This is a genomic window from Hymenobacter setariae, from assembly GCF_007713685.1.
GTDB lineage: Bacteria > Bacteroidota > Bacteroidia > Cytophagales > Hymenobacteraceae > Hymenobacter > Hymenobacter setariae.
The window spans coordinates 1-57,671 of sequence record NZ_VMRJ01000002.1; the positions used below are offsets into that span (position 1 = coordinate 1).

Here is a 57,671-nt window from a genome sequence, read left to right on the forward strand (position 1 = left end):
GTATTGCTACCCACCGTTCGACTTGCATGTATTAGGCCTGCCGCTAGCGTTCATCCTGAGCCAGGATCAAACTCTCCATTGTAAAATATTCCTACACCCATGCGAACATGGGCTGATGTCGAGTGCTATCCTTGCTCGTATTTGACGTTTGTTTGTCTAATTCGATTTTGCTTGTTTCCTGCTAGCCGAAGCTAGCAAGACACTTACTATTTTGTCTATTTCCGTCATTCAAAGAACGTGTGCTACACTCCATTAGTGTAACCGTGTGAGCCGTGTCTCAAGCTCCTTTCTTGCCGTTTGCAAGCCCCGTTTGTGATTGGGAGTGCAAAGGTAAGAAAACTTTTTTAATTTTCAAATTTTATTTTCGATTAAAATAAAATTCTTTGTCGGTGTAAAGGATGATTTGCTGTGAGCAAGTAACCCTTTTCGCTTTGGGAGTGCAAAAGTACGAAGACTTTTTGACTTTCCAAGACTTTCTTCAAAAATCTTCGGTGGCGTTTTCGAGTGAATCAGCTACCGAGCCAGTCCCTTTCGGATTGGGAGTGCAAAAGTACGGTTTTTTCCTCACAAAGCAAATCTAGCCCGCAAAAAGTCGCTTCAAATTGGTGGAGCAAAGCATTAATAGATTGACTTACTGGCAATTTGTTTTTAATTGGCAGTATGGATTGCATTCCATGATAGAAAAAGCCCACCTAGCGATAATGCTAGGTGGGCTTCCTATACTGTATATACTGTTACGGCTAGCTTAGCTTCTTGTATCGAACGCGCTTAGGCTCTACGTCACCCAGGCGCTTGCGCTTAGCTTCTTCGTAGTCGGAAAAATTACCTTCAAACCATACTACCTCGGAATCGCCTTCGAAAGCGAGGATATGGGTAGCCAGGCGGTCGAGAAACCAACGGTCGTGGCTGATGATGACGGCGCAACCGGCGAAGTTTTCTAGGGCATCTTCTAATGCTCGAATAGCATTTACGTCGAGGTCGTTGGTGGGCTCATCTAATAGAAGCAGGTTGGCACCTTGCTTTAAAGTCATGGCGAGGTGCACCCTATTCTTCTCCCCGCCACTCAGCGTACCTACTTTCTTCTCTTGGTCGCCACCACCGAAGTTGAACTTGCTGACGTAAGCGCGCGAATTGACAGGGCGGCCGGCAAGCAGCATAGTTTCAGTGCCACCCGTGATGGTATCAAAAACCGATTTGGCGGGGTCGAGCGAATCGTGCTGCTGGTCGATATAAGCTGTCTGCACCGTGGGGCCAACTTCGAAGGTGCCTGCATCGGGCTGCATCTGGTCGGTTATCATACGGAAGAGCGTAGTCTTACCCGCGCCGTTGGGCCCGATAATGCCGACGATACCGCCCTGTGGCAGTGCAAAGCTTAGGTTTTCAAACAGCAGTTTGTCGCCAAAGGCTTTGCGTAGGCCTTCGGCCTCGATAACTTGAGCACCTAGGCGCGGGCCGTCGGGAATGAAGAGCTCGAGCTTCTGCTCTTTGTCCTTGGCTTCTTCGCTGGCCAGCTTGTCATAGTTAGCGAGGCGGGCCTTGCCCTTGCTCTGGCGGGCTTTGGGCGACATGCGCACCCAGTCGAGCTCGCGCTGCAGGGTTTTGGCACGCTTGCTCTCGGCGTTTTCTTCTTTGGCTAGGCGGTCGGTTTTCTGCTCGAGCCAGCTGCTGTAGTTGCCTTTCCACGGAATACCGGTGCCGCGGTCAAGCTCCAGAATCCAGCCGGCTACATTGTCGAGGAAGTAGCGGTCGTGGGTTACGGCGATAACTGTTCCTTTATACTGTTGTAGGTGCTGCTCGAGCCAGAGCACGCTTTCGGCGTCTAGGTGATTGGTAGGCTCGTCGAGAAGCAACACGTCGGGCTCTTGCAGCAGCAGGCGGCATAAGGCCACGCGACGTTTCTCACCTCCCGAGAGATTACCAATAATGGCTTCTTGCGGCGGGGTACGCAGGGCATCCATGGCACGCTCCAGCTTGCTGTCGAGGTTCCAGGCGTCGAGCTGGTCGAGGCGCTCTTGCACGGTGCCTTGGCGCTCGAGCAGCTTGTCGAAGTCGGCATCTTCGGCGCCGAAGGCTTCGTTGATTTCGTCAAACTCCTTTAATAAGGCTACCGTCTCGGCTACGCCCTCCTCTACTACTTCACGTACAGTTTTAGTAGGGTCAAGTTGGGGCTCCTGCTCTAGATAGCCCACTGAGTAGCCGGGCGAGAACACTACTTCGCCTTGAAACTGCTTATCGACCCCGGCAATAATTTTAAGTAGGCTCGACTTACCCGAACCGTTGAGGCCAAGCACGCCGATTTTAGCACCGTAAAAAAACGACAGGTAGATATTTTTAAGAACTTGCTTTTGAGGCGGGTAAATCTTGCTTACCCCGGCCATGCTGAAAATAATGGTGGGCTGGTCGGACATAGAAGTGCGTAAGAGAGTAAAAGCCAAAAATAAAGTGCACCTAGGAGCCGTTGCAGCTAGGCTAGGGCGTCGCGCGCGCACCTTACTGCAAAGAACGGCAACTGCCAGCTACGACCCGGCTCAGGCCAGTACAAAATATTAGGCGAATACGCCTTTTCCACGTAAACTTGTATTTCATTCTCTCCCTTTAGTTCGCTACTAAACCATCAGTAGCGGACTCCTTCCCGATTACACCGACTTTCAATGGAACACCCCGACCACCCGCTCACGGAAGCCCGCCGCTATGGCTACGTGGAAGATGGGGGCGTGTGGCTGCGCCCAACTTTAGGCCAGCCTGCCCGCCGTATTGGCCAGGTGAAGGATACCGACGATGATGCACTGCGTTACTTTGCTCAGCGCTACGAGGCCTTCCGCACCAAAGTCGATGAGCTGCTTCAGCGCTTAGAAACCGCTGATAACCAAGGCTCTTATTTGATGAAGATTCTTCATCTGCAGGAGCAATGCAAGCAGCACGACGGCCTAGGCGACTACGAAACCCTACACCGCCGCCTCCGCGAAGCTGAAGACCAGCTAAAGGTTTCGGTGGCCCGCAACCGCGAAAAGAACCTAGCTACGAAAATTAGCCTCATTCAGCAGGCCGAAGAGCTGAGCGATAGCATCGAATGGATTTCGGCTAGCGAAAAGGTAAAGGAACTGCGCCAGGCTTGGCTCAAAACTGGCCCAGTCGACAAGGAACTGACCGAAGAACTGGAAAACCGCTTTCACGGGGCGGTACAACTATTCTTTGACCGGCGCAAAGCTTTCCAGACCGACCGCAAGGCCCTCGCTCGCCGCACTGTAGACCGCTACCGCGACTTGGTAAACCAAGCCGAGTCGCTGAAAAACTCCGACCAGTTCGAAGCTACTTCGCGCCAGCTCAAGCAATTGCAAACGGCGTGGCGCGACGTAAATGGTAACTTGCCCAAAAAGCAGGCTGCTGAGCTTTGGACTAAGTTTCGGGCCGCTAACAACCATTTTTTCGAGCGGCTCAAGCACCATATCGAAAGCCAGCGCGTGGCAGCAGTTACTGAAGGCCGCTCGGGCGTACCCTCTTCGGCAGAAGAAAGCTTAGTGCGCAAGCGTGAGCTGGCTAATCGTGCCGAGGCACTGCTCAGCGTACCGTCCAACCAAGCCGTTAACCAAGCCAAGGCCCTGCAGGCTGAATGGAAGCAGAGCGGCGCCGTACGCGGCCCCGAATCAGACCGTCTCTGGCAGCGCTTTATGCTAGCTTGCGACAAGGTGTTTGAAATGAGCGCCTTGGATTACTACTTGCGTAAGCGCCAAGCGGAGGGCACTACTGCCACTCCTACCGAGCGCGCTCAGGCAGCCACCGCAGCTCTGCGCAAGTTTATTGAAAACGACCGTCAAGAGCTGGACTTGCTGCGTGACAACCTAGACAAGCTCAGCTCAGCCCCAGCCAATGACCAGTTCCGACAGTTGCTACAAGGAAAAATTCGCACCTTTGAGCGCAAGATTCAAACTAAGACTGAACTGATTGCGATTTTTAGCGCCGCAGTTTCTTCCCCTGGCCGTTAACCTCTGCTAGCTCGGTGCCGTTGTCACCTTGAAGGCTTACATTTACAAACCTTTTTTCACGCCACATCTTCCTTCTTCTTACTATGTACTGGACTCTCGAACTTGCTTCCTACTTGGAAGATGCCCCTTGGCCCGCCACCAAAGACGAACTCATCGACTTTTCTATCCGCTCGGGCGCCCCGATGGAGGTAGTAGAAAACCTCCAAGGCTTGGAAGACGATGGCCAGCCCTACGAGAACATTGAAGAAGTGTGGCCTGACTACCCCACCAAAGAAGATTTCATGTTTAACGAAGACGAGTACTAGGCTAGTATTTGTACTTCGTAACTGGCCAAGAACCAGTGAAAAGGCGCGTACCCTACTAGGGCACGCGCCTTTTTATTTTACTTCCCTCCTACGTCCACAGGGCACACTACTCACGCTGGCTAGCGCGCTTCCGTAGCACCTGCCCAATAGAACGCAGAAACGGCCCAGCCGATACTGAGTTCATTATCCGCAAGTTGTCGGCCCAGGTAGTTTTCTCGTCTAGAAACTGGAAAATACGCTCGACTGGATTGCGCTGAAACAGCTGCGTAAAAATATCCCGGGTTTGCTCGCCGCGGCGCTGCATAATGTCGAGTAGCAGCGTGTCGAAGAGGTGAAACTGCCACTTGTCGCCAGTAGGGTCGGTGGGCGGCTGGCCGGTAGTAGCCAACGCTTTTACTAAGCGTGCCGACTGAGCCTGGATACGTTGGAAAGCGTAGCCTGTGCTAGGCTTGGCCCGGCCGGCTCGGGTGCCTAGGTTGATAATATGCGCGCCTGCACGAGCCGGCAGTGGGTGGTCGGTCATAGGGATAGCACCAACTTCTTCGGCTACTACCTGGTACTGGCTCGCTGATAGCCCTAGGGTATGCTGCAAGTACTCAGTAATATGAAACTCATAGGTTGCTTTCGCTAGTGGAGTGGCCGAGAAAAGTGTGTACTCGACCAATGCTCGCCGCGGGCTGTAAGGCAACACGTAAATAAAGCGAGCCTCGTGGTGCTGTGCGCCACGAAAATCCATGAACTCCATTACCTGGGGATTGAAAACATCGCAGGTGGTTTCGACCTCCCAACCCACGAAGTGCTGAAGCAAGTAACGGTGCATAGCGGACTGCGGCTCGATGGCGGGCGGGCGACTGTCAAATGCGTAGCGGGCCGTGAAAACCTGCCCGGTGGCAGTGCGGGCCTCTACGCCTGTCGCGGTGTTTACTAGGTCTACTACTTCGTCGCGCACAAGTGTAAACTGTGCCGGGCGGACACCTAGGGCACGGTGCACAAACTGGTAAAAGTCCAGCCCACGCAGGGTGCGGTAGGTATACTTTTCTAGGGTAAACGTTCGTTCAAAACCTGGACTACGAAACGCAATGGCACGCCACTCATGCGTAGCAATCTCATCGAACAGCCCGGGCTCATCGGCCCAGAACGACCAGGTGCGGTCATTCTGGTCTTTGGCAGCAGGTTCGATAAGTAACACACGCTTATCGGCCAAGCGCGGCTCGTGGGTCAAGTGATAGGCTAGGCTGAGGCCCGCCGCACCGCCCCCCACCAGTAGGTAGTCGTAGGCCGATGTGGGGGGGAGGGCAGGTGAGTTCATGAGGCAAAGATGCAGTAGCGGTGCTCGGTATTTGCACGCGCCGTAGTTTAGTAGTAGGTTCGTAACTACATCGCTGCATAGGACCTAATTATAGTATTATATTATCTTGCAGCATTGTTTTAACAATTACTAGCCATTTATTCAGCATTATGAAATTGTATTCTGTTCCTTTTTCTAAATTAGCTTTAGCGGCGGGCCTAAGCTTGGTAGGCTCCGCAGCGCAGGCTCAAACAGTGCTATGGGCAGCCAAGGTGGTAGATGTTTCTTCGCAGAAAGGCACGGGTAAAGCGCCTTTTTCGGCCGACAAAGTACTGGGTGCGCCCAATGCCCTTCCCCTAGGTGAAAGCAATAACGAGGCTTGGGCACCTGGCAAGGATGGCTCTAGCGAATCTATCGAAGTGCGCTTTGCGCGGTCGGTAAAAGCCCAGCAGGTGACGGTGATAGAGAACTTCAATCCTGGCGCTATTACCAAGATTGAGCTTCTGGACACCAAGGGCGGGCGCCACGAAGTATATAAGAATGCAACCCCTGGCCCGATTCCGGTGGCGTTCCGCACGCTCCAGGTAAAGTTCAAACCCGAGAACTACCTCACCATTGGGGCAGTGGTAACAATGAACGCGGCCAAGGTGCCCGGCGACAACCAGATTGACGCTATTGGGGTAGCCAACGTGGACGTGCAGATTGTGAAGCAGGACTTCAAGAATACTGCTTCGGAGGTAGAGACCGTGCAAATGGACTCTACTCTTAAAACCTTAGGTACCAACGTAAACAGCAAGTATACAGATACGCACCCAGTCATTTCACCCGATGGTCGCACGCTGTTCTTTGCTCGCCAAGGCCACCCTGGTAACCGCGGCGGCACCCGTGACCCGCAAGACGTTTGGTATTCGCGTCTAGAAAGTGGCCAGCGTAAAACATGGGGATTGGCCAAGAACCTAGGTACCCCACCCAATAGCCCCGAGGACCCAAACGGCCTAGCATCGGTGTCGGCCAACGGGCAGGTGGCACTACTTATCGGTGTGTACGTGGATGGCCTGATGGAGCCGAAAGGCTTCAGCACCAGCCGCCACACACCAGGTGGGTGGAGCAAGCCACTGAAGGTGGAAATTGACAACTATTATAACAAAGACCCCGAGCACATCGACGCGTACCTCGCCACTTCTGGCAAGGCACTGCTCATGGCTGTGGAGCGCACCGATGGCCAAGGTGGCCAAGACCTATATGTGAGCTTTCCGAAGCCCGATGACATCGGTGTGCAGCCCGACCCCAACCGCCCCGTGACCTGGACCAAGCCGCTTAACCTAGGGCGCAAAATCAACACGCCAGGGTCAGATTTTGCGCCCTTCCTGGCCGCCGATGACAAGACCTTATACTTTGCTTCGGACGGGCACGGTGGATACGGTAAAAGCGATATTTTCTATTCTAAGCGCCTTGATGATACCTGGACCAATTGGAGCCCGCCACGCAACCTAGGTCCGGTTGTGAACTCGCCTGACTTCGACGCTTACTACACCCTGTCGGCAGCTGGCGAAGATGCCTATCTCGTGTCCTCACGCAATGGCATCGATGGGTCTAAAGACATTTTCCGCATTGCCCTGACGCCAGCTTTCAAGCCCGACGTGGTGACGCTAGTGCAAGGCAAGGTGCTAGATGCTGTAACTAAAAAGCCTATTCGGGCTATCATTCACTACGAAAACCTAATTACGGGTGAGGAAATCGGGGTGGCGGAGAGCTCGCCCGTAGACGGCTCTTATACTATTGTGCTGCCGGCCGGCGTGCAGTACGGCTACCGCGCCGAAGCCCCGGAGTACATTGCTGAGAACGCCAACCTCGACGTTTCGGCAGCTGACAAGTACTCGGAAAAGACCCAAGACTTATTTCTGGTACCCTTCAAAGTGGGTCAGAAAGTGCGCCTCAATAACATCTTCTTCCCGCAGAGCAAGTTTTACTTGCAGCCTAGCTCCTTCCCCGAGCTATTGCGCCTCGTGAAGATTTTGAAACAGTACCCAACCGTAGAAATCCTCATCGGTGGGCACACCGACAACCAAGGCGACCCCGCCCTGAACGTGAAGCTGAGCGAAGACCGCGTGAACGAGGTGAAGAAGTACCTAGTAGGCAAAGGCATTGCGGCAGAGCGCCTCAAGACACAGGGCTTTGGTGGCACGCAGCCCATTTCGAGCAACGAGCAAGAAGAAACCCGCCGCTTCAACCGCCGGGTAGAGTTTACCATTACGAAGAAATAATTTTCGAACTATAGCGTTTGCCGGGCGGGCTGCTGTTAAAAGCGGTCCGCCCGGTTGTTTTTTGCCCCTACCCCTTGTTCTCGGATGCCCTGGTATCTTCACCGCTTTCTACTACCAGCGGCAAGGTCAGCTTGCTAGCCAGAGTTGAAAGCCGCTACTTTTTAACCTTTTGCTTTAGTGCCAGATACGTCTATTTACTGTATTCGTAATACGCCTTGTGTGCTGCTGGTACTGGCGCTGCTACTAGTGGCAAGGCCAGCGGCGTGGGCACAGGATGTGTATTTCTCGCAACCACTGGCCAATCGGCAGGCTCTGAACCCGGCATTTGTAGGGTTGCTAGACGACTATAGTGGCACGCTTAGCTTTCGCAACCAGCACCCCACGTTGGCGGGCACCTTTCAAACAACACAGCTGGCTGGGGAATGGCGCTTGCCTAGCGCGGGTCTGCACCATGCCCTAGGTTTGCTCGTGAACCAAGACCGCACCGGCGAGGTTGGCTACACGCGCTTCGAAGTGGCAGGCCAATATGCTTACCACACACGCCTCACACGCGAGCTAGCCCTAAGCGGGGGCGCCAACGTGGGCTACGGGCGTCAGCGAGTAGGGTATGACAACTTCGTATTCGGCGACCAACTCGCAGCAGATGGAAGTATTAGTGGGCCTTCTGCCGAGATTTTGTCGGCCTATCCCCCCAGTAATTACTTCACCTTAGGAGTAGGTGCCGTGCTATATGCCGAGCAGGCGTGGCTTAGCGTATCGGGGCAGCACCTCAACCGGCCGAGCCTTGGCTTTGGCACCCAAACCGAACTACCGCTGCGTTTGAACGTAAGCGGCGGTTATAAATTCTTTGTGCAACACCCCACTATAGGCCGAGGAACGAACGATGTTCGCGAAATAAGTTTTAGTCCTGTTGCTTCTTACACGCGCCAAGGTGGCTCGCAGCGCACGGAGGCCGGATTGTACTTTAACGCGCAGCCAGTAACACTTGGCGCGACCTATCGTAACCTAATTTTTGCAAATAAAGAAGGTACGCAGCATGTGTTAGCCGCAATAATTGGCCTCGAATTTGGGGACTTTCGCCTAGGGTATAGCTACGATGTTGGATTAAGTCAACTAGCTCAGGATTTGGGCGGTGCGCATGAAATAACTTTCACCATTCGCGCGTTTGATAAGGCCGAAAGCGCGTACCGGCGACTGCGAAGAAGAAATTATCCGCTTGCCGCTTGCCCGTTTTTCTGATTTTTTGTAATATTGCAACCAAATAGCTAGTAATAAACTTTAGCGTCTAGACCAGAATCCTTTTTATCATATGAAATTTTCTCCAACTATTAGTCTACTGGCTATGGGGGCGCTGGCCCTCGCCAGCTGCAGCAGCAGCAAGAAAGGCACGGCCACAAACCCCGGCAAAAACTCTTCGACTACTGGCATCGAGTACAATACCGATGAGGGTATGAAAGTGTCAAGCTTCAAGAAAATCCCGACTGGTCCGGGCTTGGTGTACATCGAGGGGGGCCGCACTGTGCTGGGCACGATGGAGGAAGACGTGACCAACACGCACGACAACATGGAGCGCACGGTTACTATTGCCTCGTTCTACATGGACGAAGCAGAAGTGGCCAACATCCACTGGCTCGAATACCTGCACTACCTGCGCAAGGACTCGACCGAGGAGCAGTATAAAGCCGCCCTGCCCGACACTACCGTTTGGGCTCGCGACCTGTCGTTCAACGACCCTTATGTAACTTATTACCTGCGCTATCCTGGCTTCCGCTACTTCCCAGTAGTGGGTGTAAACTGGCTGCAAGCTGACCGCTACTGCACGTGGCGTACCGCCAAGGTGAATGAAAACCTTGCTAAAGGCGGAAGCTCGTCGAAAGGTGGTGGCCTATTTGGCAAAAAGAAGAAGAAAGGTGATGACGCCGGCGCTGCGGCCGCCGGCTCGGCCGAAGGCGCTGGTGCACTTGCCAATGGCAAAGGTGGCCCGTCTATCGAGCAGGGCACTTCGCTGCCCAACTATCGCCTCCCCACCGAAGCTGAATGGGAGTACGCTGCCCAAGCACTCGTAGGCACCCAGGAGGTGGGCAACGAGAACCAAGAAGTAAAGCGTATCTATCCTTGGGATGGTCGCTCGACTCGCAACGCTTATGGCCGCAAGCAGGGTCAGTTCTTGGCTAACTTCAAGCGTGGCCGTGGTGACTATGCCGGTATTGCAGGCAGCCTAAACGACGGCGCCATGATTACGGACTACGTGTACGCCTACCCGCCCAACGACTACGGCCTGTATAACATGGCTGGCAACGTAAACGAGTGGGTACAAGACGTGTATCGTCCGCTCTCGTTCCAGGACGTAGAAGACTTGAACCCCTTCCGCCGCAATGGCGTGAGTGACCCAGAGGGTAAGTACGACAAGAAAGGCTATCAGTCGCTCATTGACGACCACGTGCGTGTGTACAAAGGCGGTTCGTGGCGCGATGTGGCGTACTACCTCTCGCCTGGTACGCGTCGCTTCATGGCTGAAGATTCGGCTACGGCTACTATTGGTTTCCGCTGCGCGATGATTAACGCCGGTTCTAATAAATAAACGTAGAGTTATCTGCCAGTGGCAGGCTAACTGTGTAAGAATAAAAAAAGGATGCTCGAGAGCATCCTTTTTTGCTTTTAGCCTCTTTGCCTAGGCTAACTAACGGAACCAGCCTAGTGCCTCATCCTACTACCGTATGCAGCCTGCCCTTCAGCACGTGCACACAGCTTACTCGGCACAAGCAATAGTGGCAATACTCAATTGGCGGGCGCCAGCAGCTAAGAGCGCTGCGCCGCAGGCCTCCAGTGTAGCACCGGTAGTTAGCACATCATCTACTAATAAGATGTGACGGCCTACTACTTCTTGCGGCTGTGCCACCTCAAAGACCGTGGCTACATTTTGCCAGCGCTCGGTGCGGCTTTTGCGGGTTTGCGAGGCAGTGTGCTCGGTGCGGCGTAGGGCAGTGGCACTCCAGGAGCAGGGTAGTGCGGTAGCTAAGCCAGCCGCAAATGCGTCTGCTTGGTTATAGCCACGGCGAGCTAGCTTGCGGCGGTGCAATGGCACGGGCACGATGAGGTCAAACTCAGGACTTAAGCCGGCCGTAGCCAATTCGGCTCCGTAGAGCTGACCTAAGGCTTTGCCTACATCTTGCTGGCCTTGATACTTCAATTGATGCAGCAAATGCTGCACTTGACCATGACGCAAGAACCGTAAGTAACTGAGCGTATGAGTTACCGGTAGCTTGCCCCAAAAGCGACGGCTCAGTGGGTTGTGAGCAGCGGGTAGCTGGTGATAATTGGTATACGGGAGCTCGGCGCGGCACATCGTACACAGGTGCTGCTCGCCCGCTACTAGCGCGGCCTGGCAGGCCAAGCATGCTTGCGGGAAGAATAAGGCCAGAAAATCGGTGAGGCAGGCGCGCAGCATGGGCGAGGTAGTGCCGAGTGGGGCGGTAACTTTGAAGCTTAAGCCGCTTGCCAATTGTAGCGGCTCCTTATTAGCGCTACAATAGTAGCTCATATCCTACTGATTATGTCTCTTACCACTGATTTTAACGACTACCGCCAGCGCATGAACGAGCGGGTACTGTCGTATGACAACAAGGTTATCAAACGCTTTTTCAACCTTGATACCAATGCCTATGCCGAAGGTGCCCTGCCGGTGAAGGTAAAGGAAATGTTAGGCCTGGCATGCTCGCTGGTGCTGCGTTGCGACGATTGCGTGAAATACCACCTAGGCAAGTGCCATGAGGAGGGCTTGACCGACGACGAAATATTCGAGGTTTTCTCTATTGCCAACCTCATCGGTGGCAGCATCGTCATTCCGCACTTCCGTCGCGCCGTAGAGTACTGGGAAACACTGCGTGCTGAGGCCGCCCTAGGTGCTGCGCACCACTCTGCCACCCACCCACCGCATGAGCACTAGCAGCAACTTCCAGGACGCGGCCGCGCACGAAACCGAGGCCGCATTCAATGCGCGCTGGGAAGCATTGCTGGCCACCATGCAGGAGCGGTTTGGCCGGCGGCCCGACCTCAATGCCCTGCTCCTGCTCATCGGAGTGCAGGAGCTAGGGCAAGGAGTAGCTGATTTTACCAAAGAGCAAAAGCAGGACCTCATGCACATTGCCACGTGCAAGCTCTTTAGCATCAGCGGCTACTACGAGCTAGAGCAGGTAGACGCCGAGGGCTGGCCGCACTATAAGCTACTGCATCCGGTGCCGTTTGCCAACCTCAAGGAACAGGAGCGCATGCTGAAATGGCACATCCTGGAGTATTTCGATGCACTGGAAAACGAAGACTGAGTACGTCTTGGGTACTAGCTCGGTCCTAGGTTCCTCTTTTTCTTTCTTCGCTTGAAAATCGTTTCTTACAACGTCAATGGCCTGCGCTCGGCCCTAAGCAAAGGCTTGCTCGACTGGGTGACTGATACGCGGCCCGACGTGCTGTGCCTACAGGAAATAAAAGCTGGCACTACGGCCCTCGACGTGAGCGGCCTCACCGACCTAGGGTACCATGCCTACCTGCACCCGGCCCAGAAGCCTGGCTACAGTGGCGTGGCCACCTTTAGCCGCGTGCAGCCCAAGGCCGTAGTGACGGGCTGCGGCGAGCCGCTATATGACAACGAAGGCCGGGTGCTGCGGCTCGACTTTGACGGGGTGTCGGTGCTGAACACCTACATGCCATCGGGCACGAGTGGGCCAGAACGCCAAGCATTCAAGGTGGCATGGCTGCACTACTTTCGAGCCTATGTGGCCCGGCTGCGGCAAGATGCGGCGATGGGCCCGCTGATAATTGGGGGCGACTACAACTGCTGCCAAACGCCCATTGACCTGCACAACCCCAAGGCTAATCAGAATAGCCCCGGCTATACTCCCGAGGAGCGGCAGTGGTTCCGCGACTTTCTAGCCGATGGCTTTATCGACTCCTTCCGGCACTTGCATCCCGAGGCTACGGGCCATTATTCGTGGTGGAGCTACCGGGCAGGCTCGCGCAAGCGCAATGTTGGCTGGCGCCTTGACCACCTGTTGCTCGACCAAACCCTGCTGCCTCACCTGCGCGCCTCGGGTCTTTGGCCCGACGCTGTGCATTCCGACCACTGCCCTGCTTGGGTAGAGCTAGCCATTTAAGCCAAAAGAGCCGCCCAATAAGGACGGCTCTTTTGGCTTAGTGCAAATAAAAGGACAACAATTAAGGACTATGAATGAAGGACTAACATAAGTGGACTTACTAATGATTGAGCACTAAGCGCTTGGCGGCTAGCCGCTGGCCCGCCGCGTTGTGCAGTACTACTTGGTAAATACCCACTGGCAAGCCGGCCGTAGTCAGCGTTGCGGGTTGCGCCTCGCTGCTGACGAGTTGCTGCCGGAGTAACTGGCCAATGGAAGAATAAATAGCGATGGTGCCGCCCGCCGCTACGGAGGCCGGCAAGCGCAGCGACACAGGGCTGTCGCCGGCCGGGTTAGGGTACAGCGCAAAACTGTCGGCTAGGTCAGTGGCAGCCAGCGTAGCCACGGGTGATAGTTGCTCACGGCCATCGAGGTCTACTTGGCGCAAGCGGTAGTAAAGCACCGTGCCCGTGGGGGCAGCGGCATCGTGCAGCGTATACTGGTGCGCCGCCGTGCTAGTGCCAGCTGCCGCTACCTGGCCCACCGCCCGGAAGTCCGCCTGCGGGTCGGTGGTCCGCTCGACTACGAAGTATGCACTGCGTTGCTCACTGGCCGTATTCCACGCTACCTCCACCGCCGCAGCACCGGCCGGGCGGCTCGCCCCGAAGCTAGTGAGCACCACTGGCAACGGCCCAACCGGCGAAACGGCTTGCAAGGCCCCTAGGTCGTCGGCGAAGGCCGAATATACCCGCGCGTTGTTGAGCAGCGTCGCGGCCGATTTCAGCGTAATGCCTACCCGGGCAAAGTTGCGTGTCGTGCGAAAGCTTATTTCTTGCTTACCGCCGGGCAGTAGGCTGGCGGCCAGCAAAGAGCTACCAGTAGCGGTTTCGAGCACATTGCCCGCCGCATCGTGCGTCGAAACGATAATATTTGCTAGGACACTTGCATCGAGCACCGTGTTCTGGCCGAGTACAACTCCTGCCCGGTTGCCCACTACTCCTGTGCCAGTGAGCGGAAACTGCACTTGTATAGAGGAGAGCAGGCCTACCCCTTGGTCAAAGCGCAGGTAAGGCGAGCCCGTACTTGGCGTCGCAACACTGCTACCGCACAACGTGCAAACACCGCTCGTCTTCACCGTATAGTTACCCTGGCTGAGCGGATAAGAGGTGGCAATGGGGCTAGTGGTGAAACCCGCATTTTCGAGACCAAAGCCGTAGTAGATGTTCAGGTTGTTAAGCAAATCAAGTACGGCCGTACGCTCGATGCTTACTTCATCAAAAGGAGCAGTGGCTGGGAAGCTGATAAATGCTTTGTCGTCGGAAAGCAGCGTTAGCTGCAGCAAGCTGGCACCGGTGGCTGTCTCCTGTAGCAGCCCATTACGGTAGGTGCGTAGGCGCAGGGCATTGAGCACACCTAGGTCGAGTAGGCCAGCATTGCCAATCACAAACCCGGCACGGTAGCCGGGGGCAGGCACAGTGCCCGCTAGCTGAACCCGCAGCGTACCCCCGCAGCCTGTGCCAACCGATGTGAGGCTGCTAAAGGAAGCGTAGTTGGTGAGGTCGGCATCGACTGTGCGCTCAGGGTTAGTGATACCACTGTTGACACAAACCCCGCCCCCATCGGCGCTAGCCGTGCTGTAGCGGTCGGTCGAAGCCTGCGTAAACTGTGATAAAAAGCCTTTCACCTGCTTGGGGGTGTCGGGCCCAATGGCGTAGGCATAGTGAATCTTGGTTGCCACACCCAGCTGCAACGCTTGACCAAAAGTCACTTCCACTTGGTCGAAAGCGGCCCGACTGACAAACTCTAATTGTGTGGGCTGGCCGGGAGCCGCCAGCAACGCTAGCTGTGCTACCGAGGCATCCACTACTTGCTCTTGCTGCAGCGCACCCCCTAGGTAAGTGCGTAGGGTAATAGTGCCCAATGCTTGCAGCTGAAGCAATTGCGATAGCCCTAGCAGCGACGGAGCATTATCTGTAGAAACCAGTATCCCTGCCCGAAAGCCCACTTGGCCGGTGCCGGTGAGTGGTAGCCGCACCGTGACGGCGCTGCTTGTAGATACTGTTACGGTAGCTGTCAACTGTTGCTGGGCCGCTTCGCTCGCGAGTGCTAGGCTCACGTTGGGCCCGCCAGCCGGCACCGATACATTCTGCCCATTGGAGTAGTAAGCTAGGTCGGCAGCTTGCCCTTGCCCAGCCACAAGCAGCATGAGCAGTAGCAATAGACTGAGCTGTCTATGGCACTCAGCTACGCTATATGATAATGGTATTATTTTCATAGTAGATGGCATTATGAGAAACAGAGAGCGAGGGTATCGCTGTTTTGCCCAAGTATATTGCCATCCAAATTATATCACTTATAATCAAATATTTAAAATAATATACAATATACTATATTATCCCAAAATGAAACCCCATTCTAATAAGTGGACAATTCCGAAACCTTTTTAGTAGATAAAGCCGTATTTTTGCCCAGATACTCTTGAGTTACATTACATTGCCTTATTATAAACTTTCCAATAATTTATTTCCTTCTTAATTATCAGCAGCTAATCCTTTGGATTAGTTGTCGCATTACTCCTTTATGATAGCAGCAGCTACTTTCGAAATATGGCTACTAGGAAACAATGAAGCATACAGTAATTTGCTTAGCCATCAATTGGGCCGCAATCCAGATTACCGTATCCGGCGTTTTCCAACTATTGCGCTAGCCTTAGGTAGTGCTCAGGAGGGTGAGCAACCCGAAGCCATCATCTATGACTGCGGCCCTACTCCTGATGCTGCCGTGCACCGGGCCGTGCGCCAGCTGCGCGAACAGCTTCCGCAAACTGGCCTTTTTCTTATTTCGAGTCAATCGGATATCAGCACGGCTGTAGAACTGATGCGCCACGGCGCTTCGGACTACCTCGTGAAGGATGCCAGCACGCCCGACCGCCTATGGCAGTTGCTGGCCCAAACTTGCCAGCCCCGGGCTACGCCGCCCAGCCCCAAAGGCACTTGCCCCGAGGCCGCCAGCCTACTCCTAGGTGAGCACGCCAGCATGCAGCGCGTGCGCGAGCTTATTGCAAAAGCTGCACGCACCGTTATCACTGTGTCGATAACTGGCGAAACGGGCACGGGCAAAGAACTAGTAGCGCAGGCTATACATGCGCAGTCGAGCCGAGCCAGCCAGCCCTTCGTAGCCGTGAACATGGCAGCCATTCCGCGCGAGCTGCTTGAGAGCGAGCTGTTTGGCCACGAGAAAGGTGCTTTTACAGGTGCTACGGCCCGTCGCGTGGGCCATTTTGAGGCAGCCAATGGCGGCACCTTGTTTCTGGATGAGATAGGCGACCTAGAGCTGCCGCTGCAAGCCAAGCTGCTGCGCGTGCTGCAAGAGCGCGTAGTAACCCGCGTAGGTGGCTCCAAGCCCGTGCCTTTCGATGTGCGGCTGGTGGTAGCTACACACCGCGACCTAGCCGCCGAGGCGCGTGCCGGGCGCTTTCGCGAAGACCTTTACTATCGCTTGCTAGGGCTGCCCATCGAGTTGCCGCCCTTGCGCGCCCGCGGCAACGACCGGCTACTGCTGGCCGACCACTTTGTGCAAAACTTCAGCCACGCCAACCGGCTACCCATCCGCAGCTTCGATGCCGAAGCCAAGCGGCGCTTGCTAGCCTACCCCTTCCCGGGCAATGTGCGCGAGCTAAAGGCGGTGGTGGAGCTGGCGGCTGTGCTAGCCGATGGTGCCCATATTGTTGCCGCCGACCTGCCACCTCTGCAGGCGCCAGCTACTGGGCGCGATGCTAGCGCCATGCCCACTACCACTGGCACCATGCCCTCCCTCCGCGAGCAGACGCTGGCTATTATGCAAAATGCGCTGCTTCAAACGCAGGGCGACGTGGTGGCGGCCGCTAGCCGCCTGCGCATCGGGCGCTCTACCATGTACCGGCTCTTGCAAAGTGGCCACCTGCGGTTACCGCAAGATTAACCAGCTTTGGTAGCGCTCAGCTTTATTTTGAGTGTTGTACTAGATAGCAGTAGTGCTTCTTTTTGGTAGACAGCTCCTTTTAAGAAGCCTTACTGCTTAAATGCCTTAATTTTACACTAACCTTGACTGGCATTCTTGAGTTAAGTTTGTAGATGCTGCCTCGCTGCGGTGAAGCGCATATATTTCTTATCCTTTACCAGACTTTAGTATGTGGTTTTTGCTTTTCGGCCTTATTGCGGCCACTGCCATTCTTGCTCTCGAAACGGCCCGCCGAGTACGTAACTTAGTAACTCCGGCTCCGGTAGCAGCGCGCTAGCTTGTTGCCGAAGTCCTAAAACAAGAAAAGCAGCCTATTCTAGGCTGCTTTTCTTGTTTTAGGACTTCGGGGCTGCCGCCTGGCAACCATTAGCGAATAATGAGTTTGCAAAGCTGGCTAGAATTATCAGCCTCTAGCTTGACATAATATAACCCGTTAGCAAACTTGCTTAGGTCTAATGTTTTAGTGGCGTGTTCATTCAACTCGCTTAGCGTTTCGCGGTACATCACGGTACCAATCACGTTGAGCACGCTAACTTCGGCACGCCGACCTTCGAGGCCGCTAATGGTAAGGTGAATGATACCAGTGCTAGGGTTCGGATAAACTACCAGGGTGCGCTCCTCCGTTACACGGCCCGTAACGGCTTGGTGATGCACAGCGGGCATCGGAGCTGCCTCGGCGGGCAGCGCGAGGCTACCGCGCAGCAGCCCTAGGCTCGCTAACAGCATACCACAAAATAGTACTCGTTTTTTCATAGCGATATCAACCAGAATAGCTTAGCTGGGTGGGATTAAAGTTACGGCTAGCTATGAATTTGGTTTTACAAAAGTACAGCAACTTGCCTATATAAACTACCCTAAAATGCAATATAACGCTAGCAAGCAAGTTTAACCCAGTTTATCCAGTGCCATCATCCCAAAATTTTATTTCTGACACGGCCGATGTGGTACTAATTGGTGGCGGGCTAGCGGGATTGGCCGCGGCCCTCGACCTGGCTGGGCGTGGGCATCGGGTGCTGGTAGTAGAGCGCAAGCAGTATCCCTTTCACCGGGTGTGCGGCGAGTACGTGAGCCATGAAGTGGGCCCCTACCTGCGCCGGCTCGGAGCCGACCCGGCACCGCTAGAGCCGGCCAGCCTCACAAAGTTCCGATTATCGTCACCGGCTGGGTGCGTGCTAGATAGCCCGCTCGACCTAGGCGGCTTTGGGGTGAGCCGCTACCGGCTCGACGACTACTTGTACCGGCTGGCGCTGGCGCGCGGTGTGGAGTTTGTGCTGCCCGCTACGGTGGCCGATGTCACCTTTGACGCCCCCCTAGGCCGCCACACCCTGACGTTGGCCGATGGCCGCCAGCTTACGGCCCGGCTGGTGCTAGGCGCCTATGGCAAGCGCAGTGCGCTCGACCGGCAGCTGGGCCGGCCGTTTTTTGCGCAGCGCTCGCCCTACCTCGGTGTCAAGCACCATTTGCGCTTGCCGGGCTTTGCACGAGACGTCATTGAACTGCACAATTTTCGGGACGGCTACGCCGGCATTTCGGCCATCGAAGAAGACAAGCTGTGCTTTTGCTACCTCACCACCCGCGATAACCTCAAGCGCAGCGGGGGCACCATTGCGGCCCTAGAGGCGGGCGTGCTAGCCCAAAACCCGCACTTGGCCGACATCTTGCAGCATGCCGAGCGGCTGTATGCCCAGCCCGAGGTTATCAATGAAATCTCATTTGCCCCTAAGCAGCCCGTAGAGCAGCACCTGCTGCTGCTCGGCGATGCGGCCGGGCTCATTACGCCGCTGTGTGGCAATGGCATGGCGATGGCGCTGCACGGGGCCGCGCTAGCCGCGCCGCTAGCCGACCAGTTTTTGCGGGGGGAGCTACCTAGGCCGGCCTTAGAGGCGATGTATGCCCAGACTTGGCACCGCACCTTCGGGGCACGGCTGCGGGTGGGGCGAGCCGTGCAGCGCCTATTTGGCGGGCCCATGCTGAGCGAGCTAGTAGTGGGGGGCCTGCGCTACTGGCCGGCCGCCGTACGCGCCCTCATGCGCCAAACCCACGGCAAACCTTTCTGAAGGTACATTATTTGGAGATTAGCTTCCCGAAATCCCCTAGGTTGCGTAAGTAAAGCTTCTGCGAATGGTTACTTGTTAGCGGTTACTGGTTAATTCCTTATCCACAGCCGATTACTCCCTAACCCCTACCGATTAACTGTTATTCTGAATGCCCAGCTACCTGGGTGCCATCGGCACCGCCCTCCCCACCTACCGCCTGGCCCAGCCCGTCATTGCCGATTTTATGGCGCGGGCGCTGGAGCTAGATGACTCAGGAGCGCGCAAGCTGCGGGCGCTGTACCGGGTGTCGGGCATCGAGCATCGGTACTCGGTGCTCCCCGACTACGGGCGCACCCTAGGCGACTACGAGTTTTTCCCAAACACGCCGGGGCTTGAGCCCTTTCCGAGCGTGAGCCCTCGCATGGCGGCCTATCGGCGCGAGGCGCTGCCGCTGGCCCTAGCCGCGGCGCAAGACTCCTTGCGCCAAGCGCCGGGCGTGGCGGCCGATAGCCTCACGCACCTCATTACGGTGAGCTGCACGGGTATGTACGCGCCAGGGCTCGATATTGAGCTGGTGCAGGCCCTAGGGCTGCGCCCCAGCGTGCGCCGCACCTGCGTCAATTTTATGGGCTGCTACGCGGCCGTGAATGCCTTGCGGCTAGCCGACGGCATTGTGCGGGCCGACCCCGCCGCGCGCGTGCTGGTAGTGAGCGTGGAGCTGTGCACGCTGCACTTCCAGAAAAGCCACGCCGAAGACCATATCGTGAGCAACGCGTTGTTTAGCGACGGGGCAGCGGCCACCCTGGTGCTGGGGCAGCCGCTGCCCGGCCCGGCCCCCTATCTAGCTATGCAGGCCTTTCACTGCGGCCTCGAGCCCAAGGGCACCCGAGATATGGCCTGGCACATCGGCGACACGGGCTTCGAAATGACGCTGTCGGGCTATGTGCCAGCGCTCATTGAGCGGGGCATCGGGCAATTGATTGCCGGGCTATTGCACGAGCTACCGGTACAATTGGCCGACATTCGGCAGTTTGCGCTGCACCCTGGTGGCCGTAAGATACTGGAAGCCATTGAGCAGGCCCTAGGGCTCAGCAAGGCCGACAACCGCTTTGCCTACCAAGTGCTACGCGACTACGGCAATATGTCTTCGGCCACGGTGCTGTTTGTGCTGCGCGAACTGCTAGCCGCCGCCACACCCGCCGATAACGGGGCGCCCGTGCTTAGCTGCGCCTTCGGGCCAGGGCTCACCCTAGAAGCCATGCTGCTAGAAGTGTGCGCATAATTGCTTGAAAGATTTTCTGACGCTTCTCCTAAGCCGCTCTACCCTTTTCTGCAAGCTGCTAGCGGTGCCGCTTATGTTGGCGCAAGTAGGCGAGCAGCTCGGCGGGGCGGTCGGTTTGGATGAGCGTGGCACCATGGGCTAGCAGCCAGCCCCAGCCGTCGGCAGGTTGGTTTTCTTCGAGGCTGCGCTCGTCGTCGTGGCCAGCGTCTAGGCTCGCCCACAGGCTATTGTACCAAATTTTAGAACCGGTGGTGGGAATGGTCTGGTAGGCCGAGTGCAGTAGCACGCTATCGGTGGGGAAGTTCAGCTCGTAGGCTACGGGCCTGAGCTTGGTTTCGTACTCGCGAAGCAAGGCGGCGGCCTCGGGCTTGTGCAAATCCACAATGGGCATATACAGCAGCTGGCTGGTGAGCAAAGCGCCGTGCTCGGCCTTCACTTTTTCGTAGGGGTAGGCCGATTTGATAACCGCGTGGTCTACGGTGCCGGTTTTCACTAGCACGTCGTAGGCTTCTTGGAAGTAGTCGTAGCCTTTGTCGATGTTTACCATCACGCGGCCCTTGGCCGCCAGCATGCATTGCTCGAAGCTCGCGATACGCTGCCGGGTGGGACCACCATGCTGGTTTTTGAGGGTGAATTGCTGCAACTCGGCCCAGGTATAGTCGGCTGGGCGGCCTTTACCAGTGGTGGTGCGGTCGAGCAGGTTGTCGTGCATCAGGATGAGCACACCATCCTTCGACTTCTTGAGGTCGATTTCGACCATATCCACTCCCATCTTGATGGCCGATTCGATGCCACGAATAGAATTTTCGGGCTCATTCCGCCAGTCGGCGCGGTGCGCCACCACCAACACTTGGTTGCTCTTAGGGTCTTTGAGCGTGCGAATGATGGCCTGCACCGGCCGCTGCGCTAGTGCTGGGCCACCTAGGAGCAGGCTAATGATGAAGGGCAGAACAAACTGTTTCATAAGGGGTACTACTAAAATTAAGTCTGTCATACTGAGCTCTGCGAAGCATCTTCTCTGGTTAGAATTAGTAACTCTAGCGTGAGAAAATGCTTCGCAGAGCTCAGCATGGCAGACGTGATGCGCGCGCATGGCGCTCAGGTGCCGATTAGCTTATTAGTACCCTGGGTTCTGGTACATGCCCGTGGGGTTCAGCTTGGCCTCGTTGAACGGGATGGGGTAGTAATAGTCCTTCAGGCCGAAGTTGGTGAGCTGGGCGATGCCGAAGTTGGCTTGGCTTTTGGCCCGGAAGTAGTCGGTCAGCTGCTGCGGCGTGAAGGCGCGCTGCAAGTCAAACCAGCGCTGGTTTTCGAAAGCCAGTTCTACCCGGCGCTCGTGCAGGATGGCGAGCTTGAGGGTGGGATACTTGGCGCTGTAGCTGGCCGTGGCGCTAGCCACGGCGTAGCGCGGCAGGCCGGCACGCTCGCGCACTTGGTCGAGTTGGCTGATGGCGGTGGCCTCGTCGCCTAGGTAGAGGTTGGTTTCGGCCAGTAGCAGCAGCACGTCGGCGTAGCGCAGCAGCAGCCAGTCGTTGCCACCGTAGCCGGTGGTGCCGGCGGTGGCGCTGGCATCGCGGTACTTGGTAATGAAGTAGTCTTTCACCACGGCCGCGTTGGCGTACTTGATGGAGAAATCTTTGCGCACGTCGCCGGTTTCGTAGTCGAGCACGAGGTCGGGCGTCACGTTGCCGCCTACCCCGGTGTTGGGGCGCAGCGAGTTGATGATTTCGCCCTGGGCCTGGTAGTTAGCAGCGATGCGCGACGAGTAGTTGATGTCGCCCTGCCGGTACACGATGCGGAAGATGGCCTCGGGATTGTTCGTTTTCTTGGCCACTTCGAACACGTCGGCGTACGAGATTTCCTTCAGCAGCCCGAAGGTGCGCTTGCTGTAAGCCGTCGTGAGGTAGGTCTTGGCTTGGGTCAGGTTGGCACTGCGATTGGCTTGGTCGAGGGTGGTGGCCATGGTCAGGTACACCTTCCCCAAGAGAGCATTGGCCGCGATTTTGGAAGCGCGCCCGGTGTTGGCTGCCGACTGCGCATCGGGCAGCGGACTGGCGATAACATCCGTGAGGTCAGTCACTATTTGGGCGTATACCTTCTCCTTCTTCTCGCGGAAGGTGTTGGCCGCCACGGCATCGGGGGTAGTGAGCGGTTGGGTCACGAGCGGCACATCGCCCCATTCGCGCACCAGGTTGAAGTACGTGAGCGCCCGCAGGAACTTGGCTTCGGCCTGGTACTGCGCCTTGGTGCTGGCTTGGGCGAAATTCACTTTTTCGGAGCCCGCCAGCATGTAGTTGGCCCGCGTGATAATCTGGTACAGCGCCGTCCAGTGGTTTTGGAGGTAGGAGTTGCTGGGCAGCAGCGAAAATGCGTTGAATTGGAACGGTTCGCCGGCGTTCGACTGGTTGTCGTTGGTGCCAGTATTGTCCGAGCGCTGCTCACCGTAGAGGTCACTGCCCTCGGCCAGGCCACTGTTGTCGCGCAGGGCCGTGTACACGCCGTTGAGGGCCAGCAGCACGTCGTTTTCCGACCGATAGTAGTTGTCGGCGGCTACGGCGTTGGGGTTGTTTTCGACCAGAAAATCCTTCTTGCACGAAGCCAGCAGTAAGCTGCCGACCAAGCCCAGGCTCAGCAGCGCGGCCGGCCGACCTAGGGCCCCTAGGTGGGGTAAACGATTAGTTAAGAAACGCATATATAATGGCTATCTATGATGACGAACGACTAGAAGGAAAGGCGCACGCCCACGTTGTAGCCCCGCGCCAGCGGGTACTTGCCGTAGTCCACGCCGGGGGCTAGGTTGGCGCCGTTGTTGTAGTCTACCTCAGGGTTGTAGCCCTTGTATTTGGTGATGGTGAAGACGTTGTTGGCGTTGACATACACCCGCAGGCCGCTCACGTGCACCTTGCTGAGGAGAGTGGCGGGCAGGTTGTAGCCCAGCGTGAGGTTGGTGCAGCGCAGAAACGAGCCGCTCTGCAAGTAGAAGGTCGAGAGGCGGGTGCTGTTGCTCTGGGTGCCGCCGCGTGAGGCCCGGAATACCGTGCCGTCGCCGGGTTCGGCTTCCGAGCGGTAGCGGTTGGCTACGTTGGCATACTGATTGCCCGAGCCCTCCATGTTGTACACGTAGTAGTCTTGCCCGTCGAGCACCTGGTTGCCGTACACGCCGTTGAAGCCAGCGTTGAAATCCAGGGCCTTGTAGTTGGCCGTCAGCGAGAAACCGTAGTTAAACTTGGGGTAGGGCGAGCCGATGACTTGCTTGTCGGCGTCGTTCACCACGCCGTCGTTATTCACGTCCTCAAAGTATAGGTCGCCGGGGCGCAGGGGGTTGGTGGAGGCTGTAGAGCGGGCGGGGCCCTTACGCACGTAGCCGGCCGGAAACGACTGAGTAGCGGCGTTGTACACGGCATTGTCGGCGGCAATGTTATCTACGTCGGACTGCCGCACCATGCCCGCCACCCGGTAGCCGTAGAACATGCCCACCGGCTGCCCTTCCTGCGTGATGTGGGTGATGTACGAACGCTCGGCGCCGGCCGTCGTGATGGTATTAGCGCCACCCATATCCTGCACCAGGTTGCGGTTGAAGGATATGTTGCCGCTCAGACTCAGGTTAAAATCAGCTGTTTGAATGGCCTTGCCATCGAGTTGAAACTCTAGGCCCTGGTTGCGAATACGCGAGTCGCGTAGGTTAGTGAGGATGCTGGTGGTGCCCGAAATAGCCGAAATCGGCTGGTTGAACAGCAGGTTGTAAGAGTGGCTGAGGTAGACGTTGGAAATCAGCAGCAGGCGATTGTTGAACAAGCCTACGTCGAGTCCTAGGTTGAACTGCGAGGTCGATTCCCAACCTAGGCGCTGGTCTTTGAGCGCGCCGGCGTAGAAGGCCGTTTGGATGGTGCCCGGCCCGAATACGGCGCCGGTGGGGCTGGCCATGGTCTGCTGGTAGCCGTAGAGCGGAATGTTGTAATTGCCGGTGAGGCCCCAGCTGCCGCGCAGGCGCAACGTGGATGATTCGCCCACCATATCGCGGTAGAACGACTCATTCGAGATGGTCCAGCCCGCCGACAGCGAGGGGAAGCTGCCGTAGCGGTTCTCGGGCCCGAAGCGCGAAGAGCCATCGGTACGGAACGCGGCGGTCAGGTAGTAGCGCTCGTCGTAGCTGTACTGCACCCGCGCCAGGTACGAGAGCAGGGTTTCGGCCTGCTTGCCGGTGCCCGTAAAGCCCACGCTGCTGGTGGCCGAGCTTTGGTAGAAGTTGGTTGGGTCGGCGCCTTTGGCCGTGATTTCCTGCACCGCATCATTCTGAAAACCCTGAGCCGACACGCTAATCTGGTCGAGGGTCGTGCGCTGGGCCGTGTAGCCGGCCAGGGCGTTCAGGTTATGCTTGCCAAACTGCTTGGTGTAGGTCGCCGTGAACTCCCCTAGGATATTCTGCGTGTTGACGTTCAGGGCAGTAGCTGTAGCCGCCGCGATGGCCTGCGGCGAATAGGGCGCGTTGTTGCCGCTGCTCAGGCTGGTGGGCAGGTAGTACTCGTACTTCTCGTTGTAGGTCTGCAAGCCCACGTTGGCTTTGGCGATGAGACCGGGTAAGATTTCGTAGCTGGCGGTGCCGTTATAGGTGCCGCGTAGACCCTTGCGGGTGATGTTAGTTTCCTCGGCCAGCGCCACCGGGTTTTCGACGGTCTGATAGCCATAGGCCGACTGCTGGGCCGCCACCTCATTCTTGGCCAGGTTGCCGTTGTCGTCGTAGGCTCGGAAAGTCGGTGGGTAAATTAGCGCCCCTAGGATGGGGCCCTGGTTGAAGCGGCCTTCCTGCACCTCGCGGTTGCTGTTCGAAGTCACGAACAAGCTGCCACTGACGCGGAATTTCTTGCTCAGCTCAGCATCGAGGTTGGCCCGAAAGTTTATGCGCTCCTGCTTAGTCGCTACGATAATGCCTTGCTGCTGCTGGTAATCGCCGCTAATGAGGTAGCGCAGCCCGGCATTGCCGCCCGAGAAGGTCAGGTTGTGGCGGTTGAAGGGCGCGTTACGGTATAGTTCGTTTTGCCAGTCGGTGTTGTACTTGGGCGTGATGAGCTTCTGGTTAGCAAAGTCATATATGTCGGTCGGGATGCTGACCGAGCTGGCGTTGCCCACCCGCGCGATGCGCGTGGCGTTATCATCCGAAAACATGGCGTCGGTCCAGGGCTTGCCGCTATTCTGCACCAAGTCGCGGTAGGTGTTGTTGCGCCCATCAATGAGCAGCTGCGCAAAGCCGTTGGCGTCGAGCAGTTTTACCTTCTTGGCCAGTTGATTGATGCCGAATTGGTACTCGTAATCGACGCGGCCCTTGCCTTCCTTGCCGCGCTTGGTGGTGATAATCACTACCCCTCCCGATGCCCGCGAACCGTAGATGGCAGCCGAGGCGGCATCTTTCAGCACGTCGATACTCTCAATGTCATTGGGATTAATAAACACGTCGTTAGCGGCCGGGAAACCGTCAATCACGTAGAGCGGGTCCGAGCTGGCGTTGATGGAGCCCACGCCCCGCACCCGAATTTTGGTGCTCACGTAGGGCGCGCCGCTCACCTGGGTGGCTTGCACGCCGGCCAGCTTGCCCACTAGGGCCTGCCCTAGGGTGGGCGCCGCGAGGTTCAGTTCCTTGGCCTTCACATCGGCTACGGCACCGGTCAGGTCGCTTTTGCGGGCGGTTTGGTAGCCTACGGCCACCACTTCGTTGAGCTCGTTGGCGCTGCCTTTTAGTTGGATGTTGATGGTGGTTTGGGTACTCACGACCACCTCCTGGCTTACGAAGCCAATGGCCGAAAACACCAACGTCGCGCCGGGATTCACCTCGATGCTGAACCGGCCTGTGCCATCGGCAGCGGTACCGTTCGAGGTTTGTTTTTCAATCACGTTGGCGCCCGGCACCGGCTGGTTTTGCTCGTCGGTGATGGTGCCCGTGATACGCACGGCCTGCGGCGCCACCCGCGTCGGCAGCGGCCGGCCGGCTTGGGCCACGTGCGCCGCCGGCAAGCTACCGGCCAGCAGCAGGCCCGCCAACCACCGGCGTAGCGTTGTAGAGTATTGCGTCATAGTTGTAACCCTCAAGTTGTTGGAGGTGAAAAAAGTAGTCGGTAGGTGTGCCCTAGGTGGCTACCAGGCCAGGCGCACGGCGTGCACGTTGTCGCGGCGCGAGGAGGTGACGGCCAGCCCTTTGGCCACATCGCCGAGCAGCGTAAAACCTTCCAGCTCGTCGGCCTTGTCCACGTCGATGACTCGGCGCACGACTTCGTGGCCAGCGGCCAGCGACTGATTTAAATCGAGCAGCGTGAAGCGCCAGCGGCGACCTTGCTCCTGGTTTTGGATGAGCACCAGCGTGCCCTTACTGGACACCCACAGCAGGTTTTGCACCCAGGGCGAGCAGGTAAATTTTTTGACCAGCACGCCCGGCTCGCTGGTCTTGTGGGCCTTGGCTAGCTTAGCTGGGTCATAGAGCCGCACTTCGTTGCCCTGAGGGCCGTAGTCGGCTGTGGCCACGTACCACTTGCCTTGGGACTGCACGTACTCGGGGCGGGTGCCCTGCACGCAAGCATCGTCCTCGATAGTGTTGAGCAGGTGCCCGTCGAGGGTGCCGCCCTGCAGCAAGCCCGCCCAATCAACGGCGTAGATGACGGCCCGCCACTTGGTGCCTTCGGCGTTCAGCCGGATGCTGTTGCCGATGAAGGTGGGGCCGGTGCCGTTCCAAGCCACGCCGGTGGGGTGGTTGATGACGTCCTGGCCTTTTTCAGTCAGCTTCACTTCCTGTCCTAGGTAGGTCAGCGAGTCGGCTCCGGGCCGATACGCCCGAATGACGCCCACCTCGCGGTCGCCGTAGAGGTACAGCCGCCCTTGCTGGTAGCTGGCGCCCTGGCAGGCACCTAGGGCGCTGGCCGTGGAGGTGGCCGTGATGGCTAGCTCTACCGAGGTCGGCTGGGCAAGGGCGCTGGTCAAGCCAATACCTAGTAGCAGTAATTTATTCATAATCAACCCCTACACTTGAGTAACCACTTGCACAGCCTGCTTGTGCTAGGTGCCGTTGCTACTCGCTACTTCATCTGCGCGTTTAGGCGGTTTTTGCGACTGCAAAGGACGTTTTCTAGAATTACTAGCACTTTACAGCAGTGTTGCCGGGATATTATGTTTGCGTTGGAGGGGTCAAAAAGCCAGGATTGGTGCAGCCTGGACCCGTAGAAAGCGGTTAGCTCATCGCAAGCTGGAAGACCAGTTCGCTTCACCGCACCTTTTTTTGCATGACCCAGCGCTTACTCCTACTGCTGTGCCGCTCGCTGTTGAGCTTTGCCAGCATAGGGCAGCCCGCAGCCGCCCGGCCTACTGCCGCCCGCACCGATTCCATTATTCTGGCCAAAACATTCCCGCTGCTAGCGCTTTTCGAGGCCAAACCCGCCCTGCGGCAAGCGTTGCGGGCATCGCCCGAGCTGCAACGCCTGGCACAGCGGCAGGCCCGGCGCAGTGCACCGCTCCTCGCCCAGGCAGTAGTACCGTTGCGGCGCTACGCAGATTCACTAGCGTGGCAGCCGCGCGAAATCCAGCAGGTAGGTCAGCTTTTGCAGCAGGCTTATGTCAGCAATGCGGCCTTTCGGGCGGGAGCAAGGCCACTATTTGCCAAGTCCGGACCCTACCCTCGCTACGCTGGCCAACCCGACACCGCAGCCCTGCGCCTAGCTTGGCAAGATGCCGCGGCGGGCATCAACCGCATCTTGCGGGTGTACCTGGCCAGTGCCAAGCCGCGTTACCCGGCCATCGACTCCATCAGCTTTCGACGCGGCGATGCTGGGCTGGCGCCGCAGCTACGCCAGCAGCTGCCCACCAAGGCCAGCAAGACCGCCGCTTTCTACACCTTGCCCCTGCAAGCAGCCCTAGGTGCCCTGCGCCTTAACGGCCGCGACGAAGCCGCCCGCTACGAGCCGCTGACCGGCGGCCTCAATGCTGCCCCTACCGCTGCTGTAGCCCGCACCGACTGGGCGCGCTACCCTTATACTGTGATACTAGTGCCCGGCAGCGGCCCCGAGCAGCCCGGCGTGGCGCTTGACTCGGCCGGGGCCCAGCGTTGCCGGTTGGCAGCGGCTCGCTACCGAGCAGGGCAGGCGCCGTTTGTGGTAGTATCAGGCGGGCACGTGCACCCGTTTCGCACGCCGGTTTGTGAGGCGGTCGAGATGAAAAAGTACCTGGTCGAACACCTAGGCGTGCCCGCGGCGGCAGTGTTTATTGAGCCCCACGCCCGCCACACCACCACCAACCTACGCAACACGGCCCGGCTACTAGAATTTGCTAAGTTTCCGGCGGGCCGGCCTCTGCTCATCGTGACCGACGCGGCCCAGAGTCGCTACATCCTAGGCATGGCCGAGCGCTGCCGCCGCGAGCTAGGCTATGTGCCCTATCGCGACTTGGAGCGTATTTCGGAAACGGAAAATAGCTGCTACCCTGTACCCGAAGCCAGGCAGCCCGACCCATTTGACCCACTCGACCCCTAGGGGCCGGGGTTTAGGAGTCGTTCACAAGTATTACTTCTCACCTGTCATGCTAAGCTTGCGAAGCATCTTTTCCTGTTGAAGCAGGTCATTCGGCAGTGATAAGACGCTTCGCTAGCCTAGCATGACGGGTGATATTTTATCAGCTAAATCGTTTTTTCAAGCACCTTCTTGAGCAGCCACGTGATTAGTAGCATAAAGAGATATCTAGGTTATTTCCTCGTAGCCGGGCTTACCCTCCCGGCCTTGGCCCAAAGCCCAGCCGAGCAAGTCAATGTATTCCTAGGTTCTTCCGGCGACCATGGGCAGCTGTCGCCGGCCGCGTCCTATCCGTTTAGTATGCTGAGTTTGGGGCCGCAGACCTACCCCAATCTACACACTGGCTACGAGCACCTAGCACGCACATTTCTAGGGTTCACGCACACGCGCTTTGAGGGGGTAGGCTGCCAGGGCGCGGGCGGCAACCTGCTCGTGAAACCCCTCCTGGGTACTGACCCTGCGCAAACTACACTACTCAAGAAGACTGAGCGCGCTACGCCGGGCTACTACGGCGTCACGTTTGAGAATGGCATTGGGGCCGAGCTAACGGCGGCGCAGCGCTTCGGGCTGCACCGCTACCACTTTCCGGCCAGCGGGGCGCGGGGGCTGTTTATGGACATCAGCTATTCTTTCGCCAACGGCTTCAAGCACGAGGAGCACGCCACGACTGACAACACGCTGAGCGGCTGGCTAGAAGCAGGCACCACCTGCGGCGCGGGCACTTACCGGCTTTATTACTACCTCGAAACCAGCCAGCCAGTGCAGTGGGAGCCCGCGGGCGCGCACAAACTGGTAGCCCGCCTACCCACCACCGGCGCGCCCGATGTGGAAGTGCGCGTGGCCTTTTCGTCAGTGAGCCTGGCCGATGCGCAGGCCACGCTGAAGCAGCAGGCGGCCGCCGATTTTGCGGCGGTGCGGCAGGCGAGCGCGCAGGCCTGGAATGCGCTGCTCGGCCGTGTGCAAGTGCAGGGCGCGCCCGACCGCGAGCGCCTGTTTTACTCGCTGCTGTACCGCACCTTGCAATCGCCCTACGTGGTGTCGGAGCCCGATGGGCGCTACCAGGCTACCAATGGCTCGTTGCAACATTCCACCCGCCCCGTCTACAATGGCTGGGCAATATGGGACAATTACCACACGCAGCTACCGCTGCTGTCGCTGGCCTACCCTACCGAGTTTCAGGACATCGCCACCTCGCTCGCCAACTTGTATCGCTTCGGCAAAAAAGACTACGCGACCCAGCACGAGCCCTCGCCCACAGTGCGCACCGAGCACGCCAGCGTAGTGCTGCTCGATGCCGCCCGCAAAGGCTACACCGTAGACCTGCGCGGCATCCGCGACTCACTCGTAAGCCAGGCCCGGCGCCTCGACTACTCGCACCCCGACAAAGCCCTCGAATCGTCGTACGATGCCTGGGCACTGGGCGAAATCCTAGGTAGGCTAAAAGAGTCTAAAGAAGCAGCAGTCTGGCACACCAAAGCGCTGGACTATAAACGCTATTGGCAGAAGGACTTCCAGGACATGACTAAGCCCGATGTGGACCGCCTCCCGGCCCGTGGCCTCTACCAAGGCACCATCTGGCAGTACCGCTGGAATGTGCCCTATGACATTCGCGGCTTGCAGGAATTGATGGGCGGCGAGGCGGCCTTCCGGCAGCAACTCGATGCCTTTTTTGGCGGCGACTACTACAACCACGCCAACGAAACCGACTTGCAGGCCCCTACCCTCTACAACGCCACCCGGCAGCCCTGGCTTTCGCAGGCGCTGGTGCACCACCTAGCCGTCGATACGGTGGTGCAGCACTACTTCAACGACAATAGCCGCGGCATCGACCCCTACGTGGGCCGCATCTACCAAAACCAGCCCCAGGCCTACCTCCGCACCATGGACGACGACGCGGGCGCCATGTCGGCCTGGTTTGTGCTCGCGGGCTGCGGGCTGCTTCCCGCCTGCGTGGGCGAGCCGGTGTACTACCTCAACCTACCCCTCTTTCAGCAGCTTACGCTGCAAACGGGGGGGCGCAAGCCGCTCACGATTAAGGTGGAAAACTATGGACCAAACCGCATGTACATTCAAGCGGCGCGGCTGAATGGCAAGCCGCTGAATCGCAACTGGCTCACGCACCAAGAGCTAGCTGCTGGTGGCACGCTAGAGTTTGTGGCCGCCGATGTGCCCAATAAGGCCTGGGGCACGCAGCAGCTTTGGGTAGCAGGCGAGCCAACTAGCAACGCTCCAGCTAAAGCAAAGTAGTGCCCGTACCTGCCGGCCATAACCATCTGCTTAGTGCGTGTTAATAGCGCGGGGCGCAGTTGCGTGCCATCAACAATAACTTAACCGTTTTTCAAGAACTTAACGCTCGCCAAGTCAACGAATTACCCTGCTCATCTACCTGAGCGGTGGTACCAGCATATGTTTTATTATTTAACGTAGAAATGCAAACTGTAATATTAAAATGACATTCTGATAATAGGCGCGGCGGTGCTTTGTGGTGCTCAAAAACAGCCCTTTCCACATTGCCCTAGGCGCTTATGAAAAAGAAGTACTTTGCCCACCGTATAGAGCCGCCAGCCGGCGGGCTTCGCACCAGCAGCCTAGGGCTGGCGCTGCTCCTGTGCCCCATGCTAGCCGCTGCGCAGCAAACCATTAAGGGCACGGTAACGGATGAGAAAAACGCGCCCCTGCCCGGCGTGACGGTGCGCCTCAAGGATGGCAGCACGGCCGTAGGCACTGCCCCCGATGGTACCTACAGCATCAAAACCAACGGCCCGACCGATATTCTGGTGTTTTCCTTCCTAGGTACCGAGCCCAAGGAAGTAATTGCGGGCACCCAAACCAGCCTCAATGTGACGCTGCTGCCCGATGCGCAAAAGCTGAAGGACGTGGTAGTTATCGGCTACGGCACGGCTACCCGCGAGGATATTATCGGGTCGGTGACTTCTGTAAAAGCCGGCGAGTTTAACCAGGGTGTGCTGACCACGCCCGCTGAGCTGCTGCAAGGCAAAGTAGCCGGCCTCAACATCACTAAGAGCGGCGACCCCAACCAGCGGCCCTCGGTGGTGCTGCGCGGCCCCAGCACCATCCGCACTCTCAATGGCGGCGTGACGGAGCCATTTTATGTGATTGACGGCGTGCCCGGCGCCAGCATCGACCTGTTGGCCCCCGACGATATTGCCACCATCGACGTGCTCAAGGATGCATCGTCCACGGCCATTTACGGTACGCGAGCGGCTAATGGTGTTATTATCATCACGACCAAGCGAGCCAAGTCGGGCCAAACGCGCCTGACTTACAGCGCCTACGGCGCGGTGGCCAACGTGTCGAAGAAAGTAGACATGCTGAGCGGTGACGAGCTGCGCCAATACCTAGTAGCTAATAAGACCCGACCGCTGGCCCAGCCCACCGACGACGATGGCTCGAACACCGACTGGCAAAAGCTAGTGGAACGCACCAGCTACTCTACCAACCACAACCTCTCGTTCAACGGCTCGGCTAATGCTACGGACTACGGCGCCAGCGTCAACTACCTGAAGAATAACGGCATCCTGAACCGCACCTCGCTGGAGCGCATCATCTACCGAGGCTTCATCAACCAGCGCTTTTTCAATAATCGCCTGAAGCTGGGCGTGAACATCATCAACAGCTCGACCACCCAGAACGACCTGCCGCAGACCCAGGTACTGCAAAACATGCTGTTCTATCTGCCCACGGTGAGCCCCTACAACGCCGATGGCAGCTACAAGGAAAACTACACGCGTACTGGCAGCGGCCCACTGAACCCGCTCTCGCTGGTGAATAACAACACCTACGTGACCAAGGACAGCAAAACGCTGGTCAATGGCTTGGTGCAGCTCGACATCATTACGGGCCTGAAACTCACGCTTAGCGGCTCGAACCAGCGCACCCAAACCAACTTTAACAGCTACCTCAACAGCCAGTCGGGCCTGGCCGTGAACCTAGGCGGCGTGGCCCGCCGCAACGAGTACGAAACCACTAACGATGTGGTGGAGCTGTACGCCAACTACGACCGCACCTTTGGCCAGCACAACTTGCAGCTCCTAGGTGGCTACTCGTACCAGCAAGACCGCACCAACGACGGCTTCGGCATCACGACCCAGGGCTTTGCCAACGACGCCCTAGGGTACAATAACTTATATCTGTCTAACCCGTCGTCGCTGGCGCAGATTGCCTTCGACAACAACCCCATTTCGACGCTGCGCCTCATCTCGCAGTATGCCCGGGCGCAGTACCAATACGGCGACCGCTACCTGGCGCAGGTGTCGGTGCGGCGCGATGGCTCGTCGGCCTTCGGCGTGAACAACCGCTACGGCTACTTCCCCACGGCGGCCCTCGGGTGGCGCCTTATCAATGAGGAGTTTATGCGCGGGTTGCCCGCTTTCAGCGACCTCAAGCTGCGCGCTGGCTACGGCGTATCGGGCAATAGCCAGGGCTTCGACGCCTTCTCGTCCATCCTCATCTACGGCACGCCGCCCGGCAGCAGCAAGTATCTGAACAACGGTGTTATCTCGAACGTGGTGAACGCCGTGCGTAATGAAAACCCCGACCTGAAGTGGGAAAGCACCGCCACCACTAACGTGGGCTTGGACATTGGCTTCTTCAAAAACCGCCTCACGGCCTCGGTCGATTTTTACATTAAAAAGACCCGCGACCTCATCGACGACGTGCTGCCGGTGTCGAGCACCGAGTTTCAGTACACCACCTACACCGCCAACGTGGGCAGCATGACCAACCGCGGCATCGAGGTGGTGCTGAGCGCGGTGCCCGTGCAAACGGCCGCTTTCACCTGGCGCTCGTCGCTCAACTTCTCGCACAATACTAACCGCATCGACAACCTGAGCACCGACCGGTTCACGATTCCTTACATCCAGACCGCGCAGCTCGGCGGCAAGGGCCAGAGCGGCAACTACAGCCAGATTATCCAGCCCGGCTCGGCGGTGGGCACCTTCACGCTGTGGCACTACCTCGGCAAAAATGAGCGGGGCGTGAGCACCTTCCAGAAGGCCGACGGCAGCACCACCGCCACCCAGCCCCTCACCACCGACCAGCAAGTGGTGGGCAATGCCCAGCCCAAGCTTATCTACGGCTGGGTCAACAACTTTACCTACAAAGCCTTCGACCTCAACTTCTTGGTGCGCGGCGTGTACGGCAATAAAATTCTGAACGCCACCCTAGCCGGCCTCAACAACCCGGCCGATGCGCGCCTGCAAAACATCCCGCGCTTCACCCTAGGCGAGTCGTTCAACGACATCAACGCCTACCTCATCTCCGACCGCTTCCTAGAAAGCGGCTCCTACCTGCGCCTCGACAACGCCACCCTAGGTTACACCCTGCGCCCCAATACGCCCTACGTGAAGGCCTTGCGCTTCTACGTGAACACCAATAACCTGTTCATCATCACCAAGTACCGCGGCATCGACCCCGAAATCAACATCGGCGGCCTCACGCCGGGCATCGACAACAACAACTATTACCCCAAAACCCGGACGTTCACGCTGGGGCTAACGGCTTCGTTTTAAGGGCTTTTATTCGATAATATCATTTGTCATGCTGAGCACAGCGCAGCGGAGTCGAAGCATCTCTACCAGTGAACTAACTCCTGACGCCAACAACGGTGCGATAGAGATGCTTCGGCTCCGCTGCGCTGCGCTCAGCATGACAAGGACAACCTAGGAATTACTTATGAAAAGCAAAGCTATTCTCCTTGCTCTGAGCGCGCTAGCTACCGTCACGTACTCCTGCAAAAAGCTGGACGTGCCGGTCGAGTCGCAGTTTGTAGAGTCCAACTTTCCCAAGACCATCAGCGACTACAACGCTTCGGTGGGGGCTATGTATTCTAACCTGTCGTCGCAGTTTGCGGTGCCCTACTGGCGCATGCAAACCATGAGCACCGACGAGGCCATCATCCCGGCCCGCGACGGCAACTTCGACGACGGTGGGCAGTATCGCCAGCTGCACTACCACACCTGGACGCCCGACCACCCCAACGTGCTCACCATCTGGCAGTGGGCGTATAGCGGCATCCAAACCTGTAACCGCCTGCTCAACGTTACGAGCGCCTTCAACTTCTCGGACCAGGAAAAGGCTAACCGGCTGGCTGAAATCCGGGCCATGCGGGCGCTGTACTACTACTTTTTGATGGACCTGTACGGCAACGTGCCCCTCATCACGGACTATCCGGCGCCCGCCTCGCCCGCCACCAAGCCGCGCGCCGAGGTATATAAGTTTATTGAAAGCGAACTGACCGGCATCACCGGCAAGCTACCGGCCAAGACCAATAACGCTGCCACCAATACCCAGCAGTATGGCCGCCCCACCAAGGGCATGGTGTATGCGCTGCTGGCTAAGCTCTACCTCAACTCGGAGGTGTACGTGGGCACCACCCGCTACCCCGACGTGGTGCGCATGGCCGACAGCGTGCAGGCCAATACCAACTACGCCCTCGATACCCGCTACCGCGATATTTTCCTGCCCAACAACGGCCCGCAGATTCGCGAGACCATCTTCGCCGTGCCCTACGACCAGCAGATTCCGGGCAACCAGTTTACGCGCTTTGGCTTTTTCTACTACCTCACGCAGGCCTACGGCTTCAACGTGAACCTAAGCATCGCCATGAGCACCACGCCCGAGTTCTACGCGCGCTTCAACCTGCCCGGCGACTTCCGCACCACCACCTGGCTGGCCGGCCCACAGTACGCGCCCGATGGCAACGGCGGCTTCACCACCACGCCAGTCTACTACCCCAATTCGACCACCCAAATTAACATCAACCCGGTGCTGACGCTGGTGCCGCCCAAGCCCATGGACCTAGGCAACACTCAAGCCAGCCAGGCCTCGGGCGCGCGCTCCATCAAATACTACCCCGACCCCACCATCATCCAGGGCACCCGCCTCAACGGCAACGACGTGCCCCTGCTGCGCCTCGCCGACGTGCTACTGATGAAGGCCGAAGCCATCTTGCGGGGCGCCACCGCCACGAGTGTCAACGGCGAACTGCAAACCCCGCTAGTGCTTGTCAATAAAATCCGCGCCCGCGCCGGAGCTCAGCAGGCCATCAGCATCACCCTCAGCGGCATGCTCGATGAGCGCGCCCGCGAGCTGAGTTGGGAAGCCTGGCGCCGCAACGACCTCATCCGCTTCGGCCAGTTTGAAACCGAATACCCCCTGCCCAACGACGTGCTAAAGATGGATAAGAGCGAGTTTCGCCGCCTCTATCCCGTGCCGACTATTGAGCTGCGGCTGAATAGCAATTTGGTGCAGAACAAGGGGTATTAAGAGGCCCTATCGTAGAACCCCACCCCCGGCCCCTCCCCTCCGGGAGAGGGGTGCCGACCGCAAGCAGGTATAAGCGAGCGCTAGTAGTCGTTTGGCACCCCTCTCCCGGAGGGGAGGGGCCGGGGGTGGGGTCCTACGCAAGCACCAGACTACCAATACAACTGTCCTATGAAACTACTCCTTATCCCCATTAGCATCCTCACCCTAGGTTCGCTTGCCTTCACTAAGCCTGCTGAGCCACTAATGAATCAAATCCAGGTCATTGGCTCGCACAACAGCTACAAGCAAGCTATTGACCCCAAGCTGTTTGCTATACTGCACAAAGCCGATTCGGCTACTTTTAATAAGATTGACTACGAGCACGCCACTCTTACCGAGCAGCTCGACCTAGGGCTGCTGGCATTGGAAATCGACGTGTATGCCGACACCCAGGGCGGCAAGTACGCCCACCCTAAGGGCCTCGACTTGGCCCCTGGCCAGCCGCCCTACGACCCGGCTGGACTGATGAAAGAGCCGGGGTTTAAGGTGTTTCACATTCAGGACCTCGACTACCGCAGCAATGCACCCACCTTCAAGCTGGCCTTGCAGGAGCTAAAAAAATGGTCGCTGGCCCACCCCACGCACAACCCGGTGTTCATTACCATGAACGCTAAGAGCGAGGCGCTACCCCGGCCGGGCCTCACGGTGCCCGAGCCCTTCACGCCGGCCGTGTTCGATGCCTTAGATAAGGAAATCCGTGACTACCTAGGGGCTGACCAGCTCATCACCCCAGACCAGGTTCGTGGCCAGTACGCCACCCTCGAAAGCGCCGTGCTGCATCGCAATTGGCCCACCTTGCGCGCCGCGCAGGGCAAGTTCGTATTCGTGCTCGATGAGGTGGGCGAGAAGCGCGCCACCTATATCCAGGGGCATCCCTCGCTGAAAGGCCGGGTGCTATTTGCCGATGCCGAACCGGGCACGCCTGAGGCGGCCATCCACATCCTAAATAATGCCAAGAAGGACCTAGGGGCTATTAAAGGCTTGGTGCAGAAGGGCTACATCATTCGCACCCGCGCCGACAGCGACACCCAGGAGGCCCGCCGCAACGACAAGAGCAGCTTTGAAGCCGCCATGCAGTCGGGCGCCCAAATCATCAGCACCGACTATTACCGCCCGAGCACGCACTTCAAGTCGGACTACGCCATCAGCTTCCCCGGCGGCAGGTATTTCCGGCCCGACCCAGTGCTGTAGAAACCGTTTCTAACCTCTGTTCCACCATCTGTCATGCTGAGCTTGCGAAGCATCTTATTACGCTAGGTCGTTTCTACCGTGATAAGATGCTTCGCAAGCTCAGCATGACAGGTGGATGGTGCAGCCACTTAGAATAACCATTGGCGTTGAGAGCGTTGTGAAAGGCACTTAGGCACGCGACGCCTCCAATTTATTATTCGCAACTTCTTCAAACACGGCACTTAGTACGGAGCCAATCCATGGCTCTGCTTCCATGCGCAAACCAGAATATGGAGATGAAACAGTGCCTTCACACAAATATAATTTTTTAAAGCTTCGGGAGCATGCTACCTATCGGAACTTTGCGGCATGAAAAACGAACAGGCGCAACGCAGAATTATCGCGGCAGCCCTCTTTCCTGCCAATAGCTACAGCACGGTGCCCAGCGCGTACGAACAGCTTCTGACTGATAAGTACATCGACGGCAGCCTCACCATCTATCAGTCAATTGAACTACTAGAAGAATATCACCGCACCAACGCGGCTCCTACCCAACGGCCGCACCGCTAAGCAGCGCTGTGGCGCGGGGCTAGCCTAGCCGCTCGAGCCGATTAAGTTGCTTAGGCTGTCACTCGCCACAGACCAACTATTAGGCTCCGGCCAAAATCACTACCTGCCACCGGAAGGCCCAGCACCAGCGCAGTGAATAGCGCGTGATGCCCGCCGCGGCTAGCAGCCGCTGCCAGTCGGCGCGCGAAAAGGCGCGGGCCACCGAGAGCGGCGCATCGTGCTGCACCAGGCGCGAGCCACCTAGGAGCTTGGTTAGGTACTTGATGCTGTAGTAAGCCAGCGGGTGGCGATGCAGGTCATTAATAATGACCCCTAGACTGGCCTGCTGGTGCCAGCGGCGTAGCAGGTCCACCAGCTCGGCATCGGTGAAGTGGTGGCAAAACAGGCTGGCCGTGAGCACATCGTAGGGCTGGGCGGCAAACTCGGCCGCGAAAATATCCAGCTGCCGGTAGCTGATTTCGGGATAAGCCTGACTTTTGGCGGCGGCGTAGTCGAGCATGAACGCATTGGCATCGACGCCGGTGAGGGCCACCGGCACCCGCTGCCGCCGGGCCCAGGCGGCCACGTGGCGCAGGGTATCGCCGCCACCGCTGCCTAAGTCGGCCAGGCGCAGGGGGCGGCCGGCTGGGAAGCGCGGCCGCAGCCGAGCCAGCGCCGCCAACACCGGCCGATAGCCCCCGAGCCAGGTATTGATGGTTTCGAGCTCATCGAGGTTCTGGCGCAGTTCCTCGGTGGCGAGGTGCAGGTCGTCCATCAGCTCGGGCGTGGTGGCGCGGGTGGCAAAATTCATAGGCACAAAGGTGCACTAGGGTACGGGGGCGGCCCTAGGGTGGCTGGGCGGCACGACTGCGCTGCAAGCGTTACGCAACAAAGCAGTATGCATTCCAGTATCTTTCAAACTTCTCCCACCCTCATCTCTTATAATGAGAGCAGCTTTACTTGCACTTACGCTGCCCCTACTGCTGAGCCTATCTTATTGGCTTAGCTTGCCCGCAAGCTGGGCTGGCCGGCACTCCGCAGTGACCCAGCCAGTAGTGGTGGCACCTATGCTCAGCTATCCCGACGGGGTGGCAGTGGGCCCGCACAGCACGGTGTATGTAATTGATACCGACAACGCCACGGTGCTGAAAGTAAACGCAGCGGGTACTATTTCGAGCCTAGCTAGCACTGGTCTCACCTACCCCACGGGCATTGCGGTAGACAGTAGCGGCACCGTATACGTAGCCGATGCTGGCGCGCACAGCCTCAAGAAAATCAGCACTCAAGGCGAAGTTTCTGTATTAGTAGCTGATGCCTTTACGTATCCGGCGGGTGTGGCCGTGGCTACCGATGGCACGGTGTACGTAGCCGATGCCGGCAGCGACGCGGCGGCAGGCGTCGTCAAAAAAATCAGTCCCTCGGGCCGCGTATCGACCTTGGCCCGAGGCTTTAATAAGCCTAGCGGCGTAGCTGTGGCCGCCGACGGCACCGTGTACGTAGCCGATACCGACAACAACAGCATTAAGAAAATCAGCCCCGACGGCAGCGTGGCATTGGTAGCTACTGAGGGCCTAAACAAGCCCCACGGCGTAGCCGTAGATGCTGCTGGCACGCTTTACCTCACTGATACCTACAACAATAGCGTACGCAAGATTTTGCCGGCGGGCACGGCAGTGCCCTTGGCCCAGCACCTGGCTTACCCGTCGGGCATAGCTGTAGACGGGGCTGGGATAGTATACGTGACCGATACAGGGCACGCCGCCCTCAAGAAAATCAGTCCAGAAGGCGCTATTTCGACGCTGGCCGATAGCACCACTGCCACGGTAGCCAGCATGAACCTAGGCAAAAACTAGCTACCTTAGCTATAATTCACTCGCGACCAGTTACCTAGGCCAGCTTGAAACCTGCTCTAGGTAACTCACGCCACGTAGTCGGAGAGGTAAGCGTAGCGGGGCATTAGCTGCCCATTTTGAGCAATGGTGGCCCGGGCTACTACGCCAGCCGCATCGCCGCCCAGCAGGTGTGGGAACACTTGGTCGAGCAGCTGCCGGCCAAAGTCACGGCTGGCGTTGCGCGGCAGCTCGCAGGGCAGGTTGTCCACGGCCATGAGGGTGATATTGGCCGGCCGGGCGTAAGGTGTTTCCAGCTCCCCGGTAGCAGGGTTGTAATCGAAGGCCGGGTCAGCGATAGTGCTGCTGCGCTTGGTGAGCGGAATAGAGCCATCGACGTCACACGTCACGTCAGCGATGGTATTTATTTTAAAGTCAGGCTCCTGCGTATCAGCTTCCGTGAACAGGCGCGGCGCCGCCGGGTGCCAATAGGCGCAGGCAATGAGCAACTCGGTGAGCGGCAGGAAGCGCGCAAAATTAGAATCATACGCCTCGGGGTGCTCGTGGAAGTGGGCTGTATCCCAGGCTAGGCCGTCGCGGCGGCGGTGGTAGTCTCTGGAGCGCAGCTGTACATACACGGGCGTGCGAAAATCGCGGTGCAGATAGTCGTGCACGCTCACTTGGCGCAGGCCCATCTTATCGAGCACTTCGAGCGCACCGCCAGCCACTCGGCCCGAGCCCGTCACGGCTATCTTAATGGCCGGCAGGCGCTTTATCTTGAAAAACTCTTCCTGCATGTCGTCCATGTCCAGGCACTGGTGGGCGGGCTTAAGGTCGTAGAGGCCGTGCTTGTGGCCGTAGGTGAGCAGGCCGTTGTAGGCGCCCACAATGCCCGCGTAGCGCCCAAAGGCCACGATGCGCTCACCGGCTGCATTGGTCAGCAGCTCGTAGTCGATGAGCGTGATACCTAGGCGCAGCACGGTGCGCAGCAACTCACGGTTGCGGGGCTGCTGCTTCACGGTGTGCGAAAAAAACAGGTAGGTTTTGCCAGGCAGCAGTTGGTCTACGGGCACTTCCTTCACGCCCATTAGCAGGTCGCAGGTTTGCATATCCTCGGCCACCTCAATACCTAGGTCGCGGTACTCCTGGTCGGTGTAGGCACGGTGGGCGCTGGGCTGCACGCGCACCCGCACGCCGGGGTAGGTAGTTTGCAGCTCCACGCATTTTTTGGGGGTGAGAGCCACGCGGCGGTCGGGCGTCGGGCGGCCTTCGCGTAGCAGGCCAATGAGGTAGGGGGTGGGCATGGGCAGATATAAATAACCGGCAGGGGCACAACAAGCTGCTCGCTATATAGAGGCAAGCTACGCACCTAGCAGTTGGCGCGGGCCAAACCAGTGTTGCGGTTACTCATGTCTATAACACCCCGCTGCCCCTACCTTGGCACCGTGAATGCTCCTGTTCTTTCGTGGCCACTGTTGCGCTCGGTGGCCCGTATGCCCTCGGCGCTGCGCCTGCTTGTTGGCTTGGCGGCTGGCGCGGCGGCGTGGCTGCTTTGCCCAGCCAGCCTTACCACCATCAGCCGCGCTGTGGCGGCCTGGGACGCTTTCGGCGTAGTCACGCTGCTGCTACTGTGGGCGGCCATTGCCACAGCCGATGCCGAGCGCATTCGCGTGGTGGCCGCTAGCGAAGACCTTAGCCGGGCGGTCAGCTTTATTTTCGTGCTGGTAGCCGCCTCGGCAAGCCTGCTAGCAGTGGTGGCGTTGCTGCGCACCTTTCATAACTTGAACGCCCCAACCTTAGCCTGGCACATTGGGCTTAGCGCGGTAGCCGTGGGGGCAGCTTGGCTGCTGGTGCACACGGTGTTCACGCTGCGCTATGCGCACGCCTATTACGATGCCGACGACGAGGGTGCCGATAGGGGCGGACTAGACTTCCCGGGCAATGACCCCGAGCCCGACTACCTCGACATTGCCTACTTCGCCTTCGTTGTAGGCATGACGGCCCAAACCGCTGACGTTAGTATTAGCAGCCGCACTCAACGTCGGCTGGCCCTACTGCACGGTCTTATTTCCTTTATATTCAATACTACGCTGGTCGCGCTGGTTATCAGCGGCATAGCCGGCGTACTTTGAGTGACAGCCTTAAGGCCCTGTATGCCTAGCGCGCGGGCCCTTAGAACCTGGGGCCGCCGTGCGTCTTTTTGCCAAATACGCTACGCGTACTTTTGGCCTCCTTCCGTGGCCAGCACCTTTGGCTACCCCTCTTACATGCACAACCCCCTAGGTCCATGGCTCGATACGGCGGCCATTCTACGCTACCACCGGCAGCGCATCCGCGAGTATGGGCCGGGCGGCGCTGAAGCATTGGGCTGGGCTCGCTCGGAAGGCCAGCAAGTGCGCTTTCAGACCTTGACCCAAATCGGAGACCTTGCCTACCACTCGGTGCTCGACGCAGGCTGCGGCTATGCCGACCTCTACCCCTATTTGCGGGCGCGCTTTGCGGGCGTGCAGTACCACGGCATCGAGCACATGCCCGAACTGCTAGCAGTGGCCCAAGCTCGCTACCACGGCGCCGCTGACATTACCCTGAGTGAGGGGGATTTTTTGCGCACCCCGCCGCCCCCTGCCGACTACGTGCTAGCAAGTGGCGCTCTCAATTACCGTCCGCGCAATCCGCAGTTTATCTACCGTTCTATTGAGAAGCTGTTTGGCAGCTGCCGCTTAGGGTTTGGGTTTAACCTGCTGAGTTGGGAACCGGCCGGTGGGGGCCCGCTAGCTTCCTACGAGCCGGCAGTAATACTGGCTTTTTGCGAGCAGCTAGCGCCGCGCGTCGAGTTACTGGAAGGCTACTGGGAGGGCGACTTCACGATATTCATGTACCGCCAGTAGCTGGCTCGCCCATCAGCGGGTAGCCCAAGCTGCAACGCCCAGGCTACCCGCTACCACTTTTTAAAACAAGCCAGCGGCCACGCGGCGAATGGCTTCCGACTTGCCCATGCTGTAGTAGTGCAGGCAGGGCACGCCGTGGGCCATTAGCTCGCGGCTTTGGTTGAGGCACCACTCGATGCCCACCTCGCGGGCGGCGGCGTTGTCTTTGGCGCCGTGAATGGCCTCGGCCAAGGTCTCGGGAATGTTGAGGAAGAAGGCCCTAGGTAAGGCGGTGAGCTGACTCTTTGTAGTAAGCGGCTTGAGGCCGGGGATGATAGGCACCGTGATGCCCGCGTCGCGGCAACGGCGCTCAAACTTGAAAAACTCTTCGTTGTCGAAGAACATCTGGGTCACGATGTAATCGGCGCCGCGGTCTACTTTTTCCTTGAGAAAGCGGATGTCCGAGCCGAAGTTGGGTGCCTCAAAGTGCTTTTCGGGGTAGCCAGCCGTACCGATGCAGAAGTCAGTGCTGAGGATGGGCTCGGCGCCGGCGGGCTGGTACTGCTCGTCGTGGTCGTGGTAGCGGCCGTGGTTGAGTTCACTTATCTGCCCGATGAGGTCGCAGGCGTAGCGGTGGCCATCGGGGTGGGGCTGGAAGTGACCCTCGCTCTTAATGGGGTCACCGCGCAGTGCCAGCACGTTATCAATACCTAGGAAGTGCAAGTCAATCAGCGCGTTCTCGGTTTCTTCTTTGGCAAAGCCGCCGCAGATGAGGTGCGGCACGGTGTCCACGTCGAAGCGGTTTTTGATGGCCGCGCAGATGCCTACCGTACCCGGCCGCTTGCGCACGGCCTTGCGCTGCAAGAGGCCGCCCGGCCGCTCGCGCAGCACGAACTCCTCGCGGTGGTAGGTCACGTCGATAAACGGCGGCTTGAACTCCATCAACGGCTCGATATTCGAGAACAGCGTGTGGATGTTTTCGCCTTTGCGGGGCGGCAGCACTTCGAAGGAAAACAGCGTTTTGCCTTCGGCACGACGCAGGTGTTCAGTTACTTTCATGGATTGTACCGTGGACCCTGCGGGTCCGCGAGTTTTAGCAGCTTCTTAAACGATAACACGCGCGGACCCATAGGGTCCACGGTACACTATTGCGGGTCGTAATTCAGGTTAGGCATTAGCCAGCGCTCTAGCTCGGCCAGCGGCATGCCCTTGCGCTCGGCAAGGTCTACCACTTGGTCGCGCCCAATCTTACCTAGGCCGAAATAATTGGAAGCTGGGTGGGCGTAGTACATGCCGCTCACGGCGGCGGTGGGGTACATGGCCAGGTTTTCGGTGAGAATGATACCCGTTTGCTTCTCCGCATCCAACAGCTTGAAAAGCGTGATTTTCTCGGTGTGGTCGGGGCAGCCGGGGTAGCCCGGCGCGGGCCGGATGCCGCGGTACGTTTCCTTAATCAGCTCCTCGCCCGTCAGGTGCTCCTCCGGGTCGTAGCCCCAGAACTCGCGGCGCACGCGCTCGTGTAGGCGCTCGGCAAAGGCCTCGGCTAGGCGGTCGGCGATGGCCTTAATCATGATGCTGGAGTAGTCGTCGTGGTCGGCTTCGTACTGCTCAATCAGCTTTTCGATACCTAAGCCGGCCGTCACGGCGAAGCCCCCTAGGTAGTCCTGGCGGCCAGTTTCTTTGGGCGCGAGGTAGTCGGAGAAGGCGATGTTGTGCACGCTGGGCGCCTTTTCGCTCTGCTGGCGCAGCGTAAAAAACTCGTCGCGCACCTGCTGGCGGGTGTCGTCTTCGTAGATTTCGATGGTGTCGAAGTCCTTGGTATTGGCCGGCCAGAAGCCCACCACGGCGCGGGCCGTGAGGCTCTTATTGGCAATGACTTCGGCCAGCATCTTCTGAGCATCTTCGAACAGCTTGCGCGCCGCCTCGCCTAGGTTGGCATCTTCCAGGATGCGCGGGTAGCGCCCCTTCAGCTCCCAGGTGTGGAAGAAGGGCGTCCAGTCAATGTATTGGGCCAGCTCGTCAAGCGGATAGTTGTCGAGCACCTTGGTACCTAGGAAGCTCGGCTTGGTGATTGGCGTGGTTTCCCAATCGGCCTTGAAGCCATTGGCGCGGGCCGCCTCGATGGTCAGGTAGCTCTTGTCGCGTTGGCGGCCAGCGTGGTCTTCACGCAGCGCCGCATACTCGTCCTTAATCGTCTGCGTGTAGGCGTCTTTGGCCGAACCTAGGAGGCTCGCCGCCACGCCCACCGAGCGCGACGCGTCATTGACATACACCGCCGAACCGCTGTAGGCGGGCGCAATTTTCACGGCTGTGTGCAAGCGCGAGGTCGTGGCGCCGCCAATGAGAAGCGGCACTTGCAGCTTACGTTTTTCCATCTCGCGGGCCACGTACACCATCTCGTCGAGCGAGGGCGTGATGAGGCCGCTGAGGCCGATGATGTCGGCGCCTTGCAGCTGCGCCTCGTCTAGGATGCGCTCTAGGGGTACCATCACTCCTAGGTCTACTATTTCGAAGTTGTTACAGGCTAGCACCACGCCCACGATGTTTTTGCCAATGTCGTGCACGTCGCCTTTCACCGTGGCCAGCAATATCTTACCGGCCGTCTGGCGCGCGTTGCCCTGCTTTTCAGCCTCTAGGAAAGGCTGCAAGTAGGCCACGGCCTTTTTCATCACGCGGGCCGACTTTACTACTTGGGGCAGGAACATCTTGCCAGCGCCAAAGAGGTCGCCTACTACGTTCATGCCCGACATCAGCGGGCCTTCAATCACGTCGAGCGGGCGGGCTACCTGCTGGCGTACCTCCTCGGTGTCTTGGTCAATAAAATCGGTAATGCCGCGCACCAGCGCGTGTTGCAGGCGCTCGGCCACGGGCAGGCTGCGCCAGGCGTCGGCCACTACTTCGACCTTGCCTTTTTGCTTCACCGTTTCGGCAAAGTCCACGAGGCGCTCGGTGGCGTCGGGGCGGCGATTGAGCAGCACGTCTTCGCAAAGCTCGAGCAGGTCCTTGGGCACGTCGTCGTACACGGCGAGCTGGCCGGCATTCACGATGCCCATGTCGAGCCCGGCCCGGATGGCGTGGTACAGGAAGGCCGCGTGCATGGCCTCGCGCACTACGTCGTTGCCGCGGTACGAGAAGCTGATATTGCTCACGCCGCCGCTGGTGCGGCAGCCGGGCAGGTTCTCCTTTATCCACTTCACAGCCCGGATAAAGTCGAGCGCGTAGTTGCGGTGCTCCTCAATGCCGGTGCCCACGGTGAGGATGTTGGGGTCGAAGATGATGTCCTCGGCCGGGAAGCCAACTTCTTTGGTTAGAATATCATACGAACGCTGGCAGATTTCAATGCGGCGCTCGTAGCTATCAGCCTGGCCGTCTTCGTCAAAGGCCATAATGACCACCGCCGCGCCGTACTGGCGCACCAGCCGGGCGTAGTGCTTGAAGCGCTCTGGGCCTTCCTTCAGTGAAATCGAGTTGACAATGCTCTTACCCTGCACGCACTTCAAGCCGGCTTCGATGACCGTCCACTTCGACGAGTCTATCATCAGGGGTAGGCGGGCGATGTCGGGCTCCGAGGCGATGAGGTGCAGGAAGGTGGTCATGGCCGCCTCCGAGTCGAGCATGCCCTCGTCCATGTTAACGTCGAGCACCTGCGCGCCATTTTCGGCTTGGGCGCGCGCCACGGCCAGGGCCGCCTCATAGTCGCCCGAGCGAATGAGGCGCGCAAAAGCTCGCGAGCCCGTCACGTTGCAGCGCTCGCCGATGTTGACGAACAAGCTGTCGGGCTTGATATTGAAAGGCTCCAGGCCCGCTAGGGTCAAGGACGCATTCGCCGCTTTTTCCTCGTCTTCGAGCGCCTCTTCTGTATTTGCTTCCTGTGTAATTCCGCGCGTGGGGTACGCATCGGCCAGTCGGCGCAACTCGGCAATGTGCTGGGGCGTGGTGCCGCAGCAGCCGCCTACCACGTTGAGCAGGCCTTCTTTGAGGTAGTCTTCGACTAGCGCGGCAAATTCCTGGGCGCTCTCGTCGTAGCCGCCGAAGGCGTTGGGCAAACCAGCATTGGGGTAGGCCGAAACGGACACATCGGCCAGGCGCGCTAGCTCACGCACGTACACCTTGAGCTGGTCGGCACCTAGGGCGCAGTTGAGGCCCACGCTCAGCAGCGGCAGGTGCCGAATGCTGTTCCAAAAGGCTTCTACCGTCTGCCCACTTAGGGTGCGGCCCGAGGCGTCGGTAATGGTGCCCGAAATCATGATGGGCACCTGCCGGCCGCCTTCGTCAAAGAACTGCTGCACCGCGAAGAGTGCGGCCTTGGCGTTGAGGGTATCGAAGATGGTTTCGATGAGTAGCGTGTCCACGCCGCCATCCACGAGGCCGCGCACCTGCTCTAGGTAGGCGGTAGCCAGCTCGTCGAAGGTCACGGCGCGGAAACCGGGGCGATTGACATCGGGTGAGAGCGAGGCCGTGCGGTTGGTAGGGCCGATGGCGCCGGCCACGAAGCGCGGCTGCTCGGGCGTGCTGTACTCGTCGGCGACCTCGCGGGCTAGGCGGGCCGACTCGTAATTTAGCTCATACACAATGTGTTCGAGCGCGTAGTCAGCCTGCGCAATGGTAGTGCCCGAAAACGTATTGGTTTCGACCATATCGGCCCCGGCCGCGAAGTACTCGGCGTGAATAGCCCGGATGATGTCGGGCCGCGTGAGGCTCAGCAGGTCGTTGTTGCCGCGCAGCGGGCGCGGGTGGTCGGCAAAGCGCTCACCCCGAAAATCCTCTTCCTCCAGCGGGTAGCGCTGAATCATGGTGCCCATGGCGCCATCGAGCACCAGCAGGCGCTGGCGCAGCAGGCCGGGCAGCGGTGAAATACGAGCGGGGTCGGGAACGACAGGAGCAGCAACGGGGGACATAGTCTTTCGGGAAAGCAAAAGCGACGGCAAAAACCGCTATCCAGAAAGAAAGCCGCGCCGAGCGGTGCGGGTTCCGGCTGATATCTTCTTTGGTCGTAAGCACTTGACCAAACAGGAGTTGGCACCAGCCCTAGGGCGGTTGCCAAGACGTCATCGGGCCTGGTCCCTCAGTCTTTCTGGATAGCAGCATCACGAAGATACAACTGCCAGCCGCACTTTAACTAAAACCTGAACTAGTTGAACCTAGGCCGCTTGCCAGACGCAAAAAGCGCCTTCCCGGGGGGGAAAGGCGCTTTTTCAAAAAACCAAGGGCCGGAGCTACCTAGGGGAAGAGCACGCCGCGGTAGCTAGTGGGGTTCACCTGTGGTACCGACGAGCCGTATTTGGCATTAATAGCCTTAATCATCTCATTGGCTACCAAGGCGTAGCCGCGTGGCGTGGGGTGCACGCCGTCGAGGCTGAAGAGGTTACCGGTGATGAAGCCGGCCGAGTTATTCACCCCATTGATTACCGAGGGACCGGCTGCGACCGAGCGGAAGTAAGTGTAGGCATCGAAGAAAGCCAGGCCTTTGGCCGAAGCGGCCGCTTGCAGCGAATTGTTGAAGGCCGTAGTGGCCGCCGACACGTTGGCTTGCTCCGTGGCATCGAGCACCAGCGTGCTCGGGAAGGGGTTGCCGCTACTGGCGCCGAAAGCCTGGGTAGTATCTACCTGCAGGGTAGCCAGGAAAACCGACAAGTTTGGAATGGCAGCGGGCAGGCCGGGCCGGGCCTGGGCGTAGAAATCGCGCCAGTACTTGCCGGTACGCTGGCCATATAGGCTCACGTAGGGCGCGGCGGTGAGCGTGAGTAGCAGTGGCTCGCTACCCCCAGCGCTGCGCACGCTGGCCAGCGTCGTATTCACGCGGGTATTGGGCTGCAAGGGGGCCAGGATGCCCGTAGTATACACAAAGGGCGCCGCCGTCGGGACGTTAGCCGCCGCTAACAAAGCGCGGGCTGAGGGGCCCACCGTGTTGAAAAACGGAATACCTGCTACATCCGGGATATTGCTCACAATGCCCTTGGCGCCGTTGGCTGTGAGGGCATTGATAATGCGTACTGCCTTGAGGTTGAAGGTATCGGTGCGGGTAATAGCTCGGGTAGCCACCGCGCCACCACCCGTGGCGTAGGCTAGCACGTCGTTGTTGCCTAGCCAGCACGAAAAGAAAGTAGCGGCGGGCGTGTTGGTGGTGCCAGCTACTTCTGCTTTCACACGCTGAAAATAGGTTTGGCTACTGCCGTCTGGCGTAATGCGCTCGAAATAAGCGTTGAAGTTGGCGTCGCTGTAGGCCCTAGCCGGACTTACATTACCAAAGTTAGCCGTTTGAATATCAGCCAATTTGATACCATCCATACCTAGGTTATCAACCCGGTCTAGGTACTTGGTATACACTACTGTGGGCGTAACGGCCCGAATAGCCAAATTGGTAGTGACTGCAGACGTAATGGGGGTACCCGTAGCCGTGAAGCCGGCCAAACGCAAGTAGCCCGAGCCGTTAGCCTGCGCTTCTGTAAAGAGCGGCTGGTTGAATGCACCGCCACCAGCCAGTGCAAACTGCTGCGCCAGCATGCTGGGGTAGGAATTGAGCTGACCTTCGCGATAAACGCCGCCATCTTCCGTGCCGCCAGTGAGCGAATTGCCAATGGCGATGTAACGGCTAAAATTGGCTGAACCCGCCGAAGCGCTGGGGGCGTCGATGTCGGCTTGGCAGCCGGCCAGGCCTAGCAGCGCCAGCGCAGGAAAGGCCTTCACTGCAAAAGAAGAAATAGTAGTCATGAGAATATGCAGGTGGGAAAAAGGTCGGCCTTAGAATTTGACGTACACCCCGATGCCGGGCACGCTGATGGTCGTCTTGTAGGTACCAGCCACGCGGTCGGTGGTGCCGTTGGCCACTAGGTCGGCCTGGCTCTGGCTGCGTTGGCGGAAGTCTTCGAACAGGAACGAACCGTCGATGCCGAAGCGCTGGCTAAACTCGTAGGTGAAGCCCGCTGTGAGGCCCACGCGGTCGGCGTCGGGGGTTTCGGGAGTCAGGTAGCCATCGCGCACGCAGGCAAAATCATAGAAGCCGCCCGCCCGCACACTTAGGCCGCTCGTGACCTTGTACTGGCCACCTAGGCGCAAGGCCACGGCGTCTTTGTAGTTGCGCACCGAGCTGGAGGAGGTCACGCCCGCCCCACCCAGCACCCCGCCGGTGTAGGTGAAGTTGAGCGCCTGGTATTTGCTCCAGCGCACGAGGTTGGCGTCGAAGGCCAGGGTCAGCTTATCGTTGGGGCGCACGCCCACCCCGAAGCTGTACACGTCGGGCAGCGGCAGCGTGGCGCTGAAGTTGGTAGCCGTGAAGCTGCTGGCCGCAGCGGCTGGAATACCCGATACCCGCACATCGCCACCCGACACGTGCGCGTCGATGGCCGAGCGGTAGCTGGCCCCGAAGCTCAGCTTATCGCTAGGCTTGTACATGATGCCCACGTTGTAGCCAAACTTGTGGTCGGCCTTGCCCGAAAGCGTAGCGTGGGCCGTGGTGCCGTTCTGCGATTGCAGCGGAATGTCGCGCTGCAGGTCTACATCGCCGTAGGCCAGCATGACGAGGCCGGCTCCGATGCCCAGCTGCGGCGTGATGGCGTAGGCCGCCGTGGCTTGCACGTACACCGAAGTCAGCTTGATGTCGGTGAGGGTGTAGCGGCCCGTCCAGCCGTGGCCGTAGTGTAGCTCGCTGCCGAAGGGCACGTAGGCCCCTAGGCCCACCTGAAACTTGTCGTTGACCTTAAAGCCCGCGTAGCCATTGAAGGGGAAGACGTTCTTGTTCTGCAGGGTTTCCTGGCCGGTGCCCCCACCTTCGGGGCGGAACGTGATGCGCGGCACGGCCATGTTGATGCCGGCCTGAAAGCTGCTGTAGCCTACAAAAGCAAACGCGCCGGGATTGTAGAACTGCGCGGCCTGGTCAAGATATAGGCCGGTGCCCGTGCCACCCATGCCGATGTTCTTCTGGCCGGAGAGGCCTATTTGAAAGCCGCTGGCGAGCGCGCCCGAGGTGGCGGCCAGCAGCGCTCCTCCCGTGAGGAGTAAAGATTTTGCCTGCATACGTAGAATGAGGGTGGGTGAGAAAGATGGGAATAAAGGTATTGTGCTTTTTGCAAAAAAAGTAGGCACGCCTACTATATCCCAGCCATTATTTTCTGCAAAGCTATTGCCTACCCGCGGTGAATGAATTTGAGCCTAGGTGCGTGCGGACGCGGAGCCATACCACCCACGCGCTACCTCATTTCAAAACATTAACTTAACAGCATTAGCTTTACCTGTATGGTAGTTTTGTACTACTATTTCCCCACAGCTTCCACTATATGACAAAACCATTCCTCAAACTGGGTTGGACTAGCTTGCTGGCGCTAGCCACGCTGGGCGCGCACGCCCAAGCGACGGCGCCGCTTACTGGTACTTCCTACGCGCAAGACTTTAACGAGCTAGCCGCTACCGGCACGGCTAATACAAAGACCACGCTGCCCCTAGGGTGGGATTTTGTAGAAACCGGTACCAATGGCGACCAAACCTACGCCACCAGCACTGGCTCAAGCACGGCCGGCAATACCTACAGCTTCGGCGCCAGCGGCAGCACCAACCGCGCCTTTGGCTCGCTGCAAAGCGGCTCGGTTGTGCCCACCATCGGGGGCGGATTTGTGAACAACACGGGGGCTACGCTCACTAGCATCACCGTTGCTTACACAGGTCAGACTTGGCGCGTCGGCACCATCAACCGTACCGACCGGCTCGACTTTCAATACAGCACCGACGCTACGTCCATCAGCACAGGCACGTGGACGAGCGTAGCCGCGCTCAGCTACACCAACACGGCCGCCACCACCGTGGGGGTAGCTACTCCTACTCAAACGGCCGCTATCTCGAATACTATTACGGGGCTTAACCTAGCGGCCGGCGACACGTTTTGGGTGCGCTGGAACGACTTCAACGCTAGCGGAGCCGACGATGGCATGGCTGTCGACGACTTCTCGCTGAGCTGGAGCGCGCCCACGGCTGCCCAGCTCATAGCGGCTCCTAGCCCGCTCGCCTTCGGCAGCACGGCCGTTGGCAGCACCTCGGCCGCCAAAACCTACACCTTAACGGGTGCCAACCTCAGCAACCCGACTACGCTCACGGCCACGGGTCCGTTTGTGCTTTCGAAGGATGGCAGCAGTGGCTCGTATGGCACCTCGCTTACCTACACGGTGGCCGAGTTGGCCGCCCCCGCCACGGTGTACGTGCTGTTTGTGCCCACCGCTGGTGGTGCGGCTACGGGCCGCATCAGCCACAGCAGCGGCACGGCATCGGCCACGGTGGTGCTGAGTGGTGCGGGCTACGACCCCAACCAAACCAGCTTTAGCTTCGATGCCTGCACCGGCACTACCGACCTCTCGGATGGCTGGCTGCAATACAGCGTGGCCGGTGCCCAAACCTGGGCCTGCACCACCTTTGGCCGCAACAAGGCCACGAACTCGCCCACGGCCTCGGCGCCTTATGGCGTGCAAATCAACGGCTTTGCTAATGGCAGCAACGTTGAAAACCAAGATTGGCTCATTTCGCCTAGCCTGAACCTAAGCGCTACCAACTTCCCCGCCCTCACGTTCTGGGCGCGCTCGGCATTCACGGGCCCGAGCCTGGCCGTGCGTGTTTCGACCAACTACACGGGCAGCGGCGACCCTAGCCTCGCTACCTGGACTACGATTAGCGCGATTCTGCCCACGGCCGGCTCCGACGTTTGGACGCAGGTGGGTGGCCTCGACCTGAGCGCTTTCAAAGCGCCCAAGGTATATGTGGCCCTGGTGTACACCTCGGGCCCCAGCACCGGCGCCTCGCGCTGGACGGTCGATGATATTGCCATCACCAACGGCAATGCCGCCCCAGCCCCGGTGCTGGCCGCAACCCCAGCTACGTTGTTCCTAGGCAACCAGTCGGTAGGCAATAGCACCATTCAGACCTTCAACCTCAGCGTAGCCAACCTCACGGGCAACGTAACGCTGACGACCTCGGCTGCCGACTACCAAGTGGCAAAAGCTGGCGGCGCATTCGCCCGCACCATCAGCCTAACTCCTGCCGAACTAGCTGGCCCGACTACCATTCAAGTAAAGTTTGCGCCCCTCACGGCTGGCTTGGCCTACGCTGGCAATGTCAGCATCGCTACGGCTGGCGCCTCTACGGCTACAGTGCAGCTGGTTGGCAATTCGTACGACCTGAACAGCTCGCTGGAAGTGGTGGACTGGAACATGGAGTGGTTTGGGTCGGCTCCCTCGGCCAACGTAGGCCCGACCAACAAAGACCTGCAGCAAGCCAATGCCTTGAAGGTGATGGCCAGCCTGCGGGCCGACGTTTTCATTTTGCAAGAAGTGGTGAGTGTTGACCGCCTCAAGCAAGTAGTGGCCGACCTGTCGGCCGCCACGGGCATCACCTACGGCTACCAGGCCTCGGATTTTGGCTCTTATGCCGACGACCCCACCACCGACGCCGCCGACTACGCCAGCGCCCAGAAGTTGGCCTTCGTGTACAACACGGCCGTGGTGACCAACCCTACATTCCAGGGCCTGCTGCGGTGCAGCGAAGCCGACAACTGCCCCGCGTATAACGCCTGGGCCGGTGGTCGCTTCCCGTACATGATGACCGCCACGGTGACCCTGAATGGGGTGGCCAAGCAGGTACGGTTTATCGACATCCACGCCAAGGCTAACAGCACTGCCACGTCGGCCAACGACTACCAGCGCCGCAAAGTAGGTGCCGACCTGCTGAAAGCCTACCTAGACGCCAACTACCCGAACGACAATATCCTCATTGCGGGCGACTACAACGACGTACTCAATGGTACCATTGCCACGGGCGTATCGCCGGCCGTGAGCTCGTACAGCTCCTTCCTGAACGATGCGGCTGGCTACGTACCCCTGACGCTGGCCCTGGCCAACGCGGGCGCCCAGTCGACAGCTGGCTACCCCACCGTAATCGACAACAGCATCGCTTCTAATGAGCTAGCGGCCTACTACCTGCCGGGCTCGGCTGCCGTGCGCACCGATATCGCCAGCCAGATTGAGAGCTACGCCACCACTACCACCGACCACTACCCAGTGTTCACGCGCTACTCGTTCTCAACGCCTGACCTGGTCATCAGCACTCCCAACCAGCTGGTGCTCAATGGCATTTACAACAGCATCACCGTTACGGGTACTGGCTCGGCTCGGGTACAGGCGCCGGTGGCAGTCAATACGTCGCTGACCGTGCAAGGCGGCGGCCGCCTCGACACCGACTGCCAGCCCCTGACGGGCCCCGGCACCTTCACAGTGGCCGATGGCGGTACGCTGGGCATCTGCGATGCGGCGGGTATTACCACCACCGGTAGCACGGGCGCTATTCAGGTTACGGGCACGCGCTCGTTCTCGATAGCTGCCAACTACGTCTACAATGGCACGGCTGCCCAGGTAACGGGCCTAGGTCTGCCTAGCCAAGTGCGCGAGCTGACGACCACCAACGCCAGCAACCTGACCCTGAGCCAGCCCCTGACCGTGGCCCAGACTCTGACTGTGGCCAGCAGCGGCAACGTGCTGCTAAACAACCAAGCCCTGACGCTGCGCTCTGACGCCGCGGGCACGGCCCTCGTCGTGAACAGCGGCACCGGCACCGTGCAAGGCGCCACGGCTGCCGTGCAGCGCTACTTCGATGGCAGCCTCAATGGCGGCTTAGGCTATCGCCAGCTGTCGGCGCCGGTGAGCGGCTCGACCGTGGCCGACCTGGCCACGGCTAGCTTCACGCCCGTTGTGAACTCAACGTATAACGGTAGCGCCATGCCCGGCTCGGTGCAGCCCTACCCCACGGTGTACGGCTACGACGAAAGTCGCCTCACGACTACGACCAATAACTTATCGGCCTTCGACAAAGGCTGGTACTCACCGGCTGACCTGCGCAGCGCGCTGGTAGTAGGCAAAGGCTACACCGTGAACCTAGGTGCTAGGCAGGCAGTAGACTTCGTGGGTGCCCTCAACAATGGCGACTACACCCAGAATCTGACGCGCCAAGACCAAACTGCCGATGGCGGCTGGCAGCTGCTGGGCAACCCCTACCCCGCCCCCCTTGACTGGAGCCAGGTGATGCCCGCCGACCGCCCCGGCCTCGAAGCGGCCGTGTACGTGAGCCAGAGCACCGGCCAGTATGCCAACACTTACCGTAGCTACGTTAACAAAATCGGTGTTCCCGTGCTGCCAGTTGGCCAAGGCTTCTTTGTGCGGGTAGCCGAAAACCAGATCAGCGCCACCCTATCACTGCACAACAGCCAGCGCGTGACCAGCTACGCCACCCAAGTGAGCGTGCAGCGCACCACCGGCGAAACCCGCCCCCTGCTGAACCTAACCCTTGGTACCGCCAGCGGCAGCGCCGACGCACTGTATGTATATGCTGAAAGCGGCGCTACCGCCGGCTTCGACGTGCAGCAAGACGCCGCCAAGCTCCCCAATGCCACTGGCCTGAACCTAGCTGCTCTCACCAGCACGGGCCAGCCCCTGAGCATCCAAGGCCTGGCTACCCTGACTGGCCGCGTGGCTTTGCGCGTGCAAGTGCCGGTCGCTGGCACCTACTCGCTCACCGCTGCCGAATTGCTGAACCTGCCTGTTGGCACTCAAGTCGTGCTAGAAGATACTAAAACCGGCCAGCGCACTCCGCTCACGGCTGCGGGCAATGCCTACACCTTCTCGGTAGCCGCTGGCGAGCCCGTAGACGGCCGCTTCTGGCTGCGCCTCAATGGCGTGGATAGCCCGCTGGCCACTACTAGCCCGCTGCAAACTGAGCTAGCTCTGTACCCCAACCCCACGCAGAATGGCCAGGCTACGCTGCTCGTGCCCACTGGCACGGGTGCTGGCCAAGTGCGGGTACTCGACGCCCTAGGTCGTCTGGTGCGCGAGCAAGCGCTCGTGGTAGGTGGTGCTACTACGCTGAAGCTGGCTGGTCTGCCAGCCGGCGTGTATATGGTGCGCGTGCAAGCTGGTAGCGAGCAGGCTACCCGTCGCCTCACTATTAACTAACGTAGCGCGCCGCTTAGCCTTTTGGCTGGCGCGCCGCTGCACATAGGGACTAGCCCTTCGCTGGTTTCTTCTTTAAAAACGCTCGTTGGCTCGGCCAGCGAGCGTTTTTTAGTTTAGAACGCTACCTAGGAAATCTTGCACATTGCTGCGCAACTTGCCACGGCTTACGTTCTCCCTCTTGCTCATGCGCCCAGCCGACACGCGCCACCGTGGCCCGCACCCCGCCGATGACCAGCTATTTGCGCCCAAGTGGGTGCCGGTGCTGCGCCGCGCCACCGCCGAGCTGTCGTGGCTGCTCACGCGCGGGTACCCGCCCAGCGCCACCCTAAAGCTAGTGGGCGACCGCTACGCCCTCACCGAGCGCCAGCGCTGGGCCGTGGGCCGCGCTGCCTGCCCCGATGAGCTACGCACCGGCCGGGCATCTAAGCAACTACTGCCCAGCGACCTAGGTGGCCGGCCTATATCCATCGACGGCTTCAACCTACTTATTACCCTCGAAACCGCTTTGAGCGGCGGTGTGGTGCTACGGGGCCGCGACGGAGCCCTGCGCGACTTGTCGAGCATTCATGGCACCTACCGGGCGGTGCAGGAAACCGACCGGGCCATTCAGCTGGCCGCCACCGCGCTGCTTGCGCTCAGGCCCGGCCCCGTGCGGTGGCTGCTCGACCAGCCCGTGTCAAATAGTGGCCGACTGGCGGCGCGCCTACGCGAGTTGGGGCCCGCCCTAGGTCTGCCCTGGACGGCCGAAGTAGTCATGAACCCCGACCGCGAGCTAGCCGAAACCACCGACGTGGTCGTTACCTCTGACTCGGTTGTGCTTGACCGCGCCGGCGCCTGGCTCAACCTCGCCGCGCTAGCCTTGGAAGCCGCCCCGCCGCGCTGGCTGCTCGACCTAGGCGAGGACTACGCAGAGGCTGACGCAGGCTAGGAACGACTGCGTTTTACAGTCTAAACTGGCTTTACTGATTCCAGCCTAGTTTCCTAGGTTCCTGATGCAGCGCGGCGACTTAGTTACCGACCTTTCTCCTTAGTCTTTTATGAAAACCTATGCGTCTTAACCCTTTACTGAAGCCCGTCCTAGCCCTACCACTACTGGCAGCCCTGCCAGTGGTGGCCGCGCCGCCCGTAGCTACGCCCTACTTTTCGGAGCCCGCCGTGTCGCCCGACCGCCAGGAAATCGCCTTCGTATCGGGCGGCGATGTGTGGACGGTGCCGGTGGCGGGCGGCGAGGCCCGGCTGCTGGTGGCCCACCCCGCCACTGAGAGCCGCCCACTGTACTCGCCCGATGGCAAAACGCTGGCTTTCACCTCCACGCGCAGCGGCAACGGCGATATTTATCTCCTGAATTTTGAGAGCGGTGAGTTGAAGCGCCTGACTTTCGACGACGGGCTCGACCAGCTCGACGCGTGGTCGGCCGATGGCAAGTACCTCTACTTTTCCTCGACCAGCCGCGACATCGCGGGCATGAACGACATCTACCGCGTGCCGGTGGGTGGCGGCACGCCCACCGCCGTATCGGCCGACCGCTACGCCAACGAGTTTTTCGCCGCGCCCAGCCCCGATGGCAAAACGCTAGCCCTGGTCGCCCGCGGCATCGCCTCCAACCAGTGGTGGCGCCACGGCCACAGCCACTTAGACGAATCTGAAATCTTGCTGCGGCAGGACGACAAAAGCGGCCCTAGGTATACCAGCCTCACCAGCGGCGGGGCCAAGGCCCTGTGGCCCATGTGGGGGCCGGGCGGCCAAAAGCTGTTTTACACCAGCGACCAGGGCGGCCCCGAAAACATCTGGACCACCGGCCTCACCAAGGGCACGCCCCAGCAAGTCACCAACTTCAAGGATGGCCGGGTACTGTGGCCCAGCGCCTCCTACGATGGCAAGCTCATTGTATTTGAGCGCGACTTCAGCATCTGGACCTTGGACACCCAGAACGGCCAAGCCAAGCAGATAGCCATTCGGCGGCGCGGGGCGCCGGCCAGCCCCACCGTGGAGCGCCAGCGCTTCACCGACCGCTTGCAGGAAATGGCGCTCTCGCCCGATGGCAAGAAGGTGGCCTTCATCGTGCACGGCGAGGTGTTTGCTGCCTCGGCTGCCGATGGCGGCGACGCTACCCGCCTCTCGGTGACCACC

The 57,671-nt window shown here is 59.0% G+C and carries 38 protein-coding genes, 1 rRNA gene and 1 riboswitch (1 of these 40 running past the window's edge); of the genes, 23 read left to right on the forward strand and 16 right to left on the reverse strand.

From position 1 onward, the window contains the following. Window positions 1-82: ribosomal RNA gene (locus FNT36_RS06600) — 16S ribosomal RNA — on the reverse strand; the annotation flags it as partial. Window positions 83-740: 658 nt separating this feature from the next. After that, window positions 741-2,408 carry an energy-dependent translational throttle protein EttA gene (gene ettA / locus FNT36_RS06605; protein ID WP_144845703.1) on the reverse strand — a complete coding sequence of 556 codons (1,668 nt, stop codon included), beginning with the start codon at window positions 2,406-2,408 and terminating at the stop codon, window positions 741-743. 243 nt (window positions 2,409-2,651) lie between these two features. On the opposite strand from ettA, the gene FNT36_RS06610 reads away from it, so the two are divergent. Beyond that, a complete protein-coding gene (locus FNT36_RS06610; protein WP_144845705.1) occupies window positions 2,652-3,983 on the forward strand; it encodes a DUF349 domain-containing protein in 1,332 nt (443 codons plus the stop codon). Between the two features lie 83 nt (window positions 3,984-4,066). Further along, complete coding sequence (locus FNT36_RS06615) at window positions 4,067-4,288, forward strand: DUF2795 domain-containing protein (RefSeq protein ID WP_068339058.1); 222 nt, start codon at window positions 4,067-4,069, stop codon at window positions 4,286-4,288. A 106-nt stretch (window positions 4,289-4,394) separates the two neighbouring features. Here the strand turns inward: FNT36_RS06615 and FNT36_RS06620 are convergent, their stop codons facing one another. Then, on the reverse strand, window positions 4,395-5,597 hold the full coding sequence (locus FNT36_RS06620; RefSeq protein ID WP_144845707.1) for a lycopene cyclase family protein: 1,203 nt from the start codon (window positions 5,595-5,597) through the stop codon (window positions 4,395-4,397). A 149-nt stretch (window positions 5,598-5,746) separates the two neighbouring features. Between FNT36_RS06620 and FNT36_RS06625 the strand changes: the two genes are divergently transcribed. From FNT36_RS06625 to FNT36_RS06635, 3 genes are all read left to right on the forward strand, one after another. After that, on the forward strand, window positions 5,747-7,840 hold the full coding sequence (locus tag FNT36_RS06625; protein WP_144845709.1) for an OmpA family protein: 2,094 nt from the start codon (window positions 5,747-5,749) through the stop codon (window positions 7,838-7,840). Between the two features lie 177 nt (window positions 7,841-8,017). Then, entirely contained in the window at window positions 8,018-9,079 is a 1,062-nt protein-coding gene (locus FNT36_RS06630; RefSeq protein WP_144845711.1) for a PorP/SprF family type IX secretion system membrane protein, read from the forward strand. Between the two features lie 70 nt (window positions 9,080-9,149). After that, entirely contained in the window at window positions 9,150-10,421 is a 1,272-nt protein-coding gene (locus tag FNT36_RS06635) for an SUMF1/EgtB/PvdO family nonheme iron enzyme (protein ID WP_144845713.1), read from the forward strand. A 168-nt stretch (window positions 10,422-10,589) separates the two neighbouring features. Here FNT36_RS06635 and FNT36_RS06640 read toward each other — a convergent pair whose 3' ends face one another. Next, window positions 10,590-11,381 (reverse strand): ComF family protein, encoded by a 792-nt coding sequence (locus tag FNT36_RS06640; protein WP_233635733.1) that lies wholly within the window; start codon window positions 11,379-11,381, stop codon window positions 10,590-10,592. 12 nt (window positions 11,382-11,393) lie between these two features. Between FNT36_RS06640 and FNT36_RS06645 the strand changes: the two genes are divergently transcribed. The 3 genes from FNT36_RS06645 to FNT36_RS06655 are packed head-to-tail and all read left to right on the forward strand — an operon-like array spanning window position 11,394 to window position 12,987. Further along, a complete protein-coding gene (locus tag FNT36_RS06645; protein WP_144845715.1) occupies window positions 11,394-11,786 on the forward strand; it encodes a carboxymuconolactone decarboxylase family protein in 393 nt (130 codons plus the stop codon). Next, on the forward strand, window positions 11,776-12,162 hold the full coding sequence (locus FNT36_RS06650; RefSeq protein WP_144845717.1) for a hypothetical protein: 387 nt from the start codon (window positions 11,776-11,778) through the stop codon (window positions 12,160-12,162). Before FNT36_RS06645 ends, FNT36_RS06650 begins: the two co-directional genes overlap by 11 nt. 51 nt (window positions 12,163-12,213) lie before the next feature. After that, window positions 12,214-12,987 carry an exodeoxyribonuclease III gene (locus FNT36_RS06655; protein WP_144845719.1) on the forward strand — a complete coding sequence of 258 codons (774 nt, stop codon included), beginning with the start codon at window positions 12,214-12,216 and terminating at the stop codon, window positions 12,985-12,987. 100 nt (window positions 12,988-13,087) lie between these two features. Here FNT36_RS06655 and FNT36_RS06660 read toward each other — a convergent pair whose 3' ends face one another. Continuing rightward, window positions 13,088-15,172: a T9SS type A sorting domain-containing protein gene (locus tag FNT36_RS06660; RefSeq protein WP_144845721.1), complete on the reverse strand. Its 2,085-nt coding sequence runs from the start codon at window positions 15,170-15,172 to the stop codon at window positions 13,088-13,090. Window positions 15,173-15,621: 449 nt separating this feature from the next. Here FNT36_RS06660 and FNT36_RS06665 point away from each other — a divergent pair, with 449 nt between their 5' ends. Then, window positions 15,622-16,926 (forward strand): sigma-54-dependent transcriptional regulator, encoded by a 1,305-nt coding sequence (locus tag FNT36_RS06665; RefSeq protein ID WP_233635734.1) that lies wholly within the window; start codon window positions 15,622-15,624, stop codon window positions 16,924-16,926. 405 nt (window positions 16,927-17,331) lie between these two features. Here FNT36_RS06665 and FNT36_RS06670 read toward each other — a convergent pair whose 3' ends face one another. Next, window positions 17,332-17,691, reverse strand: a complete 360-nt coding sequence (locus FNT36_RS06670; RefSeq protein WP_233635735.1) for a T9SS type A sorting domain-containing protein — start codon at window positions 17,689-17,691, stop codon at window positions 17,332-17,334. Between the two features lie 176 nt (window positions 17,692-17,867). Between FNT36_RS06670 and FNT36_RS06675 the strand changes: the two genes are divergently transcribed. Together FNT36_RS06675 and FNT36_RS06680 are read left to right on the forward strand one after the other, a co-directional pair. After that, entirely contained in the window at window positions 17,868-19,022 is a 1,155-nt protein-coding gene (locus FNT36_RS06675; protein WP_233635736.1) for an NAD(P)/FAD-dependent oxidoreductase, read from the forward strand. A gap of 148 nt (window positions 19,023-19,170) precedes the next feature. Then, the gene (locus tag FNT36_RS06680; RefSeq protein WP_144845725.1) at window positions 19,171-20,283 is read left to right on the forward strand and encodes a type III polyketide synthase; all 1,113 of its coding nucleotides are present in this window, start codon (window positions 19,171-19,173) and stop codon (window positions 20,281-20,283) included. Window positions 20,284-20,341: 58 nt separating this feature from the next. Here the strand turns inward: FNT36_RS06680 and FNT36_RS06685 are convergent, their stop codons facing one another. The 4 genes from FNT36_RS06685 to FNT36_RS06700 form a co-directional block, all read right to left on the reverse strand. Then, complete coding sequence (locus tag FNT36_RS06685; protein ID WP_144845727.1) at window positions 20,342-21,247, reverse strand: glycerophosphodiester phosphodiesterase family protein; 906 nt, start codon at window positions 21,245-21,247, stop codon at window positions 20,342-20,344. Between the two features lie 153 nt (window positions 21,248-21,400). After that, window positions 21,401-22,975: a RagB/SusD family nutrient uptake outer membrane protein gene (locus FNT36_RS06690; protein ID WP_144845729.1), complete on the reverse strand. Its 1,575-nt coding sequence runs from the start codon at window positions 22,973-22,975 to the stop codon at window positions 21,401-21,403. Window positions 22,976-23,004: 29 nt separating this feature from the next. Then, window positions 23,005-26,349, reverse strand: coding sequence for a SusC/RagA family TonB-linked outer membrane protein (locus tag FNT36_RS06695; protein ID WP_144845731.1), 3,345 nt, complete (start codon window positions 26,347-26,349; stop codon window positions 23,005-23,007). A gap of 60 nt (window positions 26,350-26,409) precedes the next feature. Beyond that, window positions 26,410-27,276, reverse strand: a complete 867-nt coding sequence (locus FNT36_RS06700) for a hypothetical protein (RefSeq protein ID WP_144845733.1) — start codon at window positions 27,274-27,276, stop codon at window positions 26,410-26,412. A gap of 269 nt (window positions 27,277-27,545) precedes the next feature. Here FNT36_RS06700 and FNT36_RS06705 point away from each other — a divergent pair, with 269 nt between their 5' ends. The 6 genes from FNT36_RS06705 (at window position 27,546) to FNT36_RS06730 (ending at window position 37,889) form a co-directional block, all read left to right on the forward strand. After that, complete coding sequence (locus FNT36_RS06705) at window positions 27,546-28,787, forward strand: YdcF family protein (RefSeq protein WP_144845735.1); 1,242 nt, start codon at window positions 27,546-27,548, stop codon at window positions 28,785-28,787. Window positions 28,788-29,030: 243 nt separating this feature from the next. Further along, on the forward strand, window positions 29,031-31,070 hold the full coding sequence (locus FNT36_RS06710) for a glycoside hydrolase domain-containing protein (RefSeq protein ID WP_233635737.1): 2,040 nt from the start codon (window positions 29,031-29,033) through the stop codon (window positions 31,068-31,070). 278 nt (window positions 31,071-31,348) lie between these two features. After that, window positions 31,349-34,354 (forward strand): SusC/RagA family TonB-linked outer membrane protein, encoded by a 3,006-nt coding sequence (locus tag FNT36_RS06715; protein ID WP_144845737.1) that lies wholly within the window; start codon window positions 31,349-31,351, stop codon window positions 34,352-34,354. Between the two features lie 163 nt (window positions 34,355-34,517). Further along, window positions 34,518-36,110, forward strand: coding sequence for a RagB/SusD family nutrient uptake outer membrane protein (locus FNT36_RS06720; RefSeq protein ID WP_144845739.1), 1,593 nt, complete (start codon window positions 34,518-34,520; stop codon window positions 36,108-36,110). A 168-nt stretch (window positions 36,111-36,278) separates the two neighbouring features. After that, complete coding sequence (locus FNT36_RS06725; protein ID WP_144845741.1) at window positions 36,279-37,340, forward strand: phosphatidylinositol-specific phospholipase C1-like protein; 1,062 nt, start codon at window positions 36,279-36,281, stop codon at window positions 37,338-37,340. 348 nt (window positions 37,341-37,688) lie between these two features. After that, complete coding sequence (locus FNT36_RS06730) at window positions 37,689-37,889, forward strand: helix-turn-helix domain-containing protein (protein ID WP_144845743.1); 201 nt, start codon at window positions 37,689-37,691, stop codon at window positions 37,887-37,889. Window positions 37,890-37,968: 79 nt separating this feature from the next. On the opposite strand, the gene FNT36_RS06735 is transcribed toward FNT36_RS06730, so the two are convergent. Next, on the reverse strand, window positions 37,969-38,679 hold the full coding sequence (locus FNT36_RS06735; protein ID WP_233635738.1) for a methyltransferase domain-containing protein: 711 nt from the start codon (window positions 38,677-38,679) through the stop codon (window positions 37,969-37,971). A gap of 196 nt (window positions 38,680-38,875) precedes the next feature. Between FNT36_RS06735 and FNT36_RS06740 the strand changes: the two genes are divergently transcribed. Continuing rightward, window positions 38,876-39,721 (forward strand): NHL repeat-containing protein, encoded by an 846-nt coding sequence (locus FNT36_RS06740; protein ID WP_233635739.1) that lies wholly within the window; start codon window positions 38,876-38,878, stop codon window positions 39,719-39,721. 65 nt (window positions 39,722-39,786) lie between these two features. On the opposite strand, the gene FNT36_RS06745 is transcribed toward FNT36_RS06740, so the two are convergent. Continuing rightward, entirely contained in the window at window positions 39,787-41,001 is a 1,215-nt protein-coding gene (locus FNT36_RS06745) for an NAD(P)-dependent oxidoreductase (RefSeq protein WP_144845747.1), read from the reverse strand. Window positions 41,002-41,106: 105 nt separating this feature from the next. On the opposite strand from FNT36_RS06745, the gene FNT36_RS06750 reads away from it, so the two are divergent. Together FNT36_RS06750 and FNT36_RS06755 are read left to right on the forward strand one after the other, a co-directional pair. Beyond that, window positions 41,107-41,829, forward strand: a complete 723-nt coding sequence (locus tag FNT36_RS06750) for a DUF1345 domain-containing protein (RefSeq protein ID WP_144845749.1) — start codon at window positions 41,107-41,109, stop codon at window positions 41,827-41,829. A gap of 135 nt (window positions 41,830-41,964) precedes the next feature. Continuing rightward, entirely contained in the window at window positions 41,965-42,585 is a 621-nt protein-coding gene (locus tag FNT36_RS06755; protein ID WP_233635740.1) for a class I SAM-dependent methyltransferase, read from the forward strand. A gap of 60 nt (window positions 42,586-42,645) precedes the next feature. On the opposite strand, the gene metF is transcribed toward FNT36_RS06755, so the two are convergent. The 4 genes from metF to FNT36_RS06775 form a co-directional block, all read right to left on the reverse strand. After that, window positions 42,646-43,623 carry a methylenetetrahydrofolate reductase [NAD(P)H] gene (gene metF, locus FNT36_RS06760; protein ID WP_144845753.1) on the reverse strand — a complete coding sequence of 326 codons (978 nt, stop codon included), beginning with the start codon at window positions 43,621-43,623 and terminating at the stop codon, window positions 42,646-42,648. An 86-nt stretch (window positions 43,624-43,709) separates the two neighbouring features. After that, window positions 43,710-47,462 (reverse strand): methionine synthase, encoded by a 3,753-nt coding sequence (gene metH, locus FNT36_RS06765; protein WP_144845755.1) that lies wholly within the window; start codon window positions 47,460-47,462, stop codon window positions 43,710-43,712. 77 nt (window positions 47,463-47,539) lie between these two features. Continuing rightward, window positions 47,540-47,649, reverse strand: a riboswitch (SAM riboswitch). 135 nt (window positions 47,650-47,784) lie between these two features. Then, window positions 47,785-49,275 carry an SGNH/GDSL hydrolase family protein gene (locus FNT36_RS06770; RefSeq protein WP_144845757.1) on the reverse strand — a complete coding sequence of 497 codons (1,491 nt, stop codon included), beginning with the start codon at window positions 49,273-49,275 and terminating at the stop codon, window positions 47,785-47,787. Between the two features lie 30 nt (window positions 49,276-49,305). Then, window positions 49,306-50,577, reverse strand: coding sequence for an OmpP1/FadL family transporter (locus tag FNT36_RS06775; protein ID WP_144845759.1), 1,272 nt, complete (start codon window positions 50,575-50,577; stop codon window positions 49,306-49,308). A gap of 260 nt (window positions 50,578-50,837) precedes the next feature. Between FNT36_RS06775 and FNT36_RS06780 the strand changes: the two genes are divergently transcribed. From FNT36_RS06780 to FNT36_RS06790, 3 genes are all read left to right on the forward strand, one after another. Next, entirely contained in the window at window positions 50,838-55,541 is a 4,704-nt protein-coding gene (locus FNT36_RS06780; protein ID WP_144845761.1) for a T9SS type A sorting domain-containing protein, read from the forward strand. Window positions 55,542-55,725: 184 nt separating this feature from the next. Continuing rightward, window positions 55,726-56,469: a DUF434 domain-containing protein gene (locus FNT36_RS06785; protein ID WP_144845763.1), complete on the forward strand. Its 744-nt coding sequence runs from the start codon at window positions 55,726-55,728 to the stop codon at window positions 56,467-56,469. 119 nt (window positions 56,470-56,588) lie between these two features. Beyond that, on the forward strand, window positions 56,589-57,671 hold the start of the coding sequence (locus FNT36_RS06790) for a S41 family peptidase (RefSeq protein WP_144845765.1). The gene runs 2,256 nt beyond the window's last position; only the first 1,083 of its 3,339 coding nucleotides appear in the window; the start codon lies at window positions 56,589-56,591; its stop codon lies beyond the right edge, outside the window.

What these genes read in the sequence shown, in the direction of transcription:
- ettA (WP_144845703.1), bottom strand. Translation starts at nt 2,408, where the DNA reads ATGTCCGACCAGCCCACCATTATTTTCAGCATGGCCGGGGTAAGCAAG.
- FNT36_RS06610 (WP_144845705.1), top strand. Translation starts at nt 2,652, where the DNA reads ATGGAACACCCCGACCACCCGCTCACGGAAGCCCGCCGCTATGGCTAC.
- FNT36_RS06615 (WP_068339058.1), top strand. Translation starts at nt 4,067, where the DNA reads ATGTACTGGACTCTCGAACTTGCTTCCTACTTGGAAGATGCCCCTTGG.
- FNT36_RS06620 (WP_144845707.1), bottom strand. Translation starts at nt 5,597, where the DNA reads ATGAACTCACCTGCCCTCCCCCCCACATCGGCCTACGACTACCTACTG.
- FNT36_RS06625 (WP_144845709.1), top strand. Translation starts at nt 5,747, where the DNA reads ATGAAATTGTATTCTGTTCCTTTTTCTAAATTAGCTTTAGCGGCGGGC.
- FNT36_RS06635 (WP_144845713.1), top strand. Translation starts at nt 9,150, where the DNA reads ATGAAATTTTCTCCAACTATTAGTCTACTGGCTATGGGGGCGCTGGCC.
- FNT36_RS06640 (WP_233635733.1), bottom strand. Translation starts at nt 11,381, where the DNA reads ATGAGCTACTATTGTAGCGCTAATAAGGAGCCGCTACAATTGGCAAGC.
- FNT36_RS06645 (WP_144845715.1), top strand. Translation starts at nt 11,394, where the DNA reads ATGTCTCTTACCACTGATTTTAACGACTACCGCCAGCGCATGAACGAG.
- FNT36_RS06650 (WP_144845717.1), top strand. Translation starts at nt 11,776, where the DNA reads ATGAGCACTAGCAGCAACTTCCAGGACGCGGCCGCGCACGAAACCGAG.
- FNT36_RS06660 (WP_144845721.1), bottom strand. Translation starts at nt 15,172, where the DNA reads ATGCTGCTTGTGGCTGGGCAAGGGCAAGCTGCCGACCTAGCTTACTAC.
- FNT36_RS06670 (WP_233635735.1), bottom strand. Translation starts at nt 17,691, where the DNA reads ATGCTGTTAGCGAGCCTAGGGCTGCTGCGCGGTAGCCTCGCGCTGCCC.
- FNT36_RS06680 (WP_144845725.1), top strand. Translation starts at nt 19,171, where the DNA reads ATGCCCAGCTACCTGGGTGCCATCGGCACCGCCCTCCCCACCTACCGC.
- FNT36_RS06685 (WP_144845727.1), bottom strand. Translation starts at nt 21,247, where the DNA reads ATGAAACAGTTTGTTCTGCCCTTCATCATTAGCCTGCTCCTAGGTGGC.
- FNT36_RS06690 (WP_144845729.1), bottom strand. Translation starts at nt 22,975, where the DNA reads ATGCGTTTCTTAACTAATCGTTTACCCCACCTAGGGGCCCTAGGTCGG.
- FNT36_RS06695 (WP_144845731.1), bottom strand. Translation starts at nt 26,349, where the DNA reads ATGACGCAATACTCTACAACGCTACGCCGGTGGTTGGCGGGCCTGCTG.
- FNT36_RS06700 (WP_144845733.1), bottom strand. Translation starts at nt 27,276, where the DNA reads ATGAATAAATTACTGCTACTAGGTATTGGCTTGACCAGCGCCCTTGCC.
- FNT36_RS06705 (WP_144845735.1), top strand. Translation starts at nt 27,546, where the DNA reads ATGACCCAGCGCTTACTCCTACTGCTGTGCCGCTCGCTGTTGAGCTTT.
- FNT36_RS06715 (WP_144845737.1), top strand. Translation starts at nt 31,349, where the DNA reads ATGAAAAAGAAGTACTTTGCCCACCGTATAGAGCCGCCAGCCGGCGGG.
- FNT36_RS06720 (WP_144845739.1), top strand. Translation starts at nt 34,518, where the DNA reads ATGAAAAGCAAAGCTATTCTCCTTGCTCTGAGCGCGCTAGCTACCGTC.
- FNT36_RS06725 (WP_144845741.1), top strand. Translation starts at nt 36,279, where the DNA reads ATGAAACTACTCCTTATCCCCATTAGCATCCTCACCCTAGGTTCGCTT.
- FNT36_RS06730 (WP_144845743.1), top strand. Translation starts at nt 37,689, where the DNA reads ATGAAAAACGAACAGGCGCAACGCAGAATTATCGCGGCAGCCCTCTTT.
- FNT36_RS06735 (WP_233635738.1), bottom strand. Translation starts at nt 38,679, where the DNA reads ATGAATTTTGCCACCCGCGCCACCACGCCCGAGCTGATGGACGACCTG.
- FNT36_RS06745 (WP_144845747.1), bottom strand. Translation starts at nt 41,001, where the DNA reads ATGCCCACCCCCTACCTCATTGGCCTGCTACGCGAAGGCCGCCCGACG.
- FNT36_RS06750 (WP_144845749.1), top strand. Translation starts at nt 41,107, where the DNA reads ATGTCTATAACACCCCGCTGCCCCTACCTTGGCACCGTGAATGCTCCT.
- FNT36_RS06755 (WP_233635740.1), top strand. Translation starts at nt 41,965, where the DNA reads ATGCACAACCCCCTAGGTCCATGGCTCGATACGGCGGCCATTCTACGC.
- metF (WP_144845753.1), bottom strand. Translation starts at nt 43,623, where the DNA reads ATGAAAGTAACTGAACACCTGCGTCGTGCCGAAGGCAAAACGCTGTTT.
- metH (WP_144845755.1), bottom strand. Translation starts at nt 47,462, where the DNA reads ATGTCCCCCGTTGCTGCTCCTGTCGTTCCCGACCCCGCTCGTATTTCA.
- FNT36_RS06770 (WP_144845757.1), bottom strand. Translation starts at nt 49,275, where the DNA reads ATGACTACTATTTCTTCTTTTGCAGTGAAGGCCTTTCCTGCGCTGGCG.
- FNT36_RS06775 (WP_144845759.1), bottom strand. Translation starts at nt 50,577, where the DNA reads ATGCAGGCAAAATCTTTACTCCTCACGGGAGGAGCGCTGCTGGCCGCC.
- FNT36_RS06780 (WP_144845761.1), top strand. Translation starts at nt 50,838, where the DNA reads ATGACAAAACCATTCCTCAAACTGGGTTGGACTAGCTTGCTGGCGCTA.
- FNT36_RS06785 (WP_144845763.1), top strand. Translation starts at nt 55,726, where the DNA reads ATGCGCCCAGCCGACACGCGCCACCGTGGCCCGCACCCCGCCGATGAC.